The following is a 56,642-nucleotide window of genomic DNA, read 5'->3' on the forward strand; positions in this document are numbered from 1 at the left end:
TCGGCACCTACGTCAAGGCGACGACCGAGTCGCACGCCGAGGTGGGCGACAAGGCCAACGACGCGATCCGGGTCAACGGCGGCCACCTGCGCTGCCGGGTCGTCGGCGAGGGCGGCAACCTGGGCCTGACCCAGGCCGGGCGCATCGAGTACGCCCGCAGGGGCGCGCAGGGCGCGGGCGGCCGGATCTTCACCGACTTCATCGACAACACCGCCGGGGTGGACTGCTCCGACCACGAGGTCAACATCAAGATCCTGCTGGGCGCGGACACCGAACTGAGCCGCGACGCCCGCAACGAGCTGCTGGCCTCGATGACCGACGAGGTCGCCGCGCTGGTGCTGAAGGACAACTACGGCCAGGCCACGGCGCTGGGCAACGCCCGCGCGCAGACCCTGTCGCTGCTGCCTGTGCACCGCCGCCTGCTCACCGAGCTGGAGCGCTCCGGTCGGCTGGACCGGGCCCTGGAAGGCCTGCCCACCGATGAGGAGCTGGTGGCCCGCTCGGAGAACGGCGAGGGCCTGTCCACGCCCGAGTTCGCCGTGCTCATGGCGTACGTGAAGATCGCGCTGGAGGAGGAGATCGTGCACTCCGATCTCCCCGACGACGCGTGGACCGCGCAGACCATGGCCGACTACTTCCCGACGCCGCTGCACGGCATGACCCAGCAGATGGCCGAGCACCGGCTGCGCCGCGAGATCGTCACCACGGTGCTGGTCAACGAGACCGTCAACCGGGGCGGCATCACGTTCGTGCACCGTACGGTCGAGGAGACCGGCGCGTCCGCCGCGGACGTGCTCCGGGCCTTCGAGATCGTCTGGGAGGTCTTCGAACTGCCCGCGCTGTGGGCGGCCGTCGAGGCCACCGACAACCGGGTGCCGACCGCCGCGCAGACCGCGGTCTACCTCAAGGCCCGCCGCCTCATGGACCGCGCGGTCCGCTGGCTCATCCAGAACCGCCGCTCACCCCTGGACGTGCCCGGCGAGATCGCCAAGCTCAAGCCCGGCGTGTCCGCGCTGGCCCCGCGCATGAAGGAGATGTTCCTGGGCGCGGAGCGCGAGGGCATCGCCGAACACGAGGCCGAGCTGGTCGCCCTGGGCGCCCCGCAGGACCTGGCCGAATGGGGTGCCCGCACCCTGTACAGCTTCGCCCTGCTCGACGTCGTCGAGGTCGCCTCCGCGACCGGCCGCGACCTCGACGAGGTGGCCGGCGTCTACTTCGTCCTGTCCGAGCGCTTCCGCGTCGACGACCTCCTCACCAAGATCTCCCAGCTCCCCCGCGACGACCGCTGGCAGACCCTGGCCCGCATGGCCCTGCGCTACGACCTCTACGCCGCCCTGGCCGCCCTCACCGGCGAGGTCCTGGCCGCCTCCCCGACCGGCGCCCCCCAGGACCGCGTCACCCAGTGGGAACAGCGCAACGCCACCACCATCGCCCAAGCCCGCAAATCCATCGGCGAACTGGAAGGCATCAAGGCCGACCTGGCCCCCCTGTCGGTCCTGCTCCGCCAAATCCGCACCCTGGTCCGCACCGCCGCCGCCTGACCCACCCGCCCTCCACCCAAGATCGCGACGATCTTGCTTGGACTGTGGGGATGACACGCTCCATTCGGGCGTATCCCCAGCAGTTCGCGCAAGATCGTCGCGATCTTTGCTTGTGGCGGGACGGGGCAGGTGAGGAATTTTTTGGCGCGGGTCAGGGCTTCGGGGCCGGTCCAGTCCGGGTCGGAGTGACGACGGTTACGAGGCGAGGCCCAGGATCTCGGCGGCCGCGCGGCCGTTGGCGTGGCTCGCGCCGTACGTGGTGACGAAGGCCTTCACGCCGCTGGGCCGCCAGCCGGCGGGCCAGCCCATCTCCACCACGGCGAGCGGGTGCACCGCCGCGAGCTGCTCGGCCAGGGACCGGGCGGCGGGGTTGCGGTGGGTGTGCCGGCCGACGAGCACGATGGGCCGTCCCGCGGCGGCGTCGATGAGCGCGCCGGCGCTGGTCTCGTCGGCGGCCACGGCCAGCTGCGGGGTGCCGTCGAGGTGCGGCGACAGGCCCCACGGCACGGCGCCCTCGGCGATGGTGTGCCCGGCCCGCAGCTGTACGACGAACGGCTGCTCGAACCCGGTCAGGCTGCCCTCGACACTCACCGCACGCCGCGCGGCGTCGTAGCCCAGCCGCGGGCTGAGCTCGATCTCCTCGATCCCGTGCGTCCATGCGGCCAGCGCCTGGTTGCGCGCGACGGCCTGCTCGACCCGCGCGACGGGCAGCGTGCCGTCGGCGATCGCACCGGCGATGGCCGAGGCGACGTGCTCGGTGATCTCCAGGTCGATGTCCGCGCCGAGGCACAGCAGGTCGGCCCCGGCCGCCAGCGCCCGGACCGCTGCCGGGCCGATGCCGCCCGCGGCACGGGCCGCGCCCTGCATCTCCAGGGCGTCGGTGACCACGGTGCCGGTGAAGCCGTACTCCCGGCGCAGCACGTCGACCAGCAGCTTCTCGCTGAACGTGGCCGGTTCGTCGCCGGTGATCGCGGGCACCCGGATGTGCGCCGTCATGATCGCCTTGGTGCCCGCCGCGATGACGGCGGCGAACGGGGGCAGCTCGCGGTCGCGCAGCAGTTGCGGGGTCACGTCGACGGTCGGCAGTTCCAGGTGCGAGTCGGCGATGGTCGCGCCGTGCCCGGGGAAGTGCTTGGCGCAGGCGGCCACGCCGGCCTGCTGGAGACCGACCACGGCCGCGGCGGCGTGCGCGGCGACCCGGACCGGGTCCGCGCCGAACGACCGGGTGCCGATGACCGGGTTGTCGGTGGCGGTGTTGACGTCGACGGTCGGGGCGAGGTTCAGGTTGATGCCGACGTCGGCCAGCTCCCGCCCGATGGAGTGGTACACGCGGCGGGTGAGGTCGAGGTCGCCGATCGCGCCCAGCGCCGCGTTGCCCGGGTACGGGCTGCCGGTGCGGTGGGCCAGCCGGGTGACGTCGCCGCCCTCCTCGTCGATGGCGATGAGGGTGTCGCGGCGCGCGGCCCGCAGCTGTGCGGTCAGCCGGGCGAGCTGCACCGGCTCGGCCACGTTGAACCCGAACAGCGTGTAGCCGGCCAGGCCCTCGCCGAGCAGGCCGGTGGCCCACTCGGGGGCGGTGTGGCCCTGGAACGCGGCCAGCATGGTGCGCAGTGCCAGCCGGCGCAGACCTGGATCAGTGGTCACGGTGTCCTCCGCTTCGACCCGACGTGGTGGTGGGCCCTTCGGCCAGAGTGTCGGGTCTTGCCATCCATAGTGGTTTTGTGCTCGTAGGCCGTAGGCTACGGCCGTACCGGTTAAGGTAACCCAATCTAATAAGAAACTTTACTAAAAGCCAGCGCGCGCCGACATCCGGTGCTGCCGCATGTCGACTCTAGGATGACGCACCATGGCCGCAGTTTCCCAGCCCGGCACCCCCCGGCTGCTCCGCGCGCTCAACGACCGGGCCGCCCTCGAGCTGCTGCTGGCCCGGGGCCCGCTGACCCGATCCCAGCTCGGCGAGCTGACCGGCCTGTCCAAGGTCACCGCCTCGCAGCTGGTCGAGCGGCTGGAGGAGCGCGGCCTGGTGCGCCGGGTCGGCGAGCAGGCGGGCGGCCGCGGCCCCAACGCGCAGCTCTACAACGTCGCGCCGAACAGCGCGTACGTGGTGGGCGTCGAGGTGGGCGACGAGCACGTGGTGGCCGCCTGTGCCGACATCACCGGCGCTGTGGTGGGCCGGGTCGAGGTCTCCACCAAGCCCGACGCCAACGGTGGCGGCGAGGACCCGGTCCGGCTGGTGCACAACGCCGTCGTGCAGGCGGCAGAGCAGGCCGGCGCCTCGCTCGGCGACGTACGCCGCATCGTGCTGGGCACCCCGGGCCTGGTCGACCCGAACACCGGCGACATCGTCTTCGCCTTCAACCTGCCCCGCTGGCAGCGCGGCCTCGCCGCGGCCCTGCGCGACGACCTGCACACCACCATCGTGTTCGAGAACGACGTGAACCTCGCCGCCGTCGCCGAGGCCCACACCGGCGCGGCCCGCGAGGTGGGCGACTTCCTGCTGGTCTGGATCGGCCAGGGCGTCGGCCTGGCCGTCATGCTCGGCGGCCGGCTGCACCGCGGCACCGCCGGGGCGGCCGGTGAGATCGGCTACCTGCCGGTGCCCGGCGCGGACATCCCGCGCGAGGTCAGCCGGCGCGGCAAGGGCGCGTTCCAGCAGGTCGCCGGGGCGGACGCGGTCCGTCAGGTGGCCCGCGAGCACGGCTTCCGGACCGGCACCGCGGCCGAGGCGGTCAAGGCCGCGATCGCGGCGGGCACCAAGGGCGGCCCCGTGCTCGACGAGGTCGCCCGGCGGCTCGCGCTGGGTGTGGCGGCCTCCTGCATCGTGCTCGACCCGCCGCTGGTGGTGCTGGCCGGCGAGGTCGGCGCGGCCGGCGGCACCCCGCTGGCCGAGCGCGTGCAGCACGAGGTCGCCGCGATCAGCCCGGTGGCCCCGCGGGTCGTGGTGACCGGGGTCGCCGACGAGCCCGTGCTGCAGGGCGCGCTGCTCACCGCCCTCGACGCGGTCCGCGACGAGGTCTTCGGCTCCACCGTCGACTGATCAGGTCAGGTCCCGGCGGCGGAAGTTGGCGAACGCGGCGGCGATCAGGACGGCGGTGAGGCCCGCCACCACCATGCCGCCGCTCAGCCGGGTGATCACCAGGTCGCCCGTGCCGTCGAGGCCGTGCCAGTAGGTCAGGTCGCCGGCGACGAACGCGGACAGATAGCTGGACAGGAAGTACGGGTCGTACGGCAGCATGCCGCCGATCTCGAAGACGATGCGCGCGCCCGCCTCCCAGATCAGGAAGTAGCCGACCGCGATGCCCAGCGCCGCCGCCGTGTGGCGGGCCAGCGTGGCCAGCGCGAACGCGCTGGCGGCGGCGGCGGTCGACAGCGCGATGGCACGCCCGCCCAGCCCGGCGAGGTCGGTCCAGAAAGCCACGCCGGGTTGGCCGGTCCAGCCCGAGGTGTAGGCGATCAGGTAGAACGTGCCGACGTAGAGCACGGTGAACAGGGCGGAGAACAACGCGACACAACCGGTCAGCGCGGTGAGCTTGGCCCCGAGGATCGCGGAGCGCTGCGGCCGCCACAGCAGCAGGTTGGTGATCCCGCCGCTGCTCATCTCGGCCCCGATGAACGACGCGGCGATCACGAAGGCGAAGAAGCTGAGATACACCGCCAGGAAGACGGTCAGACCCCTGATCTCCTGCTCGAACACGAACGCGTCCTCGAGGTAGCGCGCGGCCTGGATCTCGGCGGAGTCACCCACGGCGCCGCAGCCGCCGGGGAAGGCCGCCTCCGCCGCCTCCTTGTCGACGAGGAACTTCTCCTCGCAGTTCGCCTTGAACCGGGCGAGGCTCTCACGCTGCTCCGAGGCGGTCCGCTGGGCGTCGGCCCAGACGCCGGCGTCGGGCCGGGTGGAGTTGGCCAGCGTGGTCGCCGCGGTGACCCCGAAGACGGCGAGCAGGCCGAGCACCATGATGTGGGTGAACCGCCGCGACAGCAGCCGGCTGATCTCGGCACGTACCAGATTCATGCCTTCTCCTCGCTGCGCTCGTCGGCGGCATGTCGCCCGAGCCTGCTGATTCGCTCGCTGCGCTCGCTCATGCGTTCTCCCCGCTGCGTACGTCGAGGTCGATGAAGTTGTCGGCGGGTGGGCGGCGGCGGGTCGGCACGGCGATCTGCGGGGGCGCGTCGGCGGCGGGCCGGGTGCCGGTGAGGTCCAGGAAGACGCTCTCCAGGTCGGGGGTGAGCGGCGTCAGTTCGGTCACCCAGAGGCCGGCCCGGCCGAGCGTCTCGCTGATCGCGGCCGGGCCGCTGACGCCGCCGACGAACAGCACGCCGTCGGCGGACCGCACCGTCGCGCCCGCGGCCCGCAGCAACTGCGCGGCCTGCTCGGGGTCGGCTACCCGGACCAGGTGCTCGCCGGTGTCGTGACCGGCCAGCACGACGGACACGGGCCCGTGTGCGACCCGGCGGCCCCGGTCGATGATGGTCACCGAGTCGCAGACCTGCTCGATCTCGGACAGCAGGTGGCTGGAGAGCAGCACGGTCACGCCCTGCTCGGCCAGGTCGCTCATCAGGGTGCGCATGGCGTGGATGCCGGACGGGTCCAGCCCGTTCGCCGGCTCGTCGAGGATGAGCAGCTCGGGCCGCTTGAGCAGGGCGGAAGCGACGGCGAGCCGCTGGCGCATGCCGAGGGAGTACACCTTGACCGGCTCGTCGGCGCGGTCGCGCAGCCCGACGGTGGTCAGCACCTCGTCGACCCGGCCGCGGGGCAGCCCGCCCGCGGTGGCCAGCAGTTGGAGGGTCTTGCGGCCGCTGAACGGGGTGAAGAACGCCGGGCTCTCCACGATCGCGCCGACCCGGTGCGCCACGCTGCCGAAGTCGGCGCTGGGCGTGTCGAGGATGCGCATCACGCCCTCGTCGGGCCGCAGCAGGCCGAGCAGCGTACGCAGCGTGGTGGTCTTGCCCGAGCCGTTGGGCCCGAGGAAGCCGTGGACCTGACCCTTCTCGACGTACATGTCGAAGCCGTCGAGTGCGGTCTTCTCCTCGCGCCACAGGCTGTGGAACGTCTTGCACAATCCGCTGATCTCGATCACGGCGGTCACAGCGCCTCCCCCATCGGTCTGTGTGCCGCCTCACCGTATGTGATCCGGCGGCGCTCGTGGGGTCCCGGTGTCGGCCGGACTGTGATCTGGCTGGCAGGTCTGCACCCCGGCGGGGGCGGCCGTGATTGGATATCGGCTGTGTCAGGACTGCACCGCGTCGCTCAGACCGTCCACGAGGTCAACCGGGCCGTAGCCCCGGACGACCCCGATCTCGTGATCGCCGCCGAAGGCGTCGACGTCGTCCGCGAGGGCAAGCACCTGCTGCGGGACATCTCGTGGCGGGTGGAGCTGGACGAGCGCTGGGTGGTGCTCGGCCCCAACGGGGCGGGCAAGACCACGCTGCTGCACCTGGCCGCCGGCCGTGCGCACCCGACCAAGGGCGCCGTGTACGTGCTCGGCGAGCGCATCGGCCGCGTCGACATGCACGAGCTGCGCACCAGGATCGGCCTGTCCACGGCGGCGCTGGCCGAGCGGGTGCCCCCGGGCGAGCTGGTCCGCGACGTGGTGGTCACCGCGTCCTGGTCGGTGGTGGGCCGGTTCAAGGAGTCGTACGACCCGATGGACGAGGCCCGCGCCGGCGAACTGCTGGAGGAGTGGGGCATGGCCGGGCTGGCGCAGCGCCAGTACGGCACCCTGTCGGAGGGCGAGCGCAAGCGCACCCAGATCGCCCGTGCCCTGATGACCGACCCGGAGCTGCTGCTGCTGGACGAGCCCGCGGCGGGGCTGGACCTGGGCGGCCGGGAAGACCTGGTGGCGCGGCTGTCCGAGCTGGCGGCCGACCCGGACGCCCCGGCGCTGGTGCTGGTGACGCACCACGTCGAGGAGATCCCGCCGAGCTTCACCCACGCGCTGCTGCTGCGCGAGGGCGGCATCGTCGCGGCCGGACCAATCCCGGAGACGATCACGTCGGGCAACCTGTCGGCGACCTTCGGCCTGCCGCTGGAGGTCACCTCGGTCGACGGCCGGTTCACCGCCCGCGCCCGCTGACCGGCGTCTGGGCGGAACCGGCACCGGGCTTGCCCGGACCGGTCACGATCGTAGGTATGCGCACGCTCCTGAACATCCTGTGGTTCATCTTCGGCAGCGGCTTCCTACTGGCCATCGCGTACGGGCTGGCCGGCATCATCTGCTTCGTCCTGATCGTGACCATCCCGTTCGGCGTGGCCTCGTTCCGGATCGCCCGGTACGCGCTGTGGCCGTTCGGGTACACCATCGTGGAGAAGCCCAGCGCCGGGCTGGCCTCCACGCTGGCGAACGTCGTCTGGCTGATCGTGGCGGGCTGGTGGCTGGCGCTGACGCACATCGTCACCGGCATCGCGCTGTGCATCACGCTGATCGGCATCCCGTTCGGCGTCGCCAACTTCAAGCTGGTCCCCGCCGCGTTGTGGCCGCTCGGCCGGGAGATCGTCGAGCGTCCCTGACCGTCGCGCCGCGGCCGGGCCGTCCCCGACGCGGGACGGGCCGGCGGTGCGGGCGCTAGCGGTGCTGTTCGAGGGCGCGCTGGATGGAGCGGTAGATGCGGCCGAAGCGGGACTCGTCGGCTACGCGGAGCAGGAGCAGCTCGCGGCCGCGCCATACCGCCCAGATCTCGTGCATGGAGATGCCCTGGTCGTAGCTGTGGTCGAGGCGGTGCAGCGTCCACTCCAGCGCGGGACCGGCGAGGCCGACCAGCAGCACGACGACCGCCAGCGGCACCAGCACCCGCCCCGCCGCCCCCGGATCGCCGACGGTGGCGGCGACCAGGTAGATGAGCCCGAGCAGGGCCAGCACCGCGCCGACCACGACGCCGGCGTTCAGCGCGCCGCGCCCGGCCAGCCGGCGCACGGACCGCGGATCCGCGGTGATCTCGCGGTGCCAGACGTACTCCAGATCCTCGAGCCGGAAGACGCGGTCGTGGATGTGGATCGCGGTGGAGGTGACTTCCACCGCGGGATCGCGGTAATAGACGATCATCGCAGCCTCCGGCCCTCACGGTAGGCGATCCGTGCAAACCGCCTAAGCTCGTCCTATCGGCACTCGATGAGGAGGCAGCGGTGGGCGAGTTCGTGAACGTGGAAGTCGACGCAGGCATCGGCACCATCCGGTTGGAACGCCCGCCGATGAACGCGCTGAACGTCCAGGTCCAGGAGGAGCTGCGGGCCGCCGCCCAGGCCGTGACGACGGACAGCCGCATCGCCGCAGTCGTCGTCTACGGCGGACCGAAGGTCTTCGCGGCCGGCGCCGACATCAAGGAGATGGCGGACATGTCTTACGTGGACATGTCCGCTCGCGCCGGTGCGCTGAGCAGCGCCTTCGACGCAGTCGCCCGCATCCCGAAGCCGGTCGTCGCCGCGATCACCGGGTACGCCCTCGGCGGCGGTTGCGAACTGGCCCTGGCCTGCGACTGGCGGGTCGTCGCCGACGACGCCAAGCTCGGCCAGCCCGAGATCAAGCTGGGCATCATCCCCGGCGCGGGCGGCACCCAGCGGCTGGCGCGCCTGGTCGGCCCGGCCAAGGCCAAGGACATCATCTTCTCCGGTCGTATGGTCGACGCCGAGGAGGCGCTGGAGATCGGGCTCGCCGACCGGGTGTGCGCCGCCGACATGGTGTACGACCAGGCCAAGGCGCTGGTCGCCGGTTACGTGAACGGCCCCGCGCAGGCGCTGAAGGCGGCGAAGCTGGCCATCGACGGCGGCCTGGACCGCGACCTGGCCGCCGGGTTGGCCTGGGAGTCGCAGCTGTTCGCGGCGCTGTTCGCCACCGAGGACCGGCGCGAGGGCATGACCGCGTTCGTGGAGCGCCGCCAGCCGAAGTTCATCGGCCGCTGACACCGCCGCGACCGGGTTCCCTACCCGGTGTCGGCCTGCACCGGCGCGCCGCCGGGTCATCCGCGGCGCGCCGGGAGAGCACGTTCGCGAGTTTGTGAGTCCTCTTCATATTTTCTCGCGTGCTGGATAGGCTCCCGGCACACGAAGGGACACGGTCATGGCTGAGACCTCTGACAGCGCTGTTTCGGGCCACGGCGGGCAGCTGGCGCTCGCCGCCTTGCGGGCCGCGGGTGTACGCGAGCTGTTCACCCTCTCCGGGGGGCACGTCTTCCCGGTGTACGACGCGGCCCACCAGGACGGCTTCCCGCTCTACGACGTGCGGCACGAGCAGACCGCCGTGTTCGCCGCCGAGGCGGTCGCCAAACTGCAGCGCCGCCCAGGTGTCGCGGTGCTCACCGCCGGTCCCGGCGTCACCAACGGGGTCTCCGGCCTGACCAGCGCCTTCTTCAACGCCGCGCCGGTGCTCGTGCTCGGCGGCCGTGCTCCGCAGTTCCGCTGGGGTTCCGGGTCGCTGCAGGAGATCGACCACCTGCCGATCGTCGCCCCGGTCACCAAACACGCCGCCACCGTCACGTCCACCGACGACATCACCGCGGCCGTGACCACCGCGCTGGAGCACGCGCTCACCCCGCACCGCGGGCCGTCCTTCCTGGACCTGCCGCTGGAGGTCGTCTTCAGCACCGGCGACGGCAAGGCTGTCGCGCCGCAGGTCGGCGTCCTGGAGCCGGACCCGGACCTGGTCGAGCAGGCCGCCCGCCTCATCGCCGCCGCACAGCGCCCCGTGTTCATCGCCGGTTCCGACGTGTACGGCGGGGACGCGACCGAGGCGCTGCGGGCCGCCGCCGAGGCGCTGACCGTGCCCGTCTTCGCCAACGGCATGGGCCGCGGCTCGCTGCCCCCGAGCCACCCACTGGCCTTCGCCAAGTCCCGTCGCAAGGCCCTGGACGGGGCCGACGTGGTCGTCGTCGTGGGCACCCCGCTCGACTTCCGGCTCGGGTTCGGCGACTTCGGCGCCGCCCAGGTCGTGCACATCGTGGACGCGCCGAGCCAGCGCGCCGGGCACGTCACCGTCGCCGTCTCGCCCGCCGGTGACCTGCGCACGATCCTGACCGGCCTCGCGGCGTACGCGGGGGAGCGGGTGGACCACGGGGACTGGGTGGCCGTGCTGCGTGCCGCCGAGCAGGCCCAGGTCGCCAAGCACGAGCTGGAGATGCAGGCCGATACCGAGCTGATCAAACCGGCCCGGGTCTACGGCGAGCTGCGCAAGGTGCTGGCCGCCGACGCGGTCACCATCGGCGACGGCGGCGACTTCGTCTCGTACGCCGGGCGCTACCTGGAGCCTTCCGTCCCCGGCAGCTGGCTCGACCCCGGCCCGTACGGCTGCCTCGGCACCGGCATGGGCTACGCCATGGGCGCTCGCGTCACCTACCCCGACCGCCAGATCTGCGTCCTGATGGGCGACGGCGCGGCCGGTTTCTCCCTGATGGACGTCGAGTCCCTGGTCCGGCAGAAGCTGCCGGTCGTCATGGTCGTCGGCAACAACGGCATCTGGGGCCTGGAGAAGCACCCCATGCGCGCCATGTACGGCTACGACGTCGCCGCCGATCTCCAGCCCGGCCTGCGCTACGACGAGGTCGTCAAGGCCCTCGGTGGCGGCGGCGAAACCGTCGCCAAGGCCGCCGACCTCCCCGCCGCCCTGTCCCGCGCCTTCTCTGCCGGCGTCCCCTACCTCGTCAATGTCATCACCGACCCCGACGACGCCTACCCCCGCTCCGCCAACCTCGCCTAAAGCCGAAGGAAGGGCACCTTCTTATCGCTACGCGTATAAGAAGGTGCCCTTCTTAACGGGTTTGGTCACGACCTGCGACAGGTCCTCCCGCAGAGGGGTCCGGCGGGCGATCGTCCGGCGAGTGATGGTCCATCCGCCGCTGATGCCTACCCCCGCGCTGTGCGGGCGCACGGGTGATGGCCGATCGCGATCAGGTCGCCCCCCATGCTGTGTTGCAGACCCTCCGCCCCGTGTCGTAGGTGCACGAAGCGTGGCGGCACGTCGAGCCATACCCCCGACGCCCGCGCGTCCACGATGAGCACAAGCTGCACGATTCCCGCGACCATGACGTGCGGCACCTGCGAATCCACCCTGGCGAGCTGCTCCAGCAGGGCTCGTGCGAACTCGCGCCAGCGCTGCGCGTCGACGTACAGGAAGTCGGCGTCCGGTCCGATCATGCCGCTGTCCAGTCCGAACACGTCTTCCAGCAGCCGCACCTGGCCCGCGAACAGCCTCGCCGACACCATTCCCGCATCCCAGACCGTGACCCCGTCGCACTCCACGAGCATGCCCATCCGCTCCTCCTCTCACCGCGACCGTGTGCCAGTCTCCCCGGCACCGGCCAAACGCGGCCGCCCAGATTCGGATCTAGCAGAGTTGTGGTCGTCAGAACGACCACAACTCTGCTAGATCCGCTAGTCGGAGCCGCGATTCAGCGGTGCGGGCCCGGCCCGTTAGAAGCCGGAACCGCGCCGGGGCCCGCCGCGCGGCCCTCGGCCACGCCGACGCGGTCACGCAGGACCGCACCGCCGGACTCGGCGCACCCGCGCCGGCCTGCCCCGCCCGTGACCGGGCACCACTCCCGACAGCCGTCGAGCTCCTGCCCACCGCTTGGAGCGTTAAGAAGGGCACCGTCCACAACGCATAGCGATGTGAAGGTGCCCTTCCTTTCGTTCGTCAGGCGGTTGCGGGTTCTTGGGCGGGTTCGGCGGTCGGGGTGGTGGCGGTGGTGCGGCCCGGGACGAGGACCGCGCCGAGGGCCCAGGGGATCCAGGCGACCTCGGTCAGCACGCGCAGCAGGGCAGGGGAGACCGGCAGCCATGGGATCATGATCAGCCCGTGGTCGATCGCGCCGAGCAGCGCGAAAGCGGCCACGATCAGCGTGGTCGTGCCCAGCTTGCGGGCGCGGGTGGTGCGCAGGGCCAGGCCGAGCAGGGCGAAGCCGACGCTGTACAGGGCGAGGCCGATCGGGTGCAGGACGCTGCCCATCTCGACGGTGCCGAAGACGCCGACGGTCAGGCCGCCCACCGCCAGCAGCAGCCCGAGCAGCGCGCGCTTGGAGTCGCGCAGGCGGCGGTAGTAGAGGCCGATCGCCAGCAGGCCGAGCACGACCGCGCCGCCGAACGCCCACTTCACCTCGATGCGCGCCAGCCCGGAGGCGGCGTACTCGCCGTACCAGTCGCAGTCGGAGGGCAGGTGCTGCCGTCCGCCGTCGTAGCCGGCGCAGGCGTACATCTTCAAAGTTCCGGCGGGCTCGCCGAAGTAGCGGTGCGAGCCGATGGCGGGCAGGTCGTCGTCGCCGCAGGCGGGCACGGTGCGGATGTTCGTGGCGGACATGTCCGTCCAGCAGCTGCCGACGCCCTGCCCGTCCCACCAGAAGTTCAGCCCGTTCGGCTTGGCCTCGCCCTGCTCGCTGACGCCCATGACGTTGTCGAGGTAGCGGTTGTGGTGCGAGGTGTCGAACTGCTGGGCGAACTCGGTGTCGTTGCGCACGAAGCCGGGCACGAAGCTGGTCACGAACCCGGAGTACCGGTTGCCGTAGATGTGGTTGCCGCGCCAGATGTTGTAGTTGCCGCCCGGGTTGACCACGCCCGCGCCGACCGGCAGGCCGACCGCCGGGCAGACGACGCCCTGCTCGTATCCGCGCTCGGCGAAGGGCTTCTTGCAGGTGCCGTCGACGATGTGCCGGTAGTAGTCGGTGTTGTTGTTCGCGATGACGTTGTTCTCGAACTTCGAGTGGTTCTGCGGCATGCCGGGGTGGTCGGGGAAGGCGCTGTCGGTGGCGATGCCCGCGGTGTTCTCGGTGAAGACGCTGTCGTGCACCCAGACCGAGTCGCCGGCGGTGCCGGAGTAGCCCAGCGTGTTGTGGTGGCCGTGGCAGCGCTGGATCTCGACGGCGTAGCGGGGCACGTCGTGGCCCCGGTCCTTGTTGATGTTCGAGGCGGCGCCCGGATAGAAGGCGGAGTCGCCGTTGCCGTAGCCCTCGCAGTCGGTGTAGAGGCCGTGGTCGACGGCGAAGGTGAGGAAGGCGTACTCGTCGTTCCAGCGGCCCATGGTCCGGTCGACCACGAAGCCGTCGGTCTCCATGATGTAGAAGGCGTTGAACTGCGCCCGCTGCGCGGACATGTTGCGGAAGTAGACGCCGTCGGCGTTGTCGGCCCGGATCGCGTTGAGCTTCTTGTACTGCGCGTCGACGAGCACGTCTTCCGGCTTCGCGCCGGTGCCTTCGAGCTGGAGGTTCTTCTTGCCCAGGATGGCCACCAGGTTGGCCAGGTGCGGGCAGGCGAGCTGCTGGTCCCAGGTGAGCACCGGGTAGCCGTAGATGCGGCCGCGCACCGCGCCGTTCTCCATGGCGGCGCACTCGGGGCTGGCCGGGGCGATGCTCGGCTCCTCCAGGTACACCCCGGGCAGGATCTTGATGTTCGTGCCGGGCAGGTGGGCGGCGTCCACGGCCTGCTGGATGTGGCGGTAGCCGTCCTTCTGGCACTGCGTCCACAGCTGCTCGTTCGCGGCCTTGAGCTCGGCCGGGTAGCCGGCGACGCGGGCGGCGAAGTCGGCCGGGTCGGTCTTGCAGACGAGCAGCGTGGGCCCGGTGGTGCGGTAGGTGGGCACGCTGCCGGTGCCGTCCAGCTCGCGGGTGGGCCGCTCCTCGTGGGCGGAGGCCGTGCCGGTCGGACCGAGTATGGCGATCGCCGCCACGGCGACGATGCCGAGCAGACGTGTGTATGCCTTCATGGCGGCGGAGCCTAGAGAAGGTTTCACGTTCTCGCTAGACCCCGCGACGCGACACGCTGCCGTTCATCTGTCCGGGTGGCGAGCCTGGTGCAAACATGAAAAGTTCTCTAAACTCCGCGCGACGGGAATCACACCTGGCCCTAGGGACCCCCCCATGAGCGAGCGCAGCGAGCGAATCTGCAGGCTCAGCGAACATGCCGCCGACGAGCGAAGCGAGGAGAAGGCATGACCGAGCCGGCCACGCTCACTTCGGCTGACCCCGCAATGCCCCCGCCCGCCCCGTTCGCCGAGCCGGAACGCCCGGTCACCGGCCGGTGGATCAGCCTGTTCGCGCTGGGCTGGCTGGGCATCTGGATGGCCCAGCTGACCCCCGTGCAGCTGCTGCTGCCGATCCAGGTCGAGGCGCAGCTCAAGTCCGCGGACTGGGTGGACAACGTGGTGGCGTTCGGTGTGGTGTCGGGCATCGCGGGCGCGTTCGCACTGGTCGCGTACCCCCTGACCGGTGCCCTGTCGGACCGCACGGTGTCGCGCTTCGGCCGCCGCCGTCCCTGGATCGTCTTCGGCGCCCTGCTGTTCGCGGCCTCGCTGGTGGTGCTCGGCCGGCAGGACGGCATCGTCGGCATCGGCGTCTGGTGGACGCTGACCCTGGTCGGCTTCTGCGTGCTCACCGCGGCGCTCACCGCCACCATCTCCGACCAGGTGCCGGTCGGCCAGCGCGGCTACATCTCGGGCTGGATCTCCGCCCCGCAGGCGATCGGCACCATCCTCGGCATCGTGCTGGTCACCGAGCTGGCGCTGAGCCAGTTCATCGGCTACTCGCTGATGGCCGGGCTGCTCGTGCTGCTGGTGCTGCCGTTCGTGCTCGGCGCGCCCGACGAGGTGCTGCCGCGCGCGGCCCGGCCGCCGTTCAGCTTCCGTGACCTGGCCGCCGGGTTCTGGATCAGCCCGCGGCGTCACCCCGACTTCGGCTGGACGCTACTGAGCCGCATCCTGGTCAACATCGGCAACGCCCTGGGCACCACGCTGCTGCTCTACTTCCTGATGTACCACGTCAAGGTCGAGAAGGCCGAGGACGAGCTGCTCGTCCTGACGCTGATCTACATGCTGTTCGTCGTGCTGGCCGCGCTGTTCCTCGGCCGGCTGTCCGACCGTTTCGGACGGCGCAAGGTCTTCGTTCTCGTCTCGTCGGGTCTGCAGGGCGTCGCGGCGGTGCTGCTGGCGTTCTTCCCGAACCTGACCGTCGCCACCGTCGGCGCGGGCCTGCTCGGCCTGGGCTACGGCTGCTTCCTGTCGGTGGACCAGGCGCTGGCCACCCAGGTGCTGCCGGACCCGGCGGCGCGCGGCAAGGATCTCGGCATCATGAACATCGCCACCGCGGTGCCGCAGGCGGTGGCCCCACTGCTCGGCGCGTTCGTCGTGGCGCAGTGGGGCGGTTTCGGGACGCTGTACCTGGCGTCCGGGGTGATCTCGGTGCTCGGCGCGCTCGCCGTGCTGCCGGTGAAGGGAGTGCGCTGATGACGCTGGCGCTGCAGGTGTCGGCCCCGTCCACGGCCCGGCCGTGGGAGGACGCCGACGCGTACTGGTCGGCCATGAACGCGGCGACCGCGGCGCTGGATCCGGTGTTCGGCGCGGTGAACCTGGCCGCGCTGTCGTACAACGCGCACGACCTGGCCCGCCGCGCGAACGGCGTGCCGATCCGCGTCGCCAGCAAGTCGGTGCGCTGCCGGGGTGTGCTCGACGCGGTGCTGGCGATGCCGGGCTACCGCGGCGTGCTGGCGTACACGCTGGCCGAGGCGCTGTGGCTGGCGGAGACGATCGACGACGTGGTGGTCGGCTATCCCACCGCCGACCGGGCCGCCGTCGCGGCGCTGGCCGCCTCACCCGAGCTGGCCGCCCGGGTGACCATCATGATCGACTCGGTGGAGCACCTGGACCTGGTGGACAGCGTGGTCGCGCCGACCGCGCGGCCGGACATCCGGGTCGCCATCGAGCTGGACTCGTCGTACAAGTCGAAGCTGCTCGGGCACATCGGGGTGTGGCGCTCGCCGGTGCACCGGGCCGAGCAGGCCCGCGCGCTGGCCGAGGTCGTCGTGGCCCGGCGCGGCTTCCGGCTGGTCGGCATGATGGGGTACGAGGCCCAGGTCGCCGGGCTCGGCAACGCCCCGAAAGGCAGCCCGCTGCGGGGCGCGATGGTGCGAGCGTTGCAGCGCTCCTCCATGGCCGAGCTGGTCGAGCGGCGCGCGGCGGCCGTCGCGGCGGTGTCCGAGCTGGCCCCGCTGGAGTTCGTCAACGGCGGTGGCACCGGCAGTCTGGAGGCCACCGGCGCGGATCGCTCGGTTACCGAGGTCGCCGCCGGTTCGGGGCTGTTCGGCCCGCATCTGTTCGACAACTACGCCCACTTCACCCCGGCTCCTGCGGCCGCCTTCGCACTGCCCGTGGTGCGCCGCCCCGCCCCGGACCGGGTGACCCTGCTCGGTGGGGGCTGGATCGCCTCCGGGCCGCCCGGCGTGGACCGGCTCCCGCAGGTGGTGTGGCCCGCCGGGCTGACGATGGTGCCCCGCGAGATGGCCGGAGAGGTGCAGACCCCGGTGGTGGGCGAGCCCGCGACCCGGTTGCGCCTGGGCGACCGGGTGTGGCTGCGGCACACCAAGGCGGGCGAGCTGTCCGAGCACGTCAACGAGCTTCACCTGATCGACGCGGACACGGTGGCCGGGGCACTGCCCACGTACCGTGGTGAAGGAAAGGCCTTCCTATGAGCAGCACCGTGTGGCGCAACTGGAGCCGGATCGAGAGCGTGACCCCGGCGCGGGTGGCGTACCCCGGCAGCCCCGACGAGGTGGTGCAGGCCATCGCCGCCGCGCGCGCCGACGGGCTGCGGGTCAAGCCGATCGGCGCCGGCCACAGCTTCACCGGCATCGCCGTCGCTCCCGGCGTGCAGCTCGACCTGCGCAACCTGCAGGGCGTGCTCGCCGTCGACGAGCAGCGCCACCGCGTCAAACTCGCCGCGGGCACCCACCTCTACCGGCTGCCCGAGCTGCTCAAGCCGTACGGGCTGGCGCTGCAGAACATGGGCGACATCGACGCGCAGACGATCGCAGGCGCGACCTCGACCGGCACGCACGGCACCGGGCACGCGTTCGGCGGCCTGGCCACGCAGATCGTCGCGGTCACCCTCGCCACCGCCGACGGCGGCACCCTGGAGATCTCCGAGAACAGCAACCCGGAGCTGCTCGACGCGGCCCGCCTCGGGCTGGGCGCGCTCGGGGTGCTGCTCGACATCACCGTGCAGTGCGTGCCCGCGTTCCAGCTGCAGGCGGTCGAGAAGCCGGAACCGCTGGCCGAGGTGCTGGCGCAGTGGGAGCAGCGGGGGACGGGCGCGGACCACTTCGAGTTCTACTGGTTCCCGCACACGCAGACCGCACTCGCCAAGACCAACACCCGGCTGCCGATGGACGCGCCGCGCAAGCCGCTCGGCGGCTTCCAGCGCTGGCTCGACGACGACCTGATGTCCAACACCGTCTTCAACTGGGTCTGCCACCTGGGCAAGGCCGTGCCCGCGCTGACCCCGCCGATCAACCGGCTGGCCCAGCGGCTCACCAACAACCGGGAGTTCACCGACGTGTCCACGTCGGTCTTCACCACCAAGCGCGAGGTGCGCTTCCGGGAGATGGAGTACGCCCTGCCGCGCGAGGAGGTGCCGGACGTGCTGCGCGCGCTGGACCGCCTGATCAACCAGAACGGCTGGCGCATCTCGTTCCCGGTCGAGGTGCGCGTCGCCGCGCCCGACGACATCTGGCTGTCCACCGCGCACGGCCGCGAGACCGGATACGTGGCGATCCACCGGTTCTTCAAGGAGGACCCGCACACTTACTTCCGCCTCGCCGAGCAGATCTTCCGCGCGCACGGCGGCCGGCCGCACTGGGGCAAGATGCACTACCAGGACGCGAGCACGCTCGCGCCGACGTACCCCCGGTTCGGCGACTTCCTCGCCGTGCGCGACAAGCTCGACCCCGAGCGCGTCTTCGCCAACGACTACCTGGACCGGGTGCTGGGCGCGTGAGCGAGCGCAGCGAGCGAACCATGTCGCCGATCGACGCCGCCGACGAGCGCAGCGAGGAGAAGGCGTGATGGATCCGAGCATCCCCAAGGACTTCCAGCTCGGTGTTGCCACGGCGGCGTACCAGATCGAGGGTGCGGTGGCCGAGGGCGGGCGCGGGGTCTCGGTCTGGGACACGTTCTGCGCCCAGCCTGGCCGGGTGCTCGGCGGCGACACCGGGGCGGTCGCCTGCGACCACTACCACCGCTACGAGCAAGACCTTGATCTGGTACGCGAACTCGGCGCGGACGCGTACCGCTTCTCCATCGCGTGGCCGCGGATCCAGCCCGACGGTTTCGGACCGGCCAACCCGGACGGTATGGCCTTCTACGACCGGCTGGTCGACGCGATGCTGGCTCGCGGCATCGAACCGGTGGCCACCCTGTTCCACTGGGACACCCCGCAGGCCCTGGAGGACGCGGGCGGCTGGCTGTCGCGCGACACCGCGGAGCGTTTCGGCGAGTACGCCGCCCTGATGGGGGCGCGCCTGGGCGACCGGGTCGGCAAGTGGATCACCATCAACGAGCCGCACTCGGTGACCCTGGCCGGCTACGCGACCGGCGCGCACGCCCCTGGCCACGCCCTGCTGTTCGACGCCCTGCCCGCGGCGCACCACCAGCTGCTCGGCCACGGCCTCGCCGTGCGGGCGCTGCGCGCCGCGAACGTAGCCGGGCAGATCGGCATCACCAACGTGCACACGCCCGTGGCGCCCGCCTCGGACCGTCCCGAGGATCAGCTCGCCGCCGCCCTGTACGACCTCATCGCGAACCGGGTCTTCGAGGACCCGGTGCTGCTCGGCCGCTACCCGCAGGCCCCGGAACCGTTCACGGAGCTGTTCGGCGCGTTCGGCGACGTGCCCGCCGAGGACCTCGCGGTGATCGGCTCACCGCTGGACTTCTACGGCGTCAACTACTACTACCCGTCCCGGGTGGGCATGGCAGACCCGGACGCGGCCACCGACCACACGCCCGAGGGCGACTTCGCCCGGGTCGGCGAGCTGCCGTTCGCGTTCGCCGAGATCGAAGGCGTGCCGCGGACCGGGTTCGGCTGGCCGGTCAGCCCCGCCGGGCTCGGCGACACCCTCGATGAACTGTCCGAACGCTACGGTGACCGGCTGCCGCCGGTGTACATCACCGAGGGCGGGGCCAGCTTCCCCGACGAGGTCGCCCCGGACGGCTCGGTGCCCGACCCGCAGCGCGTCGACTACCTGCGCGAGCACCTCGCGGTGGCGCTGCGCAAACGGGCGGACGGCCTCGACCTGCGCGGCTACTTCGTGTGGAGCCTGCTCGACAACTTCGAGTGGGCAGCCGGCTACAGCCAGCGCTTCGGGCTGGTGCACGTCGACTACCCGACGCAGCGGCGTACGCCCAAGGAGTCCTTCCGCTGGCTCGCGCGAAGGCTGCGCGAACGCGGCTAGTCCTCGGATTTGTCCTGCTTGCGCAGCTCCTCTTCGCGGCGGCGCAGGTCCATCTCCCACTTGCTCAGCAGCTCACGGTCGGCGGCCGCGGTCTCCCGCTGCTCCTTGGCGAGCTTGCGCAGGAACTCCGGGTCGTCGTCGGGGGCCAGGCCCCGGCCCGGCCGCTGGTGCTCCGGGAAGCCGCTGCCCTGCCGCCACACCTGCGGATTCGGCGTGCGCTCCTTGCCCACCACGAACCAGGCGATCGCCCCGATCGGGGAGAACAGCAGGATGATGAGCACCCAGCCCCAGCGCGGCAGCGCGTTCAGGCGGTGCTCCTCGGCGGACAGGCAGCTGATCAGCGCGGCCACCGTCAGCACGATCTCGGCGAGGAAGATGAACATCCACAGGCGTCCCACGGCGTAGAGCGTAGACCTCACCAGAGGATGAGCAGTACCCCCAACAGACCCATCAGCACACAGCAGAGCGTGACCGCCGCGACCGCCCGCGCCAGCCCGACCGGCTCCGGCCGGGCCATCGCCCGGATCCGCCGCTGCGCCACCAGCAGCAACGCCAGCCAGCACAGCAGGCCGAGCGCGAGTCCCAGCGCGCCGGCATCGTCGAGCCCGCGTTCGAAGGCGAGCCGGAACAGCAGCAGCGCGCACGCCGTGCCCGACAGCACGGTGCGCCGCCAGGCCAGCCGGGTGCGTTCCGGCGACGCGCCGTGGTCGGCCGGGGCGCTCATCGGGCGCGGTAGAGGTCGATGAAGACCTCGACCAGCAGCGCCAGCGACCCGAGCGCGACCACGATCGCGAGCACGGCCGGGAACCGCGACGGTGGCAGCGGCCGGTTGTTGCGCATCGCGATCTCGCAGCGGATCCAGTGGTCGACGGCGCGCAGCGCGCAGCCCACCCCGAGCAGGATCAGCGCCACGCCGAGGATCCTCGTCATGTGCGGCACGGTCATCGGCGGCAGGAACTGGGCCACCACCAGCCCACCGCCGATCATGGCGAGGCCGGTGCGGATCCAGGCGAGGAAGGTGCGCTCGTTGGCCAGGGAGAAGCGGTAGTCGGGAGTCTGCCCTGTTTCATGAACTTCGCGCGGATCAAACCAGTTGCGCACCCTAGCCAGCACCTTCCTAGTATCAAGGCGATGACTTCTGAACTTGATACCGACGCCCTGCTGAGGGCGTACGACGAGCAACTGCGCACCGAGATCCCCGACCCCCTGCCCGCCGGCATGGTCGTCGAGTGGGACGGCCCGGTGGTCCGGATGAGCGGCCTCGACCGCGGCGGATTCGTCACCTATCGCGACGTCTCCCACCTGAGCGGCCCCGAACTCGACGCGCTCATCGCGCGCCAGCGTGACCACTTCGCCGCCCGCGGCGAGGAGGTCGAGTGGAAGCTGCGTGGCCACGACCTGCCCGCCGACTTGCCGGATCGCCTGGTGGCGGCCGGGTTCGTGCCCGACGAGCTGGAGACGGTGATCATCGGGCTGGCCGAGCCGCTGGCGTCGCCCCCGGTCCTGCCGGAGGGTGTGACGCTGCGCGAGGTGACCTCGCGGGCCGACCTGGAGCGGATCGGGGCGATGGAGGAGGCGGTCTGGCAGGAGGACCGCAGCCACCTGGTCTTCGGGCTGGAGAAGGAGCTGGCCGCGGACCCCCGGGGGCTGACCATCGTGATCGCCGAGGCCGGGGACGAGGTGGTCTGCGCCGGGTGGATCCGGTACGAGAAGGGCACCGAGTTCGCCGGGCTGTGGGGCGGGTCGACGCTGGAGCAGTGGCGGGGGCGCGGCATCTACAAGGCGATGGTGGCGCACCGGGCGATCCGGGCGGTGGAGCGCGGGTTCAAGTACCTGCAGGTGGACGCGTCGGCGGACAGCCGGCCGATCCTGGAGCGGCTGGGCATGGTCGCGGTGACCACGACCACGCCGTACATCTGGAAGCCGGCAGCCGCGTAACGCCCACCGCTCGCAGCCTCGCTCGGTCAGGTGCGGGCGTGCCAGAGGTCGCGGATCGTGTCGCGGACACAGTCGTCGCGTAGGCGGCCACAGGTGCACAGGTGTTCGTCGGGCTCAGGCTGCCGGTGGTGCTCCGCCTCGGGCGGCAGGCCCGGATCCGTGGTGGGGCGGCCCGGCAGGGGTGCGGTTTGCGTGCTCATGTCATGACACCTCCTGCTAGGCGTGACTCTACGGGATGGGCATCATGGCGGGGTGACGTCTGTCACTATTGGCGGCCGTCCTGGCGGGTAGGTGAGCAGGGGTCATAAATTACTCGTCAGTAACCTGCTTCGCGAAGGGGCTCGTCCCAGCGATCCGCCTGAAACGGCCGGACCGTCGAGGGCTCCCACTCGCGCCGGGTCGGTAAAAGTGGCAACGTCCACAGCCGGTCTAGCTTGACCCGTGACGTGTCAGGAGACAGGCTCGCGGCGAGGGCATGAACGTCCGTTCAACTCAGGAGGGTCGTCAGAGCGCGATGAAGATCGTCGTACTTGTCAAGCAGGTGCCGGACTCCGGCGCCGAGCGCAATCTGCGCGCGGACGACAACACCGTCGACCGTGCCTCGGCCAACAACGTCATCAACGAGATGGACGAGTACGCCATCGAGGAGGCGCTGCGGCTGCAGGAGGCGCACGGCGGTGAGGTGACCGTGCTGACCATGGGTCCGGACCGGGCCACCGAGTCGATCCGCAAGGCGCTGTCCATGGGCCCCGACGCGGCCGTGCACGTGCTCGACGACGCCCTCGCCGGCACCGACGCGCTGGGCACCAGCAAGGTGCTCGCCGCCGCCATCAGCGAGCTGGCCCCCGACCTGGTCATCTCCGGCGCGGAGTCGACCGACGCCCGCGGCCAGGTCATGCCGCACATGCTGGCCGAGCGGCTCGGCTTCGCGGCGCTGACCGGCGCGCGCAAGCTCACCGTCGAGGGCTCGCGGCTGACCGTCGAGCGCCAGACCGAGGAGGGGTACGAGGTCGTCACGGCCGCCACCCCCGCGATCGTGAGCGTGTGGGACACCATCAACGAGCCGCGCTACCCGTCCTTCAAGGGCATCATGGCCGCCAAGAAGAAGCCGGTGGCCACCAAGTCGCTGGCCGACCTCGGTGTCGCCGCCGACCAGGTGGGCTGGGCGGGCGCCGCCACCACCGTGCTGTCGCACAGCAAGCGCCCGGCGCGCAGCGCCGGCCAGAAGGTCGCCGACTCCGGTGAGGGCGGCGTCGCGCTGGTCGATTACCTGTCGTCCGAGAAGTTCGTCTGAGAGGCGCCGACAATGGCTGAGGTTCTGGTAGTCGTCGAGTCCTCCGGCGGCACGGTCAAGAAGGTCACGCTGGAGATGCTGACCCTGGCGCGCTCGCTCGGCGAGCCCGCCGCGGTGGTGCTGGGCGCGCTCGGCACGGCCGCTCCGCTCGTCGACAAGCTCGGCGAGTACGGCGCGACGAAGGTCTACGCCGCCGAGAGCACCGAGATCGACGAGCACCTGGTCGCCCCCAAGGCCACCGCGCTCGCGCAGCTGGTCAAGGCCGTCTCCCCGGCGGCCGTGCTGATCGGCTCGACCCAGGAGGGCAAGGAGATCGCGGGCCGGCTCGCGGTCAAGCTGGACAACGGCGTGCTCACCGACGTGGTCGAGCTGGCCGCCGACGGCACCGCCACCCAGGTCGCCTTCGCGGGCTCGACCATCGTCAAGTCCAAGGTCACCAAGGGCCTGCCACTGGTCACCGTACGGCCGAACTCGCTCACGCCCAGCCCCGCCGCGGCCTCGCCGTCGGTGGAGCAGGTCGAGGTGGTGTTGGCCGACTCCGACAAGCTGGCCGTGGTCAGCAAGCGCGTCGCCGAGGCCAAGGGTGCCCGCCCGGAGCTGACCGAGGCGTCGATCGTCGTCTCCGGTGGCCGCGGTGTCGCCTCGGCGGAGAACTTCAAGATCATCGAGGAGCTGGCCGACCTGCTCGGCGCGGCCGTCGGCGCGTCGCGCGCGGCGACCGACTCCGGCTTCTATCCGCACGCCTACCAGGTCGGGCAGACCGGCAAGACGGTGTCGCCGCAGCTCTACATCGCGGTCGGCATCTCCGGCGCGATCCAGCACCGGGCCGGCATGCAGACCTCGAAGACCATCGTCGCGGTGAACAAGGACACCGAGGCGCCGATCTTCGAGCTGGCCGACTTCGGCGTCGTGGGCGACCTCAACCAGGTCGTGCCGCAGGCTTCCGAGGAGATCCGCAAGCGCCGCTGACGGCGTACGCAACATCGAAGGGCCCCGCGGTCATTGGCCGCCGGGGCCCTTCGCCATGTCATGGCTGGTGACAGGGGTTGCCGGGCCGTCACTGCCATCGGCCGGAGGTGTCCGGCGGGCCATGCCCGGCACACTCCTGGGATACGGGTAAGCACCCTTACGGCTAGGCTTGGCGACGAGATGGCCTACCTTGATCATGCGGCGACCACGCCGATGCTGCCTGAGGCGCTGGACGCCTACGTCGCGACCGCGCGTGAGGTCGGCAACGCCTCGTCGTTGCACGGCCCGGGCCGTGCTGCCCGCCGACTGGTCGAGGAGTCGCGCGAGCGCATCGCGGCGGTGCTGGGCGCACGTCCGTCCGAAGTGATCTTCACGGGCGGCGGCACCGAGAGCGACAACCTCGCCGTCAAGGGCGTCTACTGGGCCCGCCGCCCGCTCGGGCGCACCAAGGTCCTGGCCGGCGCGGTCGAGCACCACGCGGTGCTGGACGCGGTGCACTGGCTCGGCGAGCACGAGGGCGCCGAGGTGGTCTCGCTGCCGGTCGACCAGGAGGGCCGGGTGCGGCCCGAGGTGCTGGCAGAGGCCCTGGACGACACGGTCGCGCTGGTCACCGTCATGTGGGCCAACAACGAGGTCGGCACGGTCCAGCCGATCGCCGAACTGGCCGCGCTCGCGGCCGCGCGCGGCGTGCCGCTGCACACCGACGCGGTGCAGGCCGTCGGCCAGGTGCCGGTGGACTACGCAGCGAGCGGCGTCGCCGCGCTCACGCTCACCGGGCACAAACTGGGCGGCCCGCTCGGCGTCGGCGCACTGCTGCTGGGCCGCGACGTCGCCTGCACCCCGCTGCTGCACGGCGGCGGCCAGGAACGCGACGTCCGCTCCGGCACACTGGACGTGCCCGGCATCGTCTCCTTCGCCTGCGCCGTCGAGCACGCCGTCAAGCACCAGGAGCAGCATGCGCAACGGCTCGCCGCGCTGCGCGACGAGCTGATCGAGCGGGTGCGCGCCGTCGTCCCCGACGCGGTGCTCAACGGCGCGCCGGCCGACGAGCCCGGTGCCCGGCTGCCCGGCAACGCGCACTTCAGCTTCCCCGGCTGCGAGGGCGACGCCCTCCTGCTGCTGCTCGACGCCCAGGACATCGCCGTCTCCACCGGCTCGGCCTGCTCCGCCGGCGTTGCCCAGCCGTCGCACGTCCTCCTCCAGATGGGCGCCGACCCCCTCTCCGCCCGCTCGTCCCTGCGCTTCACCCTCGGCCACACCACCACCCGCGCCGACCTGGACGCCCTCATCACCGCCCTCCCCGCAGCAGTCGACCGCGCCCGCCGCGCCGGCATGTCCCGCTGACCCACCCGCTCTCACTCCGCGTTGATCATGAACTTATGGCACGGCTCGACGGCGAGTCTGCGCCACAACTTCATGATCATCTAGTCGGGTGCGGTTCGGTCGCGGCGTGTGCGCGCTCGGTACCGGATGATCATGAGGTTGTGGTGGCGACACACCGCTGACCCGTGCCATAAGTTCATGATCAACGCGGCGGGGTGGGGTGGCGGGTAGGCTGTCGGAGTGCGGGTGCTGGCGGCTATGTCTGGTGGGGTGGATTCGGCGGTGGCGGCTGCCCGGGCTGTGGCGGCCGGGCACGATGTCACCGGGGTGCATCTGGCGCTGTCTAAGAACGCGGCGACACATCGGACCGGGGCGCGGGGGTGCTGCACCAAGGAGGACGCGCACGACGCGCGGCGGGCGGCGGACGTGCTCGGGATCCCCTTCTACGTGTGGGACATGGCCGAGCGTTTCCATGAGGACGTGATCGAGGACTTCGTCGCGGAGTACGCGGCGGGGCGCACCCCGAACCCGTGCCTGCGCTGCAACGAGAAGATCAAGTTCGCGGCGGTGCTAGACCGCGCGCTGGCCCTGGGCTTCGACGCGGTGGTCACCGGCCACCACGCGCGGCTGGGCGCCGACGGCCTGCTGCGCCGCAGCGTCGACCTCGCCAAGGACCAGTCGTACGTGCTGGCGGTGCTCAACCGGGAGCAGCTCGACCACTCGATGTTCCCGCTCGGCGACTCGACCAAGGAGCAGGTGCGCGCCGAGGCGCACGCCCGTGGCCTGACCGTGGCCGACAAGCCCGACTCGCACGACATCTGCTTCATCGCCGACGGCGACACCCAGGGCTTCCTGCGCAAGCACCTGGGCAGTGAGCCGGGTGACATCGTCGACGCCGGCACCGGCGAGGTGCTCGGCAAGCACGACGGCGCGTTCGCGTACACGGTGGGCCAGCGCAAGGGGCTGGCGCTGGGCCGGCCCGCGCCGGACGGCCGTCCGCGCTACGTGCTGTCGATCACGCCGGTCACCAACACGGTCACCGTCGGCCCCGCCGAGGCGCTGGAGGTCTCGCAGGTCGACGGCGCGCGTACGGTCTGGACCGCGGGCGCGGCGCCGGTCGGCCCGATCGAGTGCGAGGTACAGCTGCGGGCGCACGGCCGTCCCGCGCCCGCCGTCGTGGAACTCGACGGCGCGGCGATGAGCGTGCGGCTGCGCCGCCCTGAGCGCGGCATCGCGGCAGGTCAGGCCGTCGTGGCCTACCGGCCGGACCCGGCCGGTGACATCGTGCTCGGCAGCGCCACCATCACCACCGCGGCATGAGCGAGCGCGGCCGTGCCGCGTCGCGCGGCCACCGGGGCACGGTTCCCGCCGGTCACCCGGCCACGCTGTGGCACGGTGACCGGCGCGGCACCACGGCGCGCACCGCTGTCCGTTCCCGCACCGCGAGGTGCCACCCGCAAGGCGAACAGAACGAGGCCGCACATGAGCACGCCTGACGAGATCACGGACAAGCCCGCCGAGCCGCTGTGGCCCGCCGGGTCGGCGACGGGCATCGGGTCGCTGCCGGGCACCGACATCGCCGAGGCGGTCAAGTTCACCCTCGGCGAGCTGCCGGACCTGCCGTACCTGCCGGAGCTGCCCGCCCGCGGCCCCGGCGCGGACATGATCGGGCGGAGCGCCGGGCTGCTGGTCGAGCTGCCGGTGGAGATCTACGCGGGCCGGTGGCGGGTCGCGGCGAGTCCGGGCCGGGAGCTTCGCCGGGCGTACGACCTGCGCGAGCGCGACCTGGACCAGCTCACCGAACAGGCCGACGGGTTCACCGGAACGCTGAAGGTGCAGTCGGCCGGGCCGTGGACGCTGGCCGCCAACATCGAGCTGGCCCTGGGCGAGGCGCTCGTCTCCGACCACGGAGCCGCCCGTGACCTGGCGGAATCGCTTGCCGAAGGGCTCAAGGCACACGTCGCCGACGTGCAGCGGCGGGTGCCGGGTGCGCGGGTGCTGCTCCAGCTCGACGAGCCGTCGCTGCCCGCGGTGCTGGCCGGGCGTGTGCGCACCGCCAGCACGCTGCACACGTACCGCTCGGTGGCTCCGTCGACCGTGCGGGACACGCTCGCCTCGGTGATCGGCGCGGCCGGGGTGCCGGTGATCGTGCACTGCTGTGCGCCGGACACGCCGCTGGCGCTGCTGCGGGAGGCCGGGGCGGCCGCGCTCGCGCTGGACCTGGACCTGGTCGGCACGGGCGCGGAGAAACTCGACGCGGTGGGCGAGATGATCGACGCCGGGCTCGGCCTGTTCGCGGGCGTGGCGCGTACGACACCCCCGGGCAACGGCACGAGCCCGAACGGCGCGGCGCTGGCCGAGCGGGTCAGGCGGTTGTGGCGGGATCTCGGTTTCGCCGACGAGCTGCTGGCGCGGCAGGTGGTGGTGACGCCGTCGTGTGGCCTGGCCAGGGCGACGCCCGCGTACGCCCAGGCGGTGCTGAAGGCCTGCCGCGAAGCCGGAAGGCGCCTGGTCGAGCAGTGACGGCGCAATGCCCGCGGCCCCATGGGCATCGGCCCGGCTACCAGGGGCGGTAGCCGGCACGGAGCGATGATCGCCCGGGTAGCGGCCGTCGGTGGACGACCGTGTCAGGACGTCTCCGGGGGACGTGGTGCCGGGTCAGGCCGTCTCCGCCGGGTCGCGGTGCCGTAGCAGGCCGAAGACGCGGGTGAGCGCGGCGGTGTCGCCGGTGACGGTGAGCGCGCTGGACGCGACAGCCCCGGCGGGGTCGAGCGTGCCCCGAGTCAGTGCGTCGAAGGTGGCCAGGTCGCAGGTCACCACGAGGTCGGCGGGGACCGGGGCGGGGCCGGATCTGGTGTGCACGCCGCCGTCGGCGCGGACGTGGAAGACCTCGTCGCCCACGTGGAACTGGTAGGTCGCGGGCGGTCCGGCGGCGTCCTCCGGGGGGCAGTGCTCGGCCAGGTAGAGCGCGATCAGTTCGGCTCGCGCGGTGCCCGGGTCGACCTCGTCGTCGAGCGGCAGTTCCGAGCCCCAGGTGGCGAGCTCGATCAGCAGCGGGCGCAGCCGCTCGCCGTACGCGGTCAGCTCGTAGGCGCGCACGTCCGGGGCGGCCGGCAGCGCGCGACGGACCACGACCCCGCTGCGCTCCAGCAGCTGGAGCCGCTCGGCCAGGCGGTTGGTGCCCATCGCGGGCAGCTGGGTCAGGAGTTCCTTGAACCGCCTCGGGCCGAGCAGCAGCTCGCGCACGATGAGAAGGGTCCACCGCTCACCGAGCACGTCGAGCGAGCGCGCGATCGGGCACACCTGGCCGTACATCCGCTTGGACATGGTTCGAGCATACCTATCGCATGGCTCGCGCTATATGATTCGTATCTCAAGGCCAGTAGCTATATATTTCGTATAGTGTCGTTGGTGAAGCTCGACCCACCAGGAGGCGAACATGAAGATCAATGGTTCCGTAGCTCTCGTGACCGGCGCCAACCGCGGCCTCGGCAAGGCGTTCACCGAGGCGCTGCTCGCCCGCGGCGCGGCGAAGGTGTACGCCACCGCCCGCGACGCGGCGTCGATCACCGACCCGCGGGTCGTCCCGCTCCAGCTCGACGTCACCGACCCCGGCTCGGTGGCGGCGGCCGCCAAGCAGGCCGGCGACGTGCAGCTCCTGATCAACAACGCGGGCATCGCCACCGGCGCGGGCATCCTCGACAGCGACGAGGAGCTGCGCCGGGAGATGGAGACCAACTTCTACGGCCCGGTGCGCATGTCCCGCGAGTTCGCGCCGATCCTCGCCGCCAACGGCGGCGGCGCGGTCGTCAACGTGCTCTCCGCGCTGTCCTGGCTGTCGCTGCCGACCACCGCGGGCTACTCGGCGTCGAAGTCCGCCGCCTGGGCCGCGACCAACGCGCTGCGGCTCGCGCTGCACGAGCAGGGAACGCTGGTGACCGGGGTGCACATCGGCTACATCGACACCGACATGGCGGCGCACGTCGACGGCCCGAAGGTCGCGGCCGCGGACGTGGTGGCGCAGGTCCTCGACGGGGTCGAGGCCGGCCAGCCCGAGGTGCTCGCCGATGACGTGGCCCGGCAGGTCAAGTCCGGCCTGTCCGGTGACCTGCGGCAGCTGTACCCGGCGGTCGCCTGAGACCCTGGGCCGGGCGGCCGCCGGACCGGGCCGCCCGCCCCGTCCAAGATCCTCGGAATTGCCTGGCAGTCGTGCGTATCTTGAGCACGATTTCGCCCAGGTGCCAGGCAATTCGAGTGATCATGTGGCGCGCGGGTGGCAGGATGCCGCGGGTGACGGTGATCGACGCGGCCAGCGGGTCGCTCTTCGGGTTGGCGTACGGCGACGCGCTGGGCAAGCCGACCGAGTTCCGCAAGTACGCCCAGATCGTGGCGGAGCACGGGCCGGGCGGGCCGCGTGAGTTGCCCGAACCCGCGCTCGTCACGGACGACACGCAGATGGCGCTCGCGGTGGCCTGGGCGTTGCGCGACGCCGCCGAGCCGACCGCGGCGGAACTCGAACCGCTGCTGCGCGAGCGTTTCCTGGCCTGGGCGAAGAGCCCGGAGAACAACCGGGCTCCTGGCATGACCTGCTTGAACGCCTGCGCGAACCTGTCGCAAGGGCTGCGCTGGCAGGAGGCGACCGTGCCCGGGTCCAAGGGCTGCGGGGCGAACATGCGGGTCACCCCGGTCGGCCTGGTCGCCGAATACGACCTGGACACCCTGGCCGGGGTGGCGCAGTTGCAGGCGGGGCTGACCCACGGGCACCCGACCGGGCTGGCCGCGGCCGAGCTGACCGCGCTGGCGGTGCGGCTGCTGCGCGACGGCCTCGACCTGGCCGACGTGCCCGGCGCGCTGCGGGACCGCTGCGCCGACCAGCGCATCGTGTACCGCGAGGATTGGCTCGGCGATCTGTGGCAGCGGCCGGGGCTGCTGTCGCCCGAGGAGTTCGTCGCGCGTGGCTGGGACGAGTGCGCCGACGCGCTGGACGTGCTGCTCGCGGCGCTGGCCAGGCCGGACTCCGGCGGTGACGTGTGCCGCGAGACCGGCGAGGGCTGGATCGCCGAGGAGGCGCTGGCCACGGCGCTGCTCGCGGCCCTGCGGCACGTCGACGACCCGGTCGCCGCGCTCGGGCGAGCCGCCGCGACCAGCGGCGACTCCGACTCGATCGCCTGCCTGGCGGGCGCGTTCCACGGCGCGGCGGCGGGCATGGCGATCTGGCCGGCGGCCTGGGCCGAGCGCATCGAGTACGCCGACCAGCTCGCCGCCCTCGGCGCGGCCTGGGACTGAGCGCGACCCGCGACCGGCGCGCCGCCAAGCCCGCCACCGGACCGGCAGCCGGGCCGCGGCGCACCGCCATGATCTGTTTTCGTGGACGTCCGGTGCTGCTGGGGCGGCGTCCGGCGTCCACGAAAACAGATCATGGCTGGTCCGCAGGGCGGGGTCCGCGGTGTCGGGGGCGGCGGATACCGTGCACGGGTGACCAGTGAGGTAACCGACAAGGTCCGGACGCGGTACGCCGAGCTCGTGGCCAAGATCAATGACGCGCAGCACCGCTACTACGTCGACGACGCGCCGACGCTGTCGGACGCCGCCTACGACGGGCTCATGCACGAGCTGGAGGCGCTGGAGCTGGAGCACCCCGAGCTGATCTCACAGGACTCGCCGACGCAGCGCGTCGGGGCCGGGGAGTGGGCCGGCTTCGCCAGCGTCGACCACGCCGAGCGCATGCTCAGCCTCGACAACGCGTTCAACGACGACCAGCTCGCCGCCTGGGCGGCCCGGGTCGAGAAGGACGCGGGCGCGCCGGTGCGCTACCTGTGCGAGCTGAAGATCGACGGCCTCGCGGTCAACCTCACCTACGAGAAGGGCCGGCTGACCCGGGGCGCGACCCGCGGCGACGGGCGCACCGGCGAGGACGTCACCGCCAACGTGCGCCGCATCGCGGGCATCCCGCACAAGCTGGCCGGTGACAACCCGCCCGACCTGGTCGAGGTCCGCGGCGAGATCTACTTCCCGGCGCAGGCGTTCGCCGACCTCAACGCGGCCCAGCTCGCGGCGGGCGAGCGCACCTACGTGAACCCGCGCAACGCCGCCTCCGGCTCGCTGCGGCAGAAGGACCCGGCGATCACCGCCAAGCGCGCCCTGCACCTGATCGTGCACGGCATCGGCGCCCGCACCGGCTTCGAGCCGACCAGCCAGTCCGACGCGTACGCGCAGCTCAAGGCGTGGGGCCTGCCGACCAGCGAGCGCTGGCGGGTGGTCGACACGCTCGACGAGGTGAAGGCGTACATCGCCGACTACGCCGCGCACCGGCACGACCTCGAACACGACATCGACGGCGTGGTGGTCAAGGTCGACGACGTCGCCGAGCAGAGCAAGCTCGGGGCGACCAGCCGCGCGCCACGCTGGGCGATCGCGTTCAAGTACCCGCCGGAGGAGGTCAACACCAAGCTGCTCGGCATCGAGGTGAACGTCGGCCGCACCGGCCGGGTCACGCCGTACGCGGTGCTGGAGCCGGTCTTCGTCGGCGGCGTGACCGTCGCCAGCGCGACCCTGCACAACCAGCAGGAGGTGGCGCGCAAGGGCGTGCTGATCGGCGACACCGTGGTGCTCCGGCGCGCGGGCGACGTGATCCCGGAGGTGCTCGGCCCGGTGGAGGCGCTGCGCGACGGCAGCGAGCACGCCTGGACCATGCCATCGACCTGCCCGTCCTGCGGCACCAAGCTCGCCCCGGCGAAGGAGGCCGACGTCGACCTGCGCTGCCCGAACACCCGCTACTGCAAGGCGCAGCTGTCCGAGCGCATCATCTACATCGGCGGCCGGGACGGCTTCGACATCGAGGGCATGGGTGCGAAGGCCGCGCTGGCGCTGGTCAACGACGGGGTGCTGGCCGACGAGGGCGACCTGTTCAGCCTCGACGAGGCGCGGCTGGCGAAGTCGCCGTTCTTCCTGAAGAAGGACGGCACGCTGTCGACGAACGCGGGCAAGCTGCTGGCCAACCTGGAACTGGCCAAGACCAAGGAACTGTTCCGGGTGCTGACCTCGCTGTCCATCCGGCACACCGGCCCGACCGCGGCCCGCGCGCTGGCCGACCACTTCAACTCCCTCGACGCCATCGCGTCCGCCTCGCTGGAGCAGATGTCGGTGGTCGAGGACGTCGGCGGCACCATCGCCGAGGCGGTCCGGGAGTGGTTCGCCGAGGACTGGCACCGCGAGGTGGTCGAGAAGTGGCGCGCCGCGGGCGTGCTCATGGAGCAGGAGCCGGTCGCCGACACCGGCCCGAAGCCGCTGGACGGCCTGACCGTGGTGGTCACCGGCACCCTGGAGAACCACACCCGCGACGGGGCCGGCGACGCGCTGATCGCGCTCGGTGCGAAGGTGGCCGGTTCGGTGTCGAAGAAGACCAGTTTCGTGGTGGTCGGCGAGAACGCCGGGTCCAAGCTGGACAAGGCCCGCTCGCTGGGCGTGCCCACCCTCGACGAGGCGGGCTTCGCGGTGCTGCTGGAGCAGGGCCCGGAGGCGGCGAAGGCGTACGCGGACGCGAACCGCGAAAGCGAGTAGCGCTCGGCGTGGTGGCGGATGGAGATATACGCAAGGTCGTATGGGTCTTACGTGGAGTGACGGAGGAATGGGTCAAACAATCACATCTTCGTCACACGCGAACGCGCAGAGTGGTCTGGGGCGTTTTCGGGCTTAGAGTGAAGTGACCAGCCGCGATCGGCGGGCGGCGCGGTCGCGCGTCAATCGGCCTCGGGAAGGTGTCCATGGCGGCCACACCCCAAGCACTGCAGGCACATCGCAATCGCGTGCCCGCGGAGCGACGGCGGAATTTCGGTGTGTACGTCATCGCCATCACCGTGGCTGCTGCTGCCATCACTCTGCGTGACCTTATCGCGCTGCCGAGTGTGCTCGAACATGTCACCCTCGGCTTCTGGCTGTTGGCCGGGCTCGCCGTGGCGGGCGACGCGCTGCCGGTCACGCTGCCGGGCCGGTGGAACACGTCGGCCATCTACCCGTCGATCTGCTTCACGTTCGCCATAATGATCGACTCCGGGCTCGGCGCAGCGGTGGTGGTGCAGGGCCTGGCGGTGGCGGTGGCGTCGCTGCGGCTGCGGCACGCGCTGTGGCGGGCCATGTTCAACCTCGGCCAGTACGCGCTGGCCTTCGGGTTCGCGTACGCGGTGCTGCAGCTGCTCAGCGGCGACGTCCCGCCGGGGCTGCTCGCGCTGGCCGTCTCGGCGGCCACCTGGTTCACGGTGAAGTACCTGACCACGGCGACCGCGATCTGGCTGCGGGACGGCGGCGCGCTGCTGCCGATCATCATGGGCCCGCTGGCCAACGAGGCGCTGAGCACCGGCGCGCTGCTCATGCTCGGCCCGGTCATCGCCGCGCAGACCGAGGTCGCTCCCGCACTGGTGCTGGCGCTGATCCTGCCGCTGCTGGCGGTGCGGCGGCTGTCCATCATCACCGCCGAGCAGCGGCACCTGGCCAACATCGACACCCTGACCGGGCTGGCCAACCGCAAGGCGCTGATCGGCGAGGTGTCCGCGACGGTGGCCGGCCACGCCCAGCGCGCCGTGCAGGGCGACCCGCGCAGCCGCTTCGGCCTGCTGCTGCTGGACCTGGACCGGTTCAAGCACGTCAACGACTCGCTCGGGCACGAGGTGGGCGACCGGCTGCTGATCGCGGTCGGCGACCGGCTGGACCGGCTGGTGCGCCCCGGCGACCTGGTCGCGCGGCTGGGCGGGGACGAGTTCGCCGTCGTGGCGAAGCGCCTCGACAGCCCCGAGCAGGCACGCGAGCTGGCCGAGCAGATCGAGCAGGCGCTGTCGGCCCCGGTCGTGCTGGACGGACTGCCGCTGGACGTCGGCGCCTCCATCGGCATCGCCGTCTACCCCGACCACGGCACCAACTTCGCCACCCTGCTGCGCCACGCCGACGTCGCCATGTACACCGCCAAGCACGACGGCGACGCCGTCGCCGTCTACAACCCCGACGCCGACCAGAACTCCCCGCAGCGGCTCAGCCTGCTCGCCGACCTGCGCACCATGCTCGGCCAGCCGGACCGGGGCGGGCTGCGGCTGTTCTACCAGCCCCAGGTGGAGATCACGACCGGCGAGGTGGTCGCCGTCGAGGCGCTGCTGCGCTGGCAGCACCCGACCCGTGGCCCGGTCAGCCCCGACGAGCTGATCCGGGTGGCCGAGCCGAGTTCGGTGATGCGGCTGCTGACGCGATGGGTGATCGAGGAGGCGGTGACCCAGCTCGCCAAGTGGTCCGCGGCGGGCCTGCAGGTGCGCATGGCGGTCAACGTCAGCGTGCGCGACCTGCACACCGGCGCGATCGTCGAGCAGATCGAGGAGCTGCTGCAGCGCTACGGCGTGGAGCCGTACCGGCTGCAGCTGGAGATCACCGAGAGCGCGCTGATGGCCGACCCGCACCGGGTGCTGGCCACGCTGACCAGGCTCCAGCTGCTCGGCGTCGGCATCGCCCTGGACGACTTCGGCACCGGCTACTCGTCGCTGCAGCACCTGCGCCGGCTGCCGCTGTCCGAGGTGAAGATCGACCGTTCGTTCGTGATGGCCATGGCCGACGACCCGGACGACCTGGTGATCGTGCGGTCCATCATCGAGCTGGCCGGGGCGCTCGGGCTGCGCGTGGTCGCCGAGGGCGTCGAGGACGAGCGGGCCTGGCGGCTGTTGCAGTCCGCGGGATGCGAGGTCGCCCAAGGGTGGTTCTACGCCCGCCCCCTGCCGCCGGACGAGCTGGCGGACTGGCTCGCCCGCACCACCCTGCCCGCCCGTAGCGCCTGAGCAGCACCGCGCCCCCGTCGGCCCGCGCCCTCCGTGTCGCGCTGTGCCGTGTGTTACCGCTCGGAGTCGAAGGCGCATGCTGACCAGGCGTGAGCGCGTCGGCATGCGTCCCGCAGTTTGCGGTTACATCTTTTTTGATGTGGCCACATCAAAAAAGATGTAACCGCACGGCGAGGGACCGTCTCCCGGAGCCCTCCCGGCGGGCGAGCGCGGTTCGCTGGGCCAGGGGCGCTGCGAATCGCGCCCCGGGTGACAAATAGACTCGCTACGGGCGCGGAGCGTGTGCCACCCTTCGCGCTGTCCGAGTTCGCCGCTACGTCTAGGGGGCAGTCATGGCCGCCATCTCCCGCGAAGAGGTCGCGCATCTCGCGCGCCTGTCGCGGCTCGCCGTCACCGAACAGGAGCTGGACCGCTTCGCCGGTCAGCTGGACGTGATCCTGCAGTCGGTGGCGCGGGTCGGTGAGGTCGCCGCGGACGACATCCCGCCGACGTCGCACTCGGTGCCGCTGGTCAACGTGCTGCGCGAGGACGTCGTCGTGCCCGGCCTGACCCGCGAGGAGGCGCTGTCCGGCGCCCCGGACTCCGCCGAGGACCGTTTCCGCGTGCCGCAGATCCTCGCGGATGAGGAGTGACCCCCATGAGTGACCTGATCAAGCTGACCGCGGCCGAGCTGGGCGCGAAGATCGCCGCCGGGGACGTGTCCGCGGAGGAGGCGACCCGGGCCCACCTGGACCGCATCGCCGAGGTCGACGGCCGGGTGCACGCGTTCCTGCACGTCGACAGCGAGGGCGCGGTCGAGGCCGCGCGGGCCGTCGACGCCAAGCGGGCCGCGGGCGAGAAGCTCGGCCCGCTGGCCGGCGTGCCGATCGCGATCAAGGACGTCATCGCGACCAAGGGCATCCCCACCACCGCCGCCTCGAAGATCCTCGAAGGCTGGCGGCCGCCGTACGACGCGACGGTGATGACCCGCATCCGCGAGGCGGGCATGGTCATGCTAGGCAAGACCAACATGGACGAGTTCGCGATGGGCTCCTCCACCGAGTACTCGGCCTACGGCCCGACGTACAACCCGTGGGACCTGACCCGCATCCCGGGCGGCTCCGGCGGCGGCTCGGCGGCGGCGGTCGCCGGATACGAGGCCCCGCTGGCCATCGGCACCGACACCGGCGGCTCGATCCGCCAGCCCGGCGCGGTCACCGGCACCGTCGGCGCGAAGCCCACCTACGGCGGCACCTCGCGCTACGGCCTGATCGCGTTCTCGTCGTCGCTGGACACGCCCGGCCCGGTCGCGCGCACCGTGCTGGACACCGCGCTGCTGCACGAGGTGATCGCCGGGCACGACCCGCGCGACTCCACCTCGATCCCGATGCCGGTGCCGGACGTCGTGGCGGCCGCCCGCCAGGGCGCGACCGGCGACCTCACCGGCGTGCGGGTCGGCCTGGTCAAGGAGTTCTCCGGCGAGGGCGCGGAGCCCGGCGTGATGGCCGTCTTCCGCGACACCGTGGAGGCGCTGACCAAGCTGGGCGCCGAGGTCGTCGAGGTGTCCTGCCCGCACTTCCAGTACGCGCTGCCGGCGTACTACCTGATCGCGCCGAGCGAGTGCTCGTCGAACCTGGCCCGCTTCGACGCGGTGCGTTTCGGCCTGCGCGTCGGCGACGACGGCCGCAACTCGCTGGAGGACGTCATGTCGCTGACCCGCGAGGCGGGCTTCGGCGACGAGGTCAAGCGCCGCATCATCATCGGCACGTACGCGCTGTCGTCGGGTTACTACGACGCCTACTACGGCCAGGCGCAGAAGGTGCGCACGCTGATCACGCGTGACTTCACGTCCGCGTTCGAGAAGGTCGACGTGCTGGTCTCGCCGACCACGCCGTTCACCGCGTTCGAGCTGGGCGCGCGCACCGCCGACCCGTATCAGATGTACCTGGCGGACCTGTACACCATCCCGACGAACCTGTACGGCGGCCCCGGCATCTCGGTGCCGGCCGGCCTGTCCGACGGGCTGCCGGTGGGTCTGCAGGTCATGGCCCCGACCATGGCCGACGACCGGATGTACCGGATCGCCGCCGCGGTCGAGTCGACGGTGGGCACCTTCACCCCGCCCGCCCTCTGAGCGCTGACACGAAAGCGGCGTCCCCGGGTGGGGACGCCGCTTTCTCATGCCTGAGGAGTCCGGCAGCAGGCGGGGGTCAGGAGGCGGCCCCCTTCAAGCGGGGGTAGAACAGGCCCGCGAGCACCGCGCCGAGCGCGCCGGAGACCGCGAACACCCAGATGTCGGACCAGTCCGACGCACCGCCCGCGAGGGTCAGCGCCAGTTCCGGGCCGAAGGTGCGGGCGAAGTTGAGCGAGGCGCTGGTGACCGCCGCGATGGCGAGGGTGCCACCGGCGTACGCCAGGCCGAGGCTGATGCCGGAGCGCTCGCCGTCGCCGACCGCGAACATCACGCAGGCGATGACGAAGACTGCCAGCGCCTCGGCGACGATCGCCGCGATCAGGCCCTTGCCGGAGCTCGCCGCCTCGGACAGGCGGTTCGCGCCGAGCCCGGCGGCGACGCCGTTCTCGCCGTAGCAGAGCCACATCAGCAGGCCGCCGACGAAGCCGCCGACCAGCTGCGCGGCGATGATCAGCGCGCCGCCGACCCAGTCCACGCTGCCGCGGACCGCGGCGGCGAGGGTGAGCCAGGGGTTGACGTGGCCGCCGAAGATCCACGCGGCGGCGGCCGCGGCGATCATGAGGCCGACCGCGCCCGCGAGCAGCGGGCCGCCGCCGACAAGCAGGGCGCCCACGCCGAAGAAGACCAGTACTGCGGTGCCGAGCGCCTCAGCCGTGAGGCGGGCCGGCGTTGCGGAACCCATCATGCACCTCCCTGTGCATCGATGAGGGGAAGAACGCGACGCGCTCACCGCCAGGCCCGGAAGTTGGCGTGTCCCGTTCTCAGGGTGCATTCAGGATCGGGGCGGCGGTGATCAGCGCACAGCGACGAATGAATGAATACGGCATCACCTGAACGGTTCATGTTGTGACGTACGCCACTCCTCTTGTCATGATCGATGTATGGAGGGGCGGATAACCCGGTGTGAGCGGGGCCGGGCGGGCTACTAGGCTGGTGGTTGTTTTGTCCGGCGGCGTCTAGCACGCCCACGCCAAGCCTGGAGCGAGCAGATGAGCACCACCGTGCTGCCCACCTACGACGACGTCGTCTCCCGCTACGAGCCGGTCATCGGCCTGGAGACCCACGTCGAGCTGGGCACCGTCACCAAGATGTTCTGCGGCTGCCCGACCGACTTCGGCGGCGAGCCGAACACCCAGGTGTGCCCCGTCTGCCTGGGCCTGCCCGGCAGCCTCCCGGTGGCCAACCGCGCCGCGATCGAGGCGACCATCCGCATCGGGCTCGCGCTGAACTGCTCCATCGCGACCTGGTGCCGCTTCGCGCGCAAGAACTACTTCTACCCGGACATGCCGAAGAACTTCCAGATCAGCCAGTACGACGAGCCCCTGTGCACCGATGGCTACCTCGACGTGGAGGTCGACGGCGAGCTGGTGCGCATCGGCATCGAGCGGGTGCACCTGGAGGAGGACACCGGCAAGACGCTGCACGTCGGCGGCGCGACCGGGCGCATCCACGGCGCGACCGAGTCGCTGGTCGACTACAACCGGGCCGGCATCCCGCTCGTCGAGATCGTCACCAAGCCGGTGCCGGGCCTCGGCGCACGCGCCCCCGAGATCGCCAAGGCGTACGTCGCCGAGCTGCGTGACATGATCCGCACGCTGGGCGTCTCCGACGTGCGCATGGAGCAGGGCTCGATGCGCTGCGACGTGAACACCTCGCTGAACCTGCCCGGCGAGCAGTGGGGCACCCGCACCGAGACCAAGAACGTCAACTCGCTGCGCAGCGTCGAGCGCGCGGTGCGCTCGGAGATGCTGCGCCAGGCGTCCGTGCTGGACGCGGGCGGCGCCATCACGCAGGAGACCCGGCACTTCCACGAGGACACCGGCGACACCACGTCGGGCCGGTCCAAGGAGACCGCGACCGACTACCGCTATTTCCCCGAGCCCGACCTGGTGCCGCTCGCGCCCGAGCCCGCCTGGGTGGAGCAGCTCAAGGCCGCGCTGCCGGAGCTGCCGCGTCAGCACCGGGCCCGGCTGAAGACCGAGTGGAACCTGTCCGACCTGGACATGCAGTCCATCCTCAACGCGGGCGCGGTCGAGCTGATCGAGCGCACCGTCGCCGCCGGCGCGTCGCCGGAGGCGGCCCGCAAGTGGTGGCTGGGCGAGCTGTCGCGGCGCGCCAACGCCGAGGGCGTCGAGCTGGAGGCCGTCGGCGCGACGCCCGCGCAGGTGGCCCAGCTGCAGACGCTGGTCGCCTCGGGCAAGCTCACCGACAAGCTGGCCCGCCAGGTGCTGGAGGGCGTGCTGGCCGGGGAGGGCGACCCGGAGCAGATCATGGCCGCCCGGGGCCTGGAGGTCGTCTCCGACACCGGCGCGCTGACCGCCGCCATCGACGAGGCCATCGCCGCCAACCCCGATGTCGCCGAGAAGATCCGCGGCGGCAACCAGGCCGCCGCGGGCGTGCTCATCGGCGCCGTCATGAAGACCACCAAGGGCCAGGCCGACGCCAAGACCGTCCGCGAACTCGTCCTCGCCCGCCTCGCCAACTGACGAAAAGAAGGGCACCTTCACAACGCTCCGCGTTGTAGAAGGTGCCCTTCTTCACGCGCTAAGCGTTTGAGCTGTGGCTCAGCGGGATGGGGTGGGGCGAGGCGAGGTGCCGGGGGCGGCTGCCTGGCCCGCTGGGGTGTCGTCGACGACGTGGCGGGAGAGGGCGACCTCGGCCAGGCCGGTGCCGCCGACGGTGATGTCGTCGTACGCCATCAGCGTGCGATTGTCGTCGAAGTAGAGCACCGACATCGCCAGCGGCGTCGGCGTCTCGCCTTCCAGCCCGCGCAGCCCGGCCCCGCCGCTGGAGCCTTGCACCATCAGCATGGTCTGGTCGTCGCCGAGCTTGCTGATCTCCCGGTGGTGCCGGTGCCCGGCCAGCACCAGCGGCGTGTACCCGGCCAGCGGCCCCGCCGACAGTGGATCGTGCACCAGCGCCAGGTCCACGACCTCGTCGCGCTGCTTGGCGATGGTGTCGGCGAGCTTGTCCCCGGCGTCCAGCACCCGCTCGACGGTCTGCTTCGAGTCGCCGGAGCCCGCCGGTTCCATGCCCTTGTCCGGGGTGAAGCGCGGGTCGCCGATCCCGGCGATGCTCAGCCCGGCGACGCTCACCACCTTGTTGTCCAGCACGATCGCGTTGGGCTGGGCGGCGACCGCGGCCTGCGTCACGGCGGAGTCGTGGTTGCCGCGCACGAAGACGTACGGCACCTTCAGCAGCGAGATCGACGCCACGAACGCCTTCTCCGGCTCGCTGCCCCAGTCGGTGATGTCGCCGGTGTCGACGACGACGTCGATGTGGAAGTTGTCGACCACGGTCCGGATCACGCCCCACGCGGCCGGGTTCAGGTGCAGGTCGGAGACGTGCAGCACGCGCAGGGTGTTGTCCTCGGGGGAGTACACCGGCAGGTTCTGAACCGTGGCGTAGAGGCTGCCGACGTTGCTCACCAGCTTCTGCAGCTGCGCGGCATACTCGTCGTACCGGTCGGCGATGCGCTGGGCGTTGCCGAGCACCGACGGCGCGTTGGCAAGCAGGCCCTCGTACCGCGGCTCACGCAGCGCACCCGGGTTGAACGTGCCGAACGCCGACCCGAACGCCGCCGCCATGACGGCCAGCGCGAGCCCGCCCGCCCAGGCGACCCGGCGCATCCGCCGGTACACCAGCGCGGCCAGCAGCATCGCGCCGAGCACCGCGACCGCGGTGGCGCGCAGCGCCAGCCGGGTGACCCCGGCGCGCACGTCGTCGACGGCGGTGCGGCTGGCCGCGGTGATGCCCGCCGGGTCGGTGATCAGCGCCTCGGTGCGGGCGCGATCCAGCGCGTCCAGACGCACCATCAGCCGGGCGGGACCGTCGTGGCTGTCCAGTTGCAGGGAACCCAGCGGCGGCAGGACGACCTCGGTGTCGCCGTACCACGACGGGGTGACCGCCATCGTGGAGCGGAACGGGCCCACGTCGACGCTGGTGCCCGCGGCCAGGTAGAGGCCGAGCGCCAACCCGGTCAGCGACACGGCCAGGAGCCCGAGCCCGGAGCCGAGCCGCCGCCACGGCACCCGGCCGAACGCGTCCTTCACCCGTGCGGCACCTCCGCGCGGGGGCTCACCGCCGGACCGGTCCACCCCGCTGCGGCTCAGCGGCCGTGCCCACCGCGGCAACCGAGTCATCGCCCCATCATGCCCCGGCTGTCACGCGGGAGCGAGCGTGACGGCAAGAATTCGATCATCGGATTCGACGGGTTCCCCGCGGCCGTCGTGGTTGCTGGTGAGCACCCACACCGAACCGTCGGGGGCGGTGTGCGCGTCGCGCAGGCGGCCGTACTCGCCGACCAGCGCCGCCGCCGGAGCCGCCCGCAGGGTGCCGTCGGCCCGCACCGGCACCAGCCACAGGCGCTCACCGCGCAGGCACGCCGCGACCAGCACGTCCCCGGCCATCGCCGCGCCCGAGCACGATGCCTCGTCGGTCGGCCACGCCACGACGGGGTCGACGTACTGCCCCTCGCCCGCCGCGCCTTCGACCTCGGGCCAGCCGTAGTTCTTGCCCGGCTCGATCCGGTTGATCTCATCCCAGGTGTTCTGGCCGAACTCGGTCGCCCACAGGTGGCCGCCCGAGTCCCAGGCGATGCCCTGCACGTTGCGGTGCCCGTAGGACCAGACCAGCGTGCCGTACGGATTGCCGGGCGCGGGCTTGCCGTCGGGCGTCATCCGCAGGATCTTCCCACCGAGGCTCTTCAGATCCTGCGAGTTGCCCCTGGTCGCGGCGTCGCCGGTGGTCGCGTAGAGGAAGCCGTCCGGCCCGAACGCCAGCCGCCCGCCGTTGTGGATGCCCGAGATGGGGATGCCGGTGACGATCGGCTCCGGCCGCCCGCCGAGCTTCCAGCGCGCGATGCGGTTGTCGTCGTCCGCCGTGTAGTACAGGAACACCGTCTTGTCCTGCGCGTACCGCGGCGACACCGCGATGCCGAGCAGGCCGCCCTCGCCGCCGGAGTCGGCTTCGCGGATCATCCCGACCTCGGTGACGGTGAGCTTGCCGCCCGAGGAACCGGGGCCGATCTGCACGACGCGCCGGGAGTCGCGCTCGGTCACCAGCGCGCCGCCGTCGGGCAGGAACGCCACGCCCCACGGCGCGCGCAGGCCGGTGGCCAGGGTCTTCACCTCTGCCGTACGCGGGCTGAAGGTCGCCGCCGCCGACGACTGCGTCGACGGGACCGGCGGGGCCTGCGAGGCGATCGTGTCGGGCTGCTCGCTGCACCCGGCGGTGAAGGCGAGCGCGGCAGCCGCCGCGATGATCCCGTTCCGTGCCCGGCGCGAAGACATGCGATTCAGCCTAGCTCCGTGGTCCGTGCTCAACTACTGCCTCGTTTCTCTCAACCTGCGCCCGCACAGCCGCGTCGGGAAGGGCGACGGAAGGAGGAGCCGTATAGCGGAGGAGGGGTTCCGCGAGTCGATCCATCGGGATTGACTGGCGGGAGCGTCGTGAATGGAGTCTGCCGAGCACAGGCAGGCCCCCTTCACCCGCCCCTGCGCGGCCGATAGCGTGGACTCCGTGCGGATGTGGATCGCCCATGAGGCCGGACGTGAACTGATGGGCCCGCTGCTGGCGGGCGTCGAGGTGGCGGTGCTGCCCCGCCCGGACGCGCCCCTGCCGGGTGACCCGGCCGAGGTCGAGTTCTGGGTGCCGCCGTTCCTGAGCAGCGGCGACGTGGTCGGCCTGGCCGACCGGATGAGCGGCCTCAAGGTCGTGCAGCTGATCACCGCCGGGGCCGACGCCTGGGTCGGGCGGCTGCGCGAGGGCGTCACGCTGTGCGACGCGCGCGGCGTGCACGACTCGCATACCGCCGAGTGGGTGGTCACGGCGATCCTGGCCTCGCTGCGCCGTTTCGACCACTTCGCGCGGGCGCAGGCGGCGCACCGGTGGGCGTACGCCGAGGTCACGCCGACCGACGAGCTGGGCGGCAAGCGGGTGCTGATCGTGGGCGCGGGCTCCATCGGCGCGGCGGTCGCGGCGCGGCTGGCCCCGTTCGAGGTGGACCTGGCCTACGTGGCCCGCACCGCCCGCGACGGCGTGCACGGCGTCGACGAGCTGCCCCGGCTGCTGCCGGAGGCCGACGTGGTGGTGCTGCTGGTGCCGCTGACCCCGCAGACCCGGGGCCTGGTCGACGCGTCGTTCCTGTCCGCGATGGCCGACGGCGCGCTGCTGGTCAACGCGGCCCGCGGCCCGGTCGCCGACACCGCCGCGCTGACCAAGGAGCTGGCGTCCGGCCGCATCAGTGCCGCACTCGACGTCACCGACCCCGAGCCGCTGCCCGCCGGGCACCCGCTGTGGGACATGCCCAACGTTCTGATCACGCCGCACGTGGCAGGTTCGGTGCGCGGCCTGCTACCCCGGGCGTACCGCCTGGTGGGTCGGCAGTTGCGCCGCTACGTCGCGGGCGAACCGCTCGACAACCAGGTCCACGACGGCTACTGATCTGCCGTGCGAGCCGTCAGGCGGTGGTGAGGGGCTGGCCGGCGGCGGCGACGAGCTTGGGGAGGTCGGTGGGGCGGACCGCCGTGAGGGTGAGGGCGCTGCCGTCGGTGAGCACGGCGACGACCCGCTTCGGGCCCTGCGCGCGCAGCTCGGCGATCTGCGGCCAGAGCACGACCCGGGCGCCCAGCAGCGCCCGGACGCGCAGCCCGCGCTCGTTGACGTCGGTGCCGGCCTGCCACGCCCAGATCATGACCGCGGCGGGCACGAGCAGCACCAGCCACCAGAACCCGCCCTGCGCGGCGATGGGGAAACCACCGAGCAGGGTGATCAGAGCGGCGACGCTGATGGCGGCGGGGAGGCGGAAGCGGGTCACGCCACGATTGTTCCACGTAGTGTGTTGTGTCGGACGTCACGGGCATACTGACCTGCGAGGCCGCGCGCCCATGGTGCGCCGTCGCGGCCGGTGAACGTGAACCTCAGGCGCGGTGAACCGGAGAAAAGAGGTCAACGATGACCGTTCTGCTGCTCATAGGCACGGCGAAGGGCCTGTTCCTGGCCCGCCGGGACCGGGTCGGGGACGCCTGGCAGCTGTCCGTCCCGCAGTTCCCGATGACCGGGGTGTACGCCGTCGGCGTCGACAGCCGCCGCGCCACGCCCCGCCTGCTGGCGGCCGTCGACAGCTCGCACTTCGGCCCGAGCGTGGCGACCAGCGACGACCTGGGCGTCTGCTGGCGCGAGCCGGACCACGCCCCGCTGGCGTTCCCGCAGGACACCGACACGGCGCTGGGCCGGGTGTGGGCGCTGCAGCCGGGTCCGGCCGCCGAGCCGGACGTCGTCTGGGCGGGCACGCAGCCGTCGGCCCTGTTCCGCTCGACCAACGGCGGCCTGACGTACGAGCTGGTCCGCAGCCTGTGGGAGCACCCGCACCGCACCGAGTGGGGCGAGGGCTTCGGCGGCCAGGCCATCCACACGGTGCTGCCGCACCCGACCGATCCGTCGCGGATCCTGGTCGCGATGTCCACCGGCGGCGTCTACCGGACCACCGACGGCGGCGAGACCTGGCACCCGTCCAACAGCGGCATCAAGGTCACCTTCATGCCGGACCCGTTCCCGGAGTTCGGCCAGTGCGTGCACAAGGTCGCCCGCGACGGCGAGGACCCCGAGCGGCTCTACCTGCAGAACCACCACGGGGTGTACCGCTCCGACGACGACGGCCAGACCTGGTCCTCGATCGCGGACAGCCTGCCCAGCGACTTCGGCTTTGCGATGGTGGCCCACCCGCGCCGCGGCGGCACCGCCTGGAACTTCCCGATCACCGCCGACGCGCTGCGCTTCCCGGTCGAGAACAAGTGCCGCGTCTTCCGCACCACCGACGCGGGCAAGACCTGGACCCCGCAGTCGTACGGGCTGCCCACCGCCCCGTTCTACCCGTCCGTGCTGCGCGACGCGATGTGCGTGGACGACAACGACCCGGTCGGCGTCTACTTCGGCAGCCGCACCGGCGAGGTGTTCGCCAGCGCCGACGAGGGCGACAGCTGGGCGCTGGTGGCGGCGCACCTGCCCGACGTGCTGTGCGTGCGGGCGGTCAGGATCTGATGGTCACGGTGCTGGTGCCGGGCGCGCTGCGGACCGAGGTCGGCGGCGAGTCCAGGCTTGAGGTGCAATCGGACGGCACGCTGCGCGCGGTGCTGGACGAGGTCGATCAGCGCTGGCCCCGGCTGGGCCGGCGCATCCGCGACGAGCGGGGCGAGCTGCGCCGCTACGTCAACGTGTACGTGGACGGAGAGGACTGCAGGGTGTTGTCAGGTCAGGAGACGCCGGTCAGCGGCAGCGGTGAGGTGCAGGTGCTGCCCAGCGTCGCGGGCGGCAGTGTCGAGCAGGAGGCTCCCGCGCTCGACGGCGACGGCATCCTCGCGGACAACTTCGCCCCGTGGGTGCGGGAGCTGGGCCTGACCGTGCAGGAGACCGGCCCCGACTGGGCCACGCTGCGGCTGCCCTGGTCGGACCGGCTGGCCCGGGAGGGCGGGGCGATGAGCGGGCAGGCCCTGATGGCCGCCGCGGACACGGCGACGGTCATCGCGGTGAGCGCGGCCCGGGGCGGGTTCGTGCCGATGACCACGGTGCAGCTGTCGACCACGTTCCAGCGGCCGGTGCTCGGCAGCGATGTGCTGGTCACGGCCCGGCTGACGAAGCTGGGCCGGACCATGGCGTTCGCCGACATCACGATGACCGCCAAGGGCGTGATCGTCGCCCACGCGACCACGGTGTACGCCCTGCTCTGACCCGCCGGGTCAGGTGAGGTCGGACCAGAAGGGGACCTGCTTGGCGGCGCCGCCGGGCAGATCGCCGGGTGGCAGGTCGAACTCGCGCTGGAGGTACGCGGGCAGCGTGTCGCCGTACACGATGACGTCGGTCTGCATGACGGAGAAGACCGGCAGGTCGGTCTCGGGCAGCGCGGGCGCGTAGCGGTGGCCGTAGACCGGCACGAGCTGCGGGGCTCGTTCGAGCGCCCGGCGGGCGACCGACAGCGCGAACGCCGTCCGGGACGGCCGCTCGCCCCAGCCAGGCAACCAGAAGCCGTTCTCCTGCACGTCGAACAGCACCCCGTCGACCGGCGCGGCGAGCCGTTCGGCGAGCTGGTCAGGGTCGCCGTCGCGCCAGTCGGGCCAGCGCCCGCCGACCGGCAGCCCCGCCGTGAGCAGGGCGCGGTGGTCGGGGTTGAAGACGAACCCGAACCGGCTCTCCAGCCCGGCGAACTCGGCCGCGGTCAGCGGGTCGGCGACCCGCGCCGGCAGCGCCGCCAGCAGGTCGCGGGCGTACGCCGCGGACAGGCTCATGCGGCCGAGTGTAGGCGTCAGGCCGCCGGCGGAGCGGTGCTTCCCCGCGGCACGAGCTGCGGTGTCGTGTCCTGGAAACCGCGGATCTCGGCCCCGTCGAGGATCTTCAGCAGCTGGTCGGCGGCGTGCGCGCCGTACGCCGCGATGTCGCGGCTGACCGCGGACAGCTGCGGGTGCAGCAGCTGGCACAGCGGCGAGTCGTCCCAGGCCACGATGGACAGCTGGTGCGGCACGGAGATGCCCATCTCGTGCGCGACGCCGAGCCCGGCCACGGCCATGGTGTCGTTGTCGTAGACGATCGCGGTCGGGGAGGGGCGGCGCGACAGCAGCGCCCGGGTGGCGCGGGCGCCCTCCTCGCCGGTGTAGTCGGTGTACACCGTGGTCACGTCGGTGAGGCCGACCCGGTCGGCGGAGTCGGCGACGGCCTGCCCGCGCACCGAGGTGTGCCACAGGTCGGCGAGCCCGGCGACCCGGGCGATGCGCCGGTGCCCCAGCGCGGCGAGGTACTCGACCACCGAGGTGGTCACCGCGACCTCGTCGCTCCACACGCCGGGCAGCGTGCCGAGGCCGTGCGGGCCGCCGATGACCACGCACGGCATGTTCAGCTCCTCCAGCAGCGGCACGCGCGGATCGTCGCGGCGCAGGTCCACGATGATCACACCGTCCACCCGGCGCTGCGCCCACCAGCGGCGGTACGTCGCCATCTCGCGCTCGCGGTCCTCGGTGACCTGCATCAGCAGGCTGACGTCGCGGGCCGACAGGGTCGCCTCGATGCCCGAGATGAGCTGCATGAAGAAGGACTCGATGCCCAGCGTGCGGGCCGGGCGGTCGACGATCATGCCGAGCACGCCGGTGCGGCCGTCGGACAGCGCCCGCGCCGCGCTGCTGGGGTGCCAGCCGAACTGCTCGGCCACGGCGAGGATGCGCCGCCGGGTCTCCTCGGACACGCCTGGTCGGCCGTTGAGCGCGTACGACACCGCGCCTTTGGACACCCCCGCCGCGCGGGCGATGTCGGCGATGGTTACCCGCTTCATATGAGCTCCAGCTGCGTTGTGAATGATCGAAGCCCCTCTCGTGCTGAACAGTTCAGCACGAAAGGAGCTCCGATCACAGTGCTCAGTCGGTGTACCCGGGCATGGGGAAGGCCTGGAGCAGGTCGCGCACCTCGCCGGCGATACGCTCGCCGGTGGCCGGGTCGTCCTTGACCGCGGCGGTGACCGCCTCGTCCATCCACGCCGCGACCTGCGGCATGTGCTGCTCGGTCAGGCCGCGCGTGGTCAGCGCGGCGGTGCCCAGGCGGATGCCGGACGGGCTCCACGGCTTGCGCGGGTCGTAGGGCACCGTGTTGAAGTTCAGCTCGATGCCGGCCGCGTCGAGCGCCTTGGCGGCGGGCTTGCCCTCGATGCCCTTGCCGGTCAGGTCGATGAGCAGCAGGTGGTTGTCGGTGCCGCCGGAGACCAGGTCGAAGCCCCGGTCGTTGAGCGCGGTCGCGAGCGCCTTGGCGTTCGCGACGACCTGGTGGGCGTACGCGGTGAAGGTCGGCTGCGCCGCCTCGTGCAGCGCGACGGCGATGCCGGCGGTGGTGTGGTTGTGCGGGCCGCCCTGCAGGCCGGGGAAGACGGCCTTGTCGATGGCGGTGGCGTGCTCGGCGCTCGCCATGATCATGGCGCCGCGCGGGCCGCGCAGGGTCTTGTGGGTGGTCGTGGTGATCACGTCGGCGTGGCCGACCGGCGACGGGTGCGCCCCGCCCGCGATCAGGCCGGCGATGTGCGCGATGTCGGCGACCAGGATCGCGCCGACCTCGCCGGCGATCGCCGCGAAGCCGGGGAAGTCGATGGTGCGCGGGATCGCCGTGCCGCCACAGAAGATCATCTTGGGGCGCTCGGCCAGCGCGATGTCGCGGACCAGGTCCATGTCGATGCGCCCGGTGTCGCGCCCGACGGTGTAATGCACCGGCCGGAACCACTTGCCGGTCGCCGACACCGGCGAACCGTGCGTCAGGTGCCCGCCCTGGGCCAGCTCCAGCGACAGGAACGTGTCGCCCGGCGTCATGAAGGCCAGGTAGACGGCGAGATTGGCGGGCGAGCCGGAGTACGTCTGCACGTTGGCGTGCTCGGTGCCGAACAGCGCCTTGGCCCGCTCGATCGCCAGCGTCTCGATCTGGTCGCAGAACTGCTGGCCCTCGTAGTAGCGCTTGCCCGGATACCCCTCGGAGTACTTGTTGTTCAGCACCGTCCCGCAGGCTTCGAGCACCGCCGTCGACACGTAGTTCTCCGACGCGATCATCCGCAGCTTGTCGTGCTGCCGCTTCGCCTCACCCTCGATCAGCGCGGCCAGCGCCGGATCGGCCGCGGTCAGGTGCGGCAGCTTGGGCTCGTGCATCGCATTACTCCTCGCATTCGGTACCACCCGCATCCTATGCCGCCCATGATCACCCATCACTCGGGGTGCGTTGATCATGAACTTATGGCACGGGTCACCGGCGTGTCCCTGTCCTAACTTCATGATCGCCCGGGTGGTCCGACTGCCGGGTGATCATGAAGGTGTGGACACGACACGCCGCCGAGCCGTGCCATAAGTTCATGATCAGCGGGAAAAGGGCACGCTGGTTGGCCATGAACTGTGGGTTCATGGCCAACCAGCGTGAGGGAGTCCTCCCGCGGGGGGCGAGCCTGCGGGGGAGTCGAGGGTTAGGGGACGCGGCGGTACGCGCCGTCGCTGGCGCTCGTGGCCATCGACGCGTACGCCCGCAGGGCCGCGCTCACGGGGCGCTGCCGGTCGACCGGGGTGTACGGTTTTTCCCGCTTGTCCTGAACGATACGCCTCTCGGCCAGCACCTGCTCAGGGACCTCCAGCACCATCGATCGGGCGGGGATGTCGATGGCGATGGTGTCGCCGTTCTCGACCAGCGCGATCAGGCCGCCGCCGGCCGCCTCGGGCGAGATGTGCCCGATGGACAGCCCGCTCGTGCCGCCGGAGAAGCGCCCGTCGGTGATCAGCGCGCACGCCTTGCCCAGGCCCCGGCCCTTGAGGAACGAGGTCGGGTAGAGCATCTCCTGCATGCCGGGGCCGCCGCGCGGGCCCTCGTACCGGATGACGACCACGTCGCCGGCGACGATCTCGCCGCCCAGGATGGCGGTGACCGCGTCGTCCTGCGACTCGAACACCTTCGCCGGACCGGTGAAGCGCAGGTTCTCCTCGGACACACCCGCCGTCTTCACGACCGCGCCGTCCGGGGCCAGGTTGCCGAACAGGATGGCCAGGCCGCCGTCGGCGGAGTACGCGTGCGCCACGTCCCGGATGCAGCCGTTGGCCGCGTCGGTGTCCAGGGTGGACCACACGTTCTCGGTGCTGAACGGCTGCGTGGTGCGCACCCCGCCGGGCGCGGCGTGGAACAGCTTCTCGGCCACGGGCAGCGCCGCGCCGCTGCGGATGTCCCAATCGGACAGCCACCCGGCCAGGTTCGGCGAGTGCACCGCGTGCACGCCGGTGTGCAGCATGCCGCCCCGGTTCAGCTCGCCCAGCAGGGCGGGGATGCCGCCGGCCCGGTGCACGTCCTCCATGTGGTACTGCTGGCTGTTCGGCGCGACCTTGGCCAGGCACGGCACCCGCCGGGAGACGGCGTCGATGTCGGCCACCCCGAAGTCCAGCTCGGCCTCGCGGGCCGCGGCCAGCAGGTGCAGCACCGTGTTGGTCGAGCCGCCCATGGCGACGTCGAGGGCGACCGCGTTCTCGAACGCCTCGCGGGTGGCGATGGCGCGGGGCAGCACGGAGGCGTCGTCGCCGTCGTAGTAGCGCTTGCACAGGTCCACGATCAGCGAGCCGGCCTGCTCGAACAGCGCCTTGCGGGCCGCGTGGGTGGCCAGCGTGGAGCCGTTGCCGGGCAGGGCCAGGCCGATCGCCTCGGTGAGGCAGTTCATCGAGTTCGCGGTGAACATGCCGGAGCAGGAACCGCAGGTCGGGCAGGCGGACCGCTCGATCTGGCCGAGCTGCTCGTCGCTGACCGCGTCGTTGGAGGCGGCGATCATCGCGTCGATCAGGTCGAGCTTGGTGTGCACGACACCCTCGACGGCGACCGTCTTGCCGGCCTCCATCGGGCCGCCGGAGACGAACACGGTGGGGATGTTCAGGCGCAGCGCGGCCAGCAGCATACCGGGCGTGATCTTGTCGCAATTGGAGATGCACACGAGCGCGTCGGCGCAGTGCGCGTTCACCATGTACTCGACCGCGTCGGCGATCAGCTCGCGGCTGGGCAGCGAGTAGAGCATGCCGCCGTGGCCCATGGCGATGCCGTCGTCGACGGCGATGGTGTTGAACTCACGGCCCACGCCGCCGGCCTCGGCGATCGCGTCGGAGACCAGGCCGCCGAGGTCCTTGAGGTGCACGTGCCCCGGCACGAACTGGGTGTAGCTGTTGGCGACGGCGATGATCGGCTTGCCGAAGTCGCTGTCGGTCATACCGGTGGCACGCCACAGCGCGCGGGCGCCGGCCATGGTGCGACCGTGAGTGGAGGTGCGGGAACGCAGCTCGGGCATGTCGTAAGTGTGTCACTCGTCCGAGCACGCGCCCAGCTCAGCGTTGCTGTGTCCACACCCCGGGACGGTGGTGATGCGGGAATGTCGCACAACGTGTCTCGCTTTGTGCTCACCGCTGCGGCAGAGTGGTGACGTGGACCTCCCCCCGGGGCTCGCGATAGCCGTACTGGCGAGCGTGTTGACCGCTGTGCCTGTGGTCTGGGCACTGGCGACGAATCGGCTGGTCGACCAGCACGGCCTGGTCGTCCGCGCGAACCGGCTCAGCGCCGGTGCGCTGATGGTGTACGCCCTCGCCGCCCCGATCGCCTGGGTGCACACGGCCGGCTGGCCGGACGGCTGGGTTCACCTGCTGAGCAACCGGATGGTGCTGGGCGGCCTGCTCGGCCTGCCCGCGTCGATCGCCGCGCTGCTGCTGGTCGCCGCGCTCCTGGAGATCACCGATCAGGTGGTGGGCGACGGCGCGCGCCTGCGGCTGATGCTCGAGTCGCTGATGGTGGCGTCGGGCCTGTTCATCGTGGCGTGGACCTTCCTGCTGGCGCCGGTGAAGCCCGGCGGGCACCACGCCCTGCCGGGAGCGTGCGTGCCGGTGCTGGTCGCCACGATCCTGTGCTCGGTGGTGCTGGGGTTGAGCGCGGTGCTGCTGGTGCGTGCGCAGCTGCGGCAGGGGCCGCTGCTGCGGCATTGCGTCGGCGCGGGGCTGATGTCCGTCGGCATGACCACGATCGCCGGGGGCGCGTGCTACGGGGCCCCGCTGGTGGTGGTCGTCGCGGCGGCGGCCCTGCCGATCGGCGCGGCGCTGTGGTTCATCGGGCCGCCCCCGCCGCCTCGCGCCAGTGACGCCGAGTCGGTGTCGCCGAGCTCGGGCCTGGCCGCGGGACTCGCGCCGGTGATCACGATCTCGTTCGTGGTGGCGCTCGGCTACAGCCGGGGGATGGGCATCGAGCCGGTCACGGCCCTGGTCGGCATCGTCAACGGGCTGTTCATGGTCGGCCGGCAGTACCTGGCCGTGGTGGACGTGCGCAAAGCCAACAACCGGCTGGCCGACAGCGAGTCGCACTTCCGTGAGCTGGCCCACACCGACCCGCTGACCGGCCTGGCCAACCGGCGAGGGCTGCTGCGCACGATGTATCTCGACGCGGCCGGCGGGCCGCCGTGCGTGCTGCTCACCCTTGACCTGGACGGGTTCAAGAACGTCAACGACATGCGCGGCCACGACGCGGGCGACGCGGTGCTGATCGAGGTCGGCCAGCGGCTTCGGCTCAACCTGCGGCCCGGCGACCTGCCCGCGCGGCTGGGCGGCGACGAGTTCGCGGTGCTGATGTGGAGCCGGCCCGGGGAGGCGGCGAAGGTCGCCCAGCGGCTGCTGGCGGTGCTGTCCCGGCCGTACCAGCACGGGGCCGCCGACATCTTCCTGTCCGCGAGCATCGGCCTGGCCGGCTGCGGCGCGGCCGATGACATCCCGACCCTGCTGCGCAACGCCGACCTGGCCCTGCGGGCCGCCAAGCAGCGCGGCAAGAACCGGGTCGAGCTCTACGACGAGGTGTACGACAAGCAGCTGCGCCGCCGCACCGCGATCGAGCACGAACTGCGGGGCGCGATCGACCGCCAGGAGCTGTCCCTGGCGTACCAGCCGGTGGTGGCCCTGCCGTCGACCCGCCCGGTCGGCGCGGAGGCGCTGATCCGCTGGAACCATCCGGAGCTGGGCCCGGTCGGGCCGCTGGAGTTCATCCCGATCGCCGAGGAGACCGGCCAGATCGAGGCACTCGGGGCGTGGGTGCTGGACCAGGCCTGCCGCCAGCTGTCGCGCTGGGTGCAGGAGGGCTACGACGTCTGGGTGTCGGTGAACATCTCCCCGCGGGAGCTGCACTCCACCAAGTACGTCACCGGCGTGAAAGAGGTGCTGCGCAAGCACCGGGTGCCGCCGTCGCGGCTGGTGCTGGAGGTGACCGAGCACGCCGTCGCCACCGACCTGGACGAGTTCCGGCGCACCCTGGCCGCGCTGCGCGCGCTGGGCCTGCGCATCGCGCTGGACGACTTCGGCGCGGGTTACTCCTCGCTGGGGCAGCTGCGGCAGATGCCGGTGGACATCCTCAAGATCGACCGTGACCTGGTCATCGACGCGCCGTCCGACCACGGGCCGGGCGCGCCGATGGTCGACGTGGCGGTGCGCCTCGGTCAGCGTCTCGGCCTGCAGGTGATCGCCGAGGGCATCAGCGAGCCGCACCACCGCCGCCTGGTCGAGGCGACCGGCTGCCCGTACGGGCAGGGCCAGCTGTTCGGCATGGGCGTGCCCGCCGAGCACCTGGAGGCGCGGCTGGCGTCCTCGGCCAACGGGGGGCTCAAAGCCCTGCCCGCCGCACCGCCCAAACCACTGCCGAGCGCGCCGTCCGCGAACGCCGGCCCCGCCCCGACCAAGACGCTGCCGAGCACCCCGACCGGGTCGGGAAACAGCGCGTCACCGGCCAAATCCCTGCCGCTGACGCAGCCGATCGGCGGGCTCTCGCCGTCTCGCGTCAGCGAGGCGAGCGGCAGCTCAGCGGGACGTCACGACACGGTCGTCCCAACATCCGGGAGCAGTTGACTCAGCGGCTGAGATGCGTCAAGCTGAGCCCATGTCGACCTCTCGGCCGTCCACCCGAGTACTTACCTGAGCGCACTCTCAAACTGACGAGAGTGCGCTGGCCCCCGTGCGAACTTTGCACGAGGGCTTTTTTGTTGGCCGGACGCCCTGAGACCTTCCAGATGCCAAAGGTGATCGGAAATGACTAGACCCAGCCCGGAGTCCCTGGCCCAGCGGGCCGCGGCGCAACGATCAGCGCCCCCCGCCGCCACCAGCGCCCAGTCCGCCCCTGTCGCGGCCACCGGCGCGCAGAGCCTCGTCAAGTCGCTGGAGGCGCTCGGGGTAGAGGTGGTCTTCGGCATTCCCGGCGGCGCCATCCTGCCCGCGTACGACCCGCTGTTCGACTCGAAGCTGCGCCACATCCTGGTCCGCCACGAGCAGGGCGGCGGGCACGCCGCGACCGGGTACGCCCAGGCCACCGGCAAGGTCGGCGTGTGCATGGCGACGTCGGGACCGGGCGCGACGAACCTGGTGACGCCGATCGCGGACGCGTACATGGACTCGGTGCCGCTGGTGGCGATCACCGGTCAGGTGGCCCGCCCGGCGATCGGCACCGACGCCTTCCAGGAGGCGGACATCCAGGGCATCACGCTGCCGATCACCAAGCACAACTTCCTGGTGCAGTCCGCCGAGGACCTGCCCCGGGTGCTGGCCGAGGCGTTCCACCTGGCGGCCACCGGCCGGCCCGGCCCGGTCCTGGTCGACATCCCGAAGGACGTGCTGCAGGCGCAGACCACGTTCAGCTGGCCGCCGACCCTGGACCTGCCCGGCTACCGGCCGACCCTGCACCCGCACGGCAAGCAGATCCGCGAGGCGGCCCGCCTGATCATGGCGGCGAAGCGCCCGGTGCTGTACGTCGGCGGCGGCGTGCTCAAGGCCCAGGCCACCGACGCGCTGCGCGAGCTGGCCGAGCTGACCGGCATCCCGGTGGTCACCACACTGATGGCCCGGGGCGCGTTCCCCGACTCGCACACCCAGCACGTCGGCATGCCCGGCATGCACGGCACGGTGTCGGCGGTGTACGCGCTGCAGCGCAGCGACCTGCTGATCACCCTGGGCGCGCGCTTCGACGACCGGGTCACCGGCAAGCTGGACAGCTTCGCCCCGGACGCCCAGGTCATCCACGCCGACATCGACCCGGCCGAGATCGGCAAGAACCGCCATGCGGACGTGCCGATCGTGGGCGACGTCAAGCACGTGATCGAGGAGCTGATCACGGCGCTGAAGGCGGAGTCCCACCCGGCTCGCGAGGACTGGTGGGCGCAGCTCAACGACCTGCGCACCCGCTACCCGCTGGGCTGGGAGGAGCCCGAGGACGGCACGCTCGCCCCGCAGTACGTGATCAAGCGGCTGGGCGAGATCGCCGGTCCGGACGCGGTCTACGTGGCGGGCGTCGGCCAGCACCAGATGTGGGCCAGCCAGTTCATCTCGTACGAGAAGCCGGCCACCTGGCTCAACTCCGGCGGCCTGGGCACCATGGGCTACGCCGTCCCGGCCGCCATGGGCGCGAAGGTGGCCCGGCCCGACGCGGTGGTGTGGGCGATCGACGGCGACGGCTGCTTCCAGATGACCAATCAGGAGCTGGCCACCTGCGCGCTCGAAGGCATCCCGATCAAGGTGGCCGTCATCAACAACGGCAACCTGGGCATGGTCCGGCAGTGGCAGACGCTGTTCTACAACGAGCGCTACTCCAACACCGACCTGGGCACGCACAAGCACCGCATCCCCGACTTCGTGAAGCTCGCCGAGGCGCTGGGCTGCATCGGCATGCGCTGCGAGTCCGCCGAGGACGTCGACAGGACGATCGAGGCCGCCATGGCGATCAACGACGCGCCCGTGGTCATCGACTTCGTGGTCGGCAAGGACGCCATGGTGTGGCCGATGGTCGCCGCCGGCACCAGCAACGACGAGATCATGTTCGCCCGGGGCGTGCGTCCCACCTTCGACGAGGATGACATCTGATGAGTAAGCACACGCTTTCAGTGCTCGTCGAGAACAAGCCCGGTGTGCTGGCGCGCGTGGCGGGGCTCTTCTCGCGGCGCGGGTTCAACATCGACTCGCTGGCGGTGGGGGAGACCGAGCACCCCGAGGTCTCCCGCATCACGGTCGTCGTCAACGCCGACGAGCAGCCACTGGAGCAGGTCACCAAGCAGCTCAACAAGCTGGTCAACGTGCTGAAGATCGTGGAGCTGGAGGCCAGCACCGCGGTGCAGCGCGAACTCCTGCTGGTGAAGGTCCGGGCCGACCGCCCGGTGCGCTCGCAGGTGCTGGAGACCGTCGAGCTGTTCCGGGCCAAGGTCGTGGATGTGGCCCCGGACGCGCTCACCATCGAGGCGACGGGCACCGCCGAGAAGCTCGACGCGCTGCTGCGCGACCTGGAGCCGTACGGGATCAAGGAGATGGTGCAGTCGGGCCTGGTCGCCATCGGCCGCGGCTCGCGCAGCATCACCGCCAACCCGGCCCTGCGCCTGGCCGCCTGACCACCCACCCGGCGGCGGGCCTCCGGGCCCGCCCCACTCCCGCCGCAACTCTTTAAGAGTCGCGGCATCCCGAACCCTCCGAGGCCGCAAGTCTTTAAGAGTTGCGGCAGGGGAGGGCCGGGCGGGACGAGACGATCAACTGGTGGGACGCGGGATGGCCGCGTGCACCTGCCGCCGGGGGTCGGGGCGAAGATGCCCTGGCCCGGCGAGTGACCTTGAGAGGGAACGAGAATGGTTGAGATCTTCTACGACGACGACGCGGACCTGTCGATCATCCAGGGCCGCAAGGTCGCGGTGATCGGGTACGGCAGCCAGGGTCACGCCCACGCGCTGTCGCTGCGCGACTCGGGTGTCGACGTGCGCGTCGGGCTCAAGGAGGGCTCGAAGAGCCGCGCCAAGGCCGAGGAGCAGGGCCTGCGCGTGGTCACGCCGGCCGAGGCGGCGGCCGAGGCCGACGTCATCATGCTGCTGGCGCCGGACACCGCGCAG

Annotated in this window: 49 protein-coding genes (2 of these 49 only partly in view); 30 read left to right on the top strand and 19 right to left on the bottom strand. The window is 71.8% G+C overall.

Going from position 1 to position 56,642, the window contains the following annotated elements:
- Positions 1-1,541, top strand: partial view of an NAD-glutamate dehydrogenase gene (locus tag ACFQO7_RS18470; RefSeq protein ID WP_376807505.1) — the 3' end only. Its footprint begins 3,481 nt before the window's first position; the window shows 1,541 of its 5,022 coding nt (coding positions 3,482-5,022); its start codon lies off the left edge, out of view; its stop codon occupies positions 1,539-1,541.
- Between the two features lie 195 nt (positions 1,542-1,736).
- Here ACFQO7_RS18470 and ACFQO7_RS18475 read toward each other — a convergent pair whose 3' ends face one another.
- Positions 1,737-3,185, bottom strand: a complete 1,449-nt coding sequence (locus ACFQO7_RS18475) for a glycoside hydrolase family 3 protein (protein WP_376807506.1) — start codon at positions 3,183-3,185, stop codon at positions 1,737-1,739.
- 202 nt (positions 3,186-3,387) lie between these two features.
- Here ACFQO7_RS18475 and ACFQO7_RS18480 point away from each other — a divergent pair, with 202 nt between their 5' ends.
- The gene (locus ACFQO7_RS18480; protein ID WP_376807507.1) at positions 3,388-4,578 is read left to right on the top strand and encodes an ROK family transcriptional regulator; all 1,191 of its coding nucleotides are present in this window, start codon (positions 3,388-3,390) and stop codon (positions 4,576-4,578) included.
- On the opposite strand, the gene ACFQO7_RS18485 is transcribed toward ACFQO7_RS18480, so the two are convergent.
- Together ACFQO7_RS18485 and ACFQO7_RS18490 are read right to left on the bottom strand one after the other, a co-directional pair.
- Positions 4,579-5,553 carry an ABC transporter permease subunit gene (locus tag ACFQO7_RS18485; RefSeq protein ID WP_376807508.1) on the bottom strand — a complete coding sequence of 325 codons (975 nt, stop codon included), beginning with the start codon at positions 5,551-5,553 and terminating at the stop codon, positions 4,579-4,581.
- Positions 5,554-5,620: 67 nt separating this feature from the next.
- On the bottom strand, positions 5,621-6,628 hold the full coding sequence (locus tag ACFQO7_RS18490; RefSeq protein ID WP_376807509.1) for an ATP-binding cassette domain-containing protein: 1,008 nt from the start codon (positions 6,626-6,628) through the stop codon (positions 5,621-5,623).
- A gap of 42 nt (positions 6,629-6,670) precedes the next feature.
- On the opposite strand from ACFQO7_RS18490, the gene ACFQO7_RS18495 reads away from it, so the two are divergent.
- Together ACFQO7_RS18495 and ACFQO7_RS18500 are read left to right on the top strand one after the other, a co-directional pair.
- A complete protein-coding gene (locus ACFQO7_RS18495; RefSeq protein ID WP_376807578.1) occupies positions 6,671-7,615 on the top strand; it encodes an ABC transporter ATP-binding protein in 945 nt (314 codons plus the stop codon).
- A gap of 56 nt (positions 7,616-7,671) precedes the next feature.
- Positions 7,672-8,049: a YccF domain-containing protein gene (locus tag ACFQO7_RS18500; RefSeq protein WP_376807510.1), complete on the top strand. Its 378-nt coding sequence runs from the start codon at positions 7,672-7,674 to the stop codon at positions 8,047-8,049.
- Between the two features lie 55 nt (positions 8,050-8,104).
- Here ACFQO7_RS18500 and ACFQO7_RS18505 read toward each other — a convergent pair whose 3' ends face one another.
- Positions 8,105-8,581, bottom strand: coding sequence for a DUF6232 family protein (locus tag ACFQO7_RS18505; protein ID WP_376807511.1), 477 nt, complete (start codon positions 8,579-8,581; stop codon positions 8,105-8,107).
- Positions 8,582-8,661: 80 nt separating this feature from the next.
- Here ACFQO7_RS18505 and ACFQO7_RS18510 point away from each other — a divergent pair, with 80 nt between their 5' ends.
- Both ACFQO7_RS18510 and ACFQO7_RS18515 read left to right on the top strand, forming a co-directional pair.
- On the top strand, positions 8,662-9,435 hold the full coding sequence (locus ACFQO7_RS18510; protein ID WP_203693619.1) for an enoyl-CoA hydratase-related protein: 774 nt from the start codon (positions 8,662-8,664) through the stop codon (positions 9,433-9,435).
- Between the two features lie 157 nt (positions 9,436-9,592).
- Positions 9,593-11,224, top strand: coding sequence for an acetolactate synthase (locus ACFQO7_RS18515; protein ID WP_376807512.1), 1,632 nt, complete (start codon positions 9,593-9,595; stop codon positions 11,222-11,224).
- A gap of 146 nt (positions 11,225-11,370) precedes the next feature.
- Here ACFQO7_RS18515 and ACFQO7_RS18520 read toward each other — a convergent pair whose 3' ends face one another.
- Positions 11,371-11,778 carry a DUF6086 family protein gene (locus tag ACFQO7_RS18520; RefSeq protein ID WP_376807513.1) on the bottom strand — a complete coding sequence of 136 codons (408 nt, stop codon included), beginning with the start codon at positions 11,776-11,778 and terminating at the stop codon, positions 11,371-11,373.
- A gap of 382 nt (positions 11,779-12,160) precedes the next feature.
- The gene (locus ACFQO7_RS18525) at positions 12,161-14,218 is read right to left on the bottom strand and encodes a hypothetical protein (RefSeq protein ID WP_376807514.1); all 2,058 of its coding nucleotides are present in this window, start codon (positions 14,216-14,218) and stop codon (positions 12,161-12,163) included.
- 225 nt (positions 14,219-14,443) lie between these two features.
- Here ACFQO7_RS18525 and ACFQO7_RS18530 point away from each other — a divergent pair, with 225 nt between their 5' ends.
- The 4 genes from ACFQO7_RS18530 to ACFQO7_RS18545 all read left to right on the top strand — a co-directional run bounded on the left by ACFQO7_RS18530 (position 14,444) and on the right by ACFQO7_RS18545 (position 19,731).
- Complete coding sequence (locus ACFQO7_RS18530; protein ID WP_376807515.1) at positions 14,444-15,733, top strand: MFS transporter; 1,290 nt, start codon at positions 14,444-14,446, stop codon at positions 15,731-15,733.
- Between the two features lie 74 nt (positions 15,734-15,807).
- Positions 15,808-16,974 (top strand): alanine racemase, encoded by a 1,167-nt coding sequence (locus tag ACFQO7_RS18535; RefSeq protein WP_376807579.1) that lies wholly within the window; start codon positions 15,808-15,810, stop codon positions 16,972-16,974.
- Entirely contained in the window at positions 16,971-18,278 is a 1,308-nt protein-coding gene (locus tag ACFQO7_RS18540; RefSeq protein WP_376807516.1) for a D-arabinono-1,4-lactone oxidase, read from the top strand. The genes ACFQO7_RS18535 and ACFQO7_RS18540 overlap by 4 nt, the downstream gene beginning before the upstream one ends.
- 67 nt (positions 18,279-18,345) lie before the next feature.
- On the top strand, positions 18,346-19,731 hold the full coding sequence (locus ACFQO7_RS18545; RefSeq protein ID WP_376807580.1) for a GH1 family beta-glucosidase: 1,386 nt from the start codon (positions 18,346-18,348) through the stop codon (positions 19,729-19,731).
- Here the strand turns inward: ACFQO7_RS18545 and ACFQO7_RS18550 are convergent.
- From ACFQO7_RS18550 to ACFQO7_RS18560, 3 genes are read right to left on the bottom strand one after another with little or no spacing between them, the layout of a single operon-like run.
- Complete coding sequence (locus tag ACFQO7_RS18550) at positions 19,728-20,129, bottom strand: PLD nuclease N-terminal domain-containing protein (RefSeq protein ID WP_376807517.1); 402 nt, start codon at positions 20,127-20,129, stop codon at positions 19,728-19,730. The two genes, ACFQO7_RS18545 and ACFQO7_RS18550, sit on opposite strands and share 4 nt — an antisense overlap.
- A gap of 17 nt (positions 20,130-20,146) precedes the next feature.
- The gene (locus tag ACFQO7_RS18555; RefSeq protein WP_376807518.1) at positions 20,147-20,455 is read right to left on the bottom strand and encodes a DUF202 domain-containing protein; all 309 of its coding nucleotides are present in this window, start codon (positions 20,453-20,455) and stop codon (positions 20,147-20,149) included.
- The gene (locus tag ACFQO7_RS18560) at positions 20,452-20,844 is read right to left on the bottom strand and encodes a YidH family protein (RefSeq protein WP_376807519.1); all 393 of its coding nucleotides are present in this window, start codon (positions 20,842-20,844) and stop codon (positions 20,452-20,454) included. The genes ACFQO7_RS18555 and ACFQO7_RS18560 overlap by 4 nt, the downstream gene beginning before the upstream one ends.
- An 18-nt stretch (positions 20,845-20,862) precedes the next feature.
- Here ACFQO7_RS18560 and ACFQO7_RS18565 point away from each other — a divergent pair, with 18 nt between their 5' ends.
- Positions 20,863-21,669: a GNAT family N-acetyltransferase gene (locus tag ACFQO7_RS18565; RefSeq protein ID WP_376807520.1), complete on the top strand. Its 807-nt coding sequence runs from the start codon at positions 20,863-20,865 to the stop codon at positions 21,667-21,669.
- Between the two features lie 26 nt (positions 21,670-21,695).
- On the opposite strand, the gene ACFQO7_RS18570 is transcribed toward ACFQO7_RS18565, so the two are convergent.
- Complete coding sequence (locus ACFQO7_RS18570) at positions 21,696-21,869, bottom strand: hypothetical protein (protein WP_376807521.1); 174 nt, start codon at positions 21,867-21,869, stop codon at positions 21,696-21,698.
- Positions 21,870-22,183: 314 nt separating this feature from the next.
- Here ACFQO7_RS18570 and ACFQO7_RS18575 point away from each other — a divergent pair, with 314 nt between their 5' ends.
- The 5 genes from ACFQO7_RS18575 to ACFQO7_RS18595 all read left to right on the top strand — a co-directional run bounded on the left by ACFQO7_RS18575 (position 22,184) and on the right by ACFQO7_RS18595 (position 27,778).
- Positions 22,184-22,963 (top strand): electron transfer flavoprotein subunit beta/FixA family protein, encoded by a 780-nt coding sequence (locus ACFQO7_RS18575; protein ID WP_376807522.1) that lies wholly within the window; start codon positions 22,184-22,186, stop codon positions 22,961-22,963.
- Between the two features lie 12 nt (positions 22,964-22,975).
- Positions 22,976-23,932, top strand: coding sequence for an electron transfer flavoprotein subunit alpha/FixB family protein (locus ACFQO7_RS18580; RefSeq protein WP_376807523.1), 957 nt, complete (start codon positions 22,976-22,978; stop codon positions 23,930-23,932).
- 180 nt (positions 23,933-24,112) lie between these two features.
- Entirely contained in the window at positions 24,113-25,276 is a 1,164-nt protein-coding gene (locus tag ACFQO7_RS18585; RefSeq protein WP_376807524.1) for a cysteine desulfurase family protein, read from the top strand.
- Between the two features lie 219 nt (positions 25,277-25,495).
- Entirely contained in the window at positions 25,496-26,575 is a 1,080-nt protein-coding gene (gene mnmA, locus ACFQO7_RS18590; RefSeq protein ID WP_376807525.1) for a tRNA 2-thiouridine(34) synthase MnmA, read from the top strand.
- Between the two features lie 180 nt (positions 26,576-26,755).
- Complete coding sequence (locus ACFQO7_RS18595; RefSeq protein ID WP_376807581.1) at positions 26,756-27,778, top strand: uroporphyrinogen decarboxylase/cobalamine-independent methonine synthase family protein; 1,023 nt, start codon at positions 26,756-26,758, stop codon at positions 27,776-27,778.
- Positions 27,779-27,913: 135 nt separating this feature from the next.
- Here the strand turns inward: ACFQO7_RS18595 and ACFQO7_RS18600 are convergent, their stop codons facing one another.
- Entirely contained in the window at positions 27,914-28,582 is a 669-nt protein-coding gene (locus ACFQO7_RS18600; RefSeq protein ID WP_376807526.1) for a winged helix-turn-helix transcriptional regulator, read from the bottom strand.
- A gap of 112 nt (positions 28,583-28,694) precedes the next feature.
- On the opposite strand from ACFQO7_RS18600, the gene ACFQO7_RS18605 reads away from it, so the two are divergent.
- From ACFQO7_RS18605 to gatA, 6 genes are all read left to right on the top strand, one after another.
- On the top strand, positions 28,695-29,393 hold the full coding sequence (locus tag ACFQO7_RS18605) for an SDR family oxidoreductase (protein WP_376807527.1): 699 nt from the start codon (positions 28,695-28,697) through the stop codon (positions 29,391-29,393).
- Between the two features lie 143 nt (positions 29,394-29,536).
- The gene (locus tag ACFQO7_RS18610) at positions 29,537-30,541 is read left to right on the top strand and encodes an ADP-ribosylglycohydrolase family protein (protein ID WP_376807528.1); all 1,005 of its coding nucleotides are present in this window, start codon (positions 29,537-29,539) and stop codon (positions 30,539-30,541) included.
- Between the two features lie 132 nt (positions 30,542-30,673).
- Positions 30,674-32,815, top strand: coding sequence for an NAD-dependent DNA ligase LigA (gene ligA, locus ACFQO7_RS18615; RefSeq protein ID WP_376807529.1), 2,142 nt, complete (start codon positions 30,674-30,676; stop codon positions 32,813-32,815).
- Positions 32,816-33,018: 203 nt separating this feature from the next.
- Entirely contained in the window at positions 33,019-35,064 is a 2,046-nt protein-coding gene (locus ACFQO7_RS18620; RefSeq protein WP_376807530.1) for a putative bifunctional diguanylate cyclase/phosphodiesterase, read from the top strand.
- A 332-nt stretch (positions 35,065-35,396) separates the two neighbouring features.
- Positions 35,397-35,696 carry an Asp-tRNA(Asn)/Glu-tRNA(Gln) amidotransferase subunit GatC gene (gene gatC, locus ACFQO7_RS18625; RefSeq protein WP_203693597.1) on the top strand — a complete coding sequence of 100 codons (300 nt, stop codon included), beginning with the start codon at positions 35,397-35,399 and terminating at the stop codon, positions 35,694-35,696.
- Positions 35,697-35,701: 5 nt separating this feature from the next.
- Positions 35,702-37,177, top strand: a complete 1,476-nt coding sequence (gatA, locus tag ACFQO7_RS18630; RefSeq protein WP_376807531.1) for an Asp-tRNA(Asn)/Glu-tRNA(Gln) amidotransferase subunit GatA — start codon at positions 35,702-35,704, stop codon at positions 37,175-37,177.
- Positions 37,178-37,253: 76 nt separating this feature from the next.
- Here the strand turns inward: gatA and ACFQO7_RS18635 are convergent, their stop codons facing one another.
- Positions 37,254-37,919 carry an MIP/aquaporin family protein gene (locus ACFQO7_RS18635; RefSeq protein ID WP_376807532.1) on the bottom strand — a complete coding sequence of 222 codons (666 nt, stop codon included), beginning with the start codon at positions 37,917-37,919 and terminating at the stop codon, positions 37,254-37,256.
- A 307-nt stretch (positions 37,920-38,226) separates the two neighbouring features.
- On the opposite strand from ACFQO7_RS18635, the gene gatB reads away from it, so the two are divergent.
- Positions 38,227-39,723 carry an Asp-tRNA(Asn)/Glu-tRNA(Gln) amidotransferase subunit GatB gene (gene gatB, locus ACFQO7_RS18640; protein WP_376807533.1) on the top strand — a complete coding sequence of 499 codons (1,497 nt, stop codon included), beginning with the start codon at positions 38,227-38,229 and terminating at the stop codon, positions 39,721-39,723.
- Between the two features lie 78 nt (positions 39,724-39,801).
- Here gatB and ACFQO7_RS18645 read toward each other — a convergent pair whose 3' ends face one another.
- Both ACFQO7_RS18645 and ACFQO7_RS18650 read right to left on the bottom strand, forming a co-directional pair.
- The gene (locus ACFQO7_RS18645; protein WP_376807534.1) at positions 39,802-41,379 is read right to left on the bottom strand and encodes a metallophosphoesterase family protein; all 1,578 of its coding nucleotides are present in this window, start codon (positions 41,377-41,379) and stop codon (positions 39,802-39,804) included.
- A gap of 21 nt (positions 41,380-41,400) precedes the next feature.
- Positions 41,401-42,528, bottom strand: a complete 1,128-nt coding sequence (locus ACFQO7_RS18650; RefSeq protein ID WP_376807535.1) for a PQQ-dependent sugar dehydrogenase — start codon at positions 42,526-42,528, stop codon at positions 41,401-41,403.
- Positions 42,529-42,757: 229 nt separating this feature from the next.
- Here ACFQO7_RS18650 and ACFQO7_RS18655 point away from each other — a divergent pair, with 229 nt between their 5' ends.
- Positions 42,758-43,681 carry a 2-hydroxyacid dehydrogenase gene (locus ACFQO7_RS18655; RefSeq protein WP_376807536.1) on the top strand — a complete coding sequence of 308 codons (924 nt, stop codon included), beginning with the start codon at positions 42,758-42,760 and terminating at the stop codon, positions 43,679-43,681.
- Positions 43,682-43,697: 16 nt separating this feature from the next.
- On the opposite strand, the gene ACFQO7_RS18660 is transcribed toward ACFQO7_RS18655, so the two are convergent.
- Complete coding sequence (locus ACFQO7_RS18660; protein ID WP_376807537.1) at positions 43,698-44,054, bottom strand: PH domain-containing protein; 357 nt, start codon at positions 44,052-44,054, stop codon at positions 43,698-43,700.
- Positions 44,055-44,191: 137 nt separating this feature from the next.
- Between ACFQO7_RS18660 and ACFQO7_RS18665 the strand changes: the two genes are divergently transcribed.
- Together ACFQO7_RS18665 and ACFQO7_RS18670 are read left to right on the top strand one after the other, a co-directional pair.
- Positions 44,192-45,277, top strand: a complete 1,086-nt coding sequence (locus ACFQO7_RS18665; RefSeq protein WP_376807538.1) for a WD40/YVTN/BNR-like repeat-containing protein — start codon at positions 44,192-44,194, stop codon at positions 45,275-45,277.
- Entirely contained in the window at positions 45,277-45,963 is a 687-nt protein-coding gene (locus ACFQO7_RS18670) for a MoaD/ThiS family protein (RefSeq protein WP_376807539.1), read from the top strand. The genes ACFQO7_RS18665 and ACFQO7_RS18670 overlap by 1 nt, the downstream gene beginning before the upstream one ends.
- A 9-nt stretch (positions 45,964-45,972) precedes the next feature.
- On the opposite strand, the gene ACFQO7_RS18675 is transcribed toward ACFQO7_RS18670, so the two are convergent.
- The 4 genes from ACFQO7_RS18675 to ilvD all read right to left on the bottom strand — a co-directional run bounded on the left by ACFQO7_RS18675 (position 45,973) and on the right by ilvD (position 51,053).
- A complete protein-coding gene (locus ACFQO7_RS18675; RefSeq protein ID WP_376807540.1) occupies positions 45,973-46,518 on the bottom strand; it encodes a hypothetical protein in 546 nt (181 codons plus the stop codon).
- Between the two features lie 17 nt (positions 46,519-46,535).
- A complete protein-coding gene (locus tag ACFQO7_RS18680; protein ID WP_376807541.1) occupies positions 46,536-47,552 on the bottom strand; it encodes a LacI family DNA-binding transcriptional regulator in 1,017 nt (338 codons plus the stop codon).
- An 82-nt stretch (positions 47,553-47,634) separates the two neighbouring features.
- Complete coding sequence (locus ACFQO7_RS18685) at positions 47,635-48,900, bottom strand: serine hydroxymethyltransferase (RefSeq protein ID WP_376807542.1); 1,266 nt, start codon at positions 48,898-48,900, stop codon at positions 47,635-47,637.
- A 308-nt stretch (positions 48,901-49,208) separates the two neighbouring features.
- On the bottom strand, positions 49,209-51,053 hold the full coding sequence (gene ilvD / locus ACFQO7_RS18690; RefSeq protein ID WP_376807543.1) for a dihydroxy-acid dehydratase: 1,845 nt from the start codon (positions 51,051-51,053) through the stop codon (positions 49,209-49,211).
- A gap of 133 nt (positions 51,054-51,186) precedes the next feature.
- Between ilvD and ACFQO7_RS18695 the strand changes: the two genes are divergently transcribed.
- From ACFQO7_RS18695 to ilvC, 4 genes are all read left to right on the top strand, one after another.
- Positions 51,187-53,634, top strand: a complete 2,448-nt coding sequence (locus tag ACFQO7_RS18695) for a putative bifunctional diguanylate cyclase/phosphodiesterase (protein WP_376807544.1) — start codon at positions 51,187-51,189, stop codon at positions 53,632-53,634.
- A gap of 180 nt (positions 53,635-53,814) precedes the next feature.
- Positions 53,815-55,635 (top strand): acetolactate synthase large subunit, encoded by a 1,821-nt coding sequence (locus ACFQO7_RS18700; protein ID WP_376807545.1) that lies wholly within the window; start codon positions 53,815-53,817, stop codon positions 55,633-55,635.
- Positions 55,635-56,153, top strand: coding sequence for an acetolactate synthase small subunit (gene ilvN, locus ACFQO7_RS18705; protein WP_120318427.1), 519 nt, complete (start codon positions 55,635-55,637; stop codon positions 56,151-56,153). Before ACFQO7_RS18700 ends, ilvN begins: the two co-directional genes overlap by 1 nt.
- 231 nt (positions 56,154-56,384) lie before the next feature.
- Positions 56,385-56,642: the beginning of a ketol-acid reductoisomerase gene (gene ilvC, locus ACFQO7_RS18710; protein ID WP_203693581.1), read on the top strand. The gene runs 753 nt beyond the window's last position; only the first 258 of its 1,011 coding nucleotides appear in the window; its start codon is at positions 56,385-56,387; its stop codon lies off the right edge, out of view.

It is taken from the genome of Catellatospora aurea (assembly GCF_042663325.1).
In the GTDB taxonomy this organism is placed as follows: domain Bacteria; phylum Actinomycetota; class Actinomycetes; order Mycobacteriales; family Micromonosporaceae; genus Catellatospora; species Catellatospora aurea.

Bases quoted from the DNA above. Each gene is read 5' to 3' on its own strand.
- ligA (WP_376807529.1), top strand. From the start codon at position 30,674: ATGGCTGGTCCGCAGGGCGGGGTCCGCGGTGTCGGGGGCGGCGGATAC.
- ACFQO7_RS18535 (WP_376807579.1), top strand. From the start codon at position 15,808: ATGAACGCGGCGACCGCGGCGCTGGATCCGGTGTTCGGCGCGGTGAAC.
- ACFQO7_RS18530 (WP_376807515.1), top strand. From the start codon at position 14,444: ATGACCGAGCCGGCCACGCTCACTTCGGCTGACCCCGCAATGCCCCCG.
- ACFQO7_RS18675 (WP_376807540.1), bottom strand. From the start codon at position 46,518: ATGAGCCTGTCCGCGGCGTACGCCCGCGACCTGCTGGCGGCGCTGCCG.
- ACFQO7_RS18540 (WP_376807516.1), top strand. From the start codon at position 16,971: ATGAGCAGCACCGTGTGGCGCAACTGGAGCCGGATCGAGAGCGTGACC.
- ACFQO7_RS18525 (WP_376807514.1), bottom strand. From the start codon at position 14,218: ATGAAGGCATACACACGTCTGCTCGGCATCGTCGCCGTGGCGGCGATC.
- ACFQO7_RS18600 (WP_376807526.1), bottom strand. From the start codon at position 28,582: ATGTCCAAGCGGATGTACGGCCAGGTGTGCCCGATCGCGCGCTCGCTC.
- ilvN (WP_120318427.1), top strand. From the start codon at position 55,635: ATGAGTAAGCACACGCTTTCAGTGCTCGTCGAGAACAAGCCCGGTGTG.
- ACFQO7_RS18545 (WP_376807580.1), top strand. From the start codon at position 18,346: ATGGATCCGAGCATCCCCAAGGACTTCCAGCTCGGTGTTGCCACGGCG.
- gatC (WP_203693597.1), top strand. From the start codon at position 35,397: ATGGCCGCCATCTCCCGCGAAGAGGTCGCGCATCTCGCGCGCCTGTCG.
- ACFQO7_RS18635 (WP_376807532.1), bottom strand. From the start codon at position 37,919: ATGGGTTCCGCAACGCCGGCCCGCCTCACGGCTGAGGCGCTCGGCACC.
- ACFQO7_RS18515 (WP_376807512.1), top strand. From the start codon at position 9,593: ATGGCTGAGACCTCTGACAGCGCTGTTTCGGGCCACGGCGGGCAGCTG.
- ACFQO7_RS18575 (WP_376807522.1), top strand. From the start codon at position 22,184: ATGAAGATCGTCGTACTTGTCAAGCAGGTGCCGGACTCCGGCGCCGAG.
- ACFQO7_RS18605 (WP_376807527.1), top strand. From the start codon at position 28,695: ATGAAGATCAATGGTTCCGTAGCTCTCGTGACCGGCGCCAACCGCGGC.
- ACFQO7_RS18610 (WP_376807528.1), top strand. From the start codon at position 29,537: ATGCCGCGGGTGACGGTGATCGACGCGGCCAGCGGGTCGCTCTTCGGG.
- ACFQO7_RS18480 (WP_376807507.1), top strand. From the start codon at position 3,388: ATGGCCGCAGTTTCCCAGCCCGGCACCCCCCGGCTGCTCCGCGCGCTC.
- ACFQO7_RS18685 (WP_376807542.1), bottom strand. From the start codon at position 48,900: ATGCACGAGCCCAAGCTGCCGCACCTGACCGCGGCCGATCCGGCGCTG.
- ACFQO7_RS18565 (WP_376807520.1), top strand. From the start codon at position 20,863: ATGACTTCTGAACTTGATACCGACGCCCTGCTGAGGGCGTACGACGAG.
- ACFQO7_RS18680 (WP_376807541.1), bottom strand. From the start codon at position 47,552: ATGAAGCGGGTAACCATCGCCGACATCGCCCGCGCGGCGGGGGTGTCC.
- ACFQO7_RS18650 (WP_376807535.1), bottom strand. From the start codon at position 42,528: ATGTCTTCGCGCCGGGCACGGAACGGGATCATCGCGGCGGCTGCCGCG.
- ACFQO7_RS18580 (WP_376807523.1), top strand. From the start codon at position 22,976: ATGGCTGAGGTTCTGGTAGTCGTCGAGTCCTCCGGCGGCACGGTCAAG.
- ACFQO7_RS18620 (WP_376807530.1), top strand. From the start codon at position 33,019: ATGGCGGCCACACCCCAAGCACTGCAGGCACATCGCAATCGCGTGCCC.
- gatB (WP_376807533.1), top strand. From the start codon at position 38,227: ATGAGCACCACCGTGCTGCCCACCTACGACGACGTCGTCTCCCGCTAC.
- gatA (WP_376807531.1), top strand. From the start codon at position 35,702: ATGAGTGACCTGATCAAGCTGACCGCGGCCGAGCTGGGCGCGAAGATC.
- ACFQO7_RS18500 (WP_376807510.1), top strand. From the start codon at position 7,672: ATGCGCACGCTCCTGAACATCCTGTGGTTCATCTTCGGCAGCGGCTTC.
- ACFQO7_RS18485 (WP_376807508.1), bottom strand. From the start codon at position 5,553: ATGAATCTGGTACGTGCCGAGATCAGCCGGCTGCTGTCGCGGCGGTTC.
- ACFQO7_RS18665 (WP_376807538.1), top strand. From the start codon at position 44,192: ATGACCGTTCTGCTGCTCATAGGCACGGCGAAGGGCCTGTTCCTGGCC.
- ACFQO7_RS18645 (WP_376807534.1), bottom strand. From the start codon at position 41,379: ATGACTCGGTTGCCGCGGTGGGCACGGCCGCTGAGCCGCAGCGGGGTG.
- ACFQO7_RS18570 (WP_376807521.1), bottom strand. From the start codon at position 21,869: ATGAGCACGCAAACCGCACCCCTGCCGGGCCGCCCCACCACGGATCCG.
- ACFQO7_RS18505 (WP_376807511.1), bottom strand. From the start codon at position 8,581: ATGATCGTCTATTACCGCGATCCCGCGGTGGAAGTCACCTCCACCGCG.
- ACFQO7_RS18520 (WP_376807513.1), bottom strand. From the start codon at position 11,778: ATGGGCATGCTCGTGGAGTGCGACGGGGTCACGGTCTGGGATGCGGGA.
- ACFQO7_RS18700 (WP_376807545.1), top strand. From the start codon at position 53,815: ATGACTAGACCCAGCCCGGAGTCCCTGGCCCAGCGGGCCGCGGCGCAA.
- ACFQO7_RS18585 (WP_376807524.1), top strand. From the start codon at position 24,113: ATGGCCTACCTTGATCATGCGGCGACCACGCCGATGCTGCCTGAGGCG.
- ACFQO7_RS18670 (WP_376807539.1), top strand. From the start codon at position 45,277: ATGGTCACGGTGCTGGTGCCGGGCGCGCTGCGGACCGAGGTCGGCGGC.
- ACFQO7_RS18555 (WP_376807518.1), bottom strand. From the start codon at position 20,455: ATGAGCGCCCCGGCCGACCACGGCGCGTCGCCGGAACGCACCCGGCTG.
- ilvD (WP_376807543.1), bottom strand. From the start codon at position 51,053: ATGCCCGAGCTGCGTTCCCGCACCTCCACTCACGGTCGCACCATGGCC.